Origin of the sequence: Motilibacter deserti (assembly GCF_011250635.1) — a bacterium.
Taxonomy (GTDB): Bacteria; Actinomycetota; Actinomycetes; order Motilibacterales; family Motilibacteraceae; genus Motilibacter_A; species Motilibacter_A deserti.
On record NZ_JAANNP010000001.1, the window covers coordinates 230,458 to 271,442 of the forward strand.

The window sequence follows — 40,985 nt, forward strand, 5'->3', positions numbered from 1 at the left end:
TGCGCGCCGACCTCGACCGGTGGGAGGCCTCGGGTGAAGTCTCCTTCGTCGGTCGCGACGGGCCGCGCCGTTTCGCAGTGACTCATCGGGAAGCGCGCTATGCGCTGCACACATTCCTGCGCAAGCGGCTTCCGGCGTTCGGCCCGGTCGAGGACGCGATGCTGCACGCCGACTGGACGATGGCGCACTCGCTGCTGTCCCCCAGCATGAACCTCGGCCTCCTCGACCCGGTCGAGTGCGCCCGGGCGGCCGAAGCCGAATACCGGAACGGGCGAGCACCACTCGCCAGCGTCGAGGGCTACGTCCGCCAGCTCATCGGCTGGCGCGACTACATGTTCCACGTCTACTGGCACTTCGGCCCCGACTACGGCCGACACAACTACCTGGCCGCGCGCCGCAAGCTCCCCCGCTGGTTCGCGGACCTCGACGCCGACGCGGTCCAGGCGGCCTGCCTGTCGGACGTGCTGGCCGGCGTACGCGACCGAGCCTGGGTGCACCACATCCCGCGGCTCATGGTGCTCGGCAACTACGCGCTGCAGCGTGGCTGGAGCCCGCAGGAGCTGCGCGACTGGTTCCACTACTCCTTCCTCGACGGCTACGAGTGGGTCATGGCCGCGAACGTCATCGGCATGTCGCAGCACGCCGACGGCGGGCTCATGGCGACGAAGCCATACGCCGCCGGCGGGGCCTACATCAACCGAATGAGCGACTACTGCGGCGGCTGCCGCTACGACCCGAAGCAGCGCCGGGGCGAGGACGCCTGCCCCTACTCCGCCGGCTACTGGGCGTTCCTCGCCCGCAACCGCGAGCGGCTCGAGGGGAACCGGAGGATGGTGCAGCCGCTGCGCGGGCTGGACCGGCTGGCCGACCTCGACAAGGTCGTGGCGCAGGAGCGGGGGCGGGCGTCGACGGCGCCGTGAGCCTCGCTCCGGCCTGCGGTCCGGGCGACGCTACGCCGTCGGCGGCCCGTCGGCCACACCCAGCAGGTGGCCGAGCACCCCGGCTCGGGTGGAGGCTTGGCGCGGGCTGACGTCAGGGGTCCACGGGCACGCGATGTCGTACGCCGCCACGCGGCCGGTCGCGAACACTGCGCGCAGGGCCTGGACCACGTCAGGCATGCGCGGGCCGCCGTCGACGGGGAACGACAGGCCGGGCACGTCCGCCGGGTCGATCACGTCGACGTCCACGTGGACCAGCAGCGGCCCGGCGGGCAGGGCGTCGGCCGTCAGCTCGTCCACCGTCAGCCGCCGCACGCCGCTGGACGCCAGGTAGTCCTCCTCGGCCGGGTCGACGTCCCGCGCGCCCACGAGCGCGGCCCTCTCCTCAGGCAGTGGGCGCAGCCTGAGCGGCCCGGCAAGCTTGTCCGGGTCGCCGCCGAGCGCCATCCGCAGCGCAGTCCCGCCGAGGTAGCCGGACGTCGACGAGGCGAGCGTGTGCACGTCACCGTGCGCGTCCAGCCAGACGACCGACGCGTCCACTCCGCCCCGCTGCATCCCGGCGAGCGTGCCCAGTGCCGTCAGGCAGTCCCCGCTGACGACCGTAGGGGCCTGGCCACCGCGGCCGTCGGCCGCGACCGCGTCGGCGACCGCGGCGTACAACGACGTCATGCGCTCCCACTGCGTGCCCGGCTCGAGCGCGACGTCGATCCCGGACACGGGCCCGGGCAGTGGGAAGGTCGCGTCGGGGAGCCGGTCGTCCTGGTGGTACGGCAGCAGGTACGTCGTCACGCCGCCGAGCCTAGGCGGCCTCCCGCCGCGATGATCAAGGGTCTTGGCGCACGACTCGCCGGTGTCGCAGAGCCAAGTCCCGTGATCGTCGAGCACTGCGGGCGACACGAGGCACTGCGGACGTCACGCGACGCTGCCGAAACGATCACGGGGCTTGGCGCACGACACACCGGTGCCGCAGAGCCAAGTCCCGTGATCGCCGAGTGCGGACAGCGCGGCAGCGCCCGTACCTAGCGCCGTCCGACGACTCGCCCAGGGTCGTCGCTCAGCCGAGCACCGCCCGGCGGAGCGCTACCCGAAGCCACGCGCCCCCGGGCTCAGCCCTTGAGCGCGCGCCCCAGCACGTCGACCGCCCGCTCGATGCCCGCCTCGTCCACGTCCAGGTGCGTGACGGCGCGCAGGATGCGCGGGCCGAGGGCGCTGACGAGCACGCCCTCCTCGGCCGCTGCCGCCGCGACGGCGGGGGCGTCGGCCACGTCGCCGATGACGATGTTGGTGTCCACCGTCGCCGGGTCCACGCCGAGCACGTCCGCGAGCCGGCGGGCGTGGGCGTGGTCGTCGGCGAGCCGCTCGAGGTGGGTGTCCAGGGCGTAGAGGCCGGCGGCGGCGAGGATGCCGACCTGGCGCATGCCCCCGCCGAGCCGCTTGCGCTGGTCGCGGGCGGCGGCGATGCGGTCCGCCGACGACACGAGCAGCGACCCGACCGGGGCGCCCAGCCCCTTGGACAGGGCCACCATCACGGTGTCGGCGCAGGCGCCGTACTCCTGAAGCGAGGTTCCGGAAGCGACGTGCGCGTTCCACAGCCGCGCGCCGTCGAGGTGGACCGAGACGCCCCGCTCGAGCGCGCCGGACCGCAGCCGCTGCAGCTGCTCGATGGGCTGGACGGTCCCACCACCGAAGTTGTGGGAGTTCTCGACGGCGATCGCCGCGGTGCGCACGATGAACGGCCCGGCGTCGGGCGCGACCATCGCCAGCACCTCGTCGGCGTCGAGCAGGCCGCGCTCGGCATGCCACGTGCGGGTCGTCACCCCGTGGACAGAGGCGTGGGCACCGAGCTCGGCACGCACGACGTGGGCCTGCGCGTCGCAGAGCAGCTCCTGCCCGGGCCGCACGAGCAGCGCGACGCCGAGCAGGTTGGCCAGCGAGCCGGTGCCGGTGAACAGCGCCGCCTCGTGGCCCAGCAGCCCGGCCACCCGCTCCTCGAGCTCGCGGACGGTGGGGTCCTCGCCGTAGACGTCGTCGCCGACCTCGGCAGCGGCGATCGCCTCCCGCATCCCGCGGGTCGGCTTGGTGACCGTGTCGCTGCGCAGGTCGACCAGCCCGCCCGTCACCGGTCCGCCAGCAGCTCGGCGACCTGGAAGGCCAGCTCCAGCGACTGCTGGTGGTTGAGCCGCGGGTCGCAGGCGGTCTCGTAGCGGAACTTCAGATCGGGCTCGGACAGGCCCCCGGCGCCGCCGATGCACTCGGTGACGTCGTCGCCGGTCAGCTCGACGTGGACGCCGCCCGGCACGGTGCCGAGCGCGCGGTGCACGTCGAAGAAGCCACGTACCTCCTCCATCACGTCGTCAAAGCGGCGGGTCTTGACGCCGCCGACGTCGATCGTGTTGCCGTGCATCGGGTCACACACCCAGAGCACCTGACGGCCGCTCGCCGTGATCTTCTCGACCAGCGGCGGGAGGTTGTCGCGGATCTTGCCCGCGCCCATGCGGATGATGAAGGTCAGCCGGCCCGGCTCGCGGTGCGGGTCGAGCTTGTCCATCAGCGCGAGCGCGTCGTCGGGCGACGTGGTCGGGCCGAGCTTGACGCCGATCGGGTTGCGCACCCGCGCGGCGAGGTCGACGTGCGCACCGTCGAGCTGGCGGGTGCGCTCGCCGATCCAGACGAAGTGCGCCGAAGTGTTGTAGGGCGTGCCGGTGCGCGAGTCGATGCGGGTGAGCGCGCGCTCGTACTCGATCAGCAGCTGCTCGTGGCTGGTCCAGAGGTCGACCCGGTGCAGCGTCTCGGACTCGGCCCCGACGGCGTGCAGGAACGAGATCGCGCGGTCGATGTCCCGGGCCATCTGCTCGTAGCGCGTGGTGGCCCCGCCGCTGCGCAGGAAGCCCTTGTTCCACTCGTGGACCTGGCGCAGGTCGGCGAAGCCGCCCTGGGTGTGCGCGCGCAGGAGGTTCAGCGTCGCCGCCGAGGTGTTGTAGACCTGCAGCAGGCGGCGCGGGTCCGGGACGCGGGCCTCGGAGGTGAACGCGATGTCGTTGACGGCGTCGCCGCGGTAGCTCGGCAGGCTCACCCCGTCGCGCGTCTCCATGCCGGACGAGCGCGGCTTGGCGAACTGCCCGGCGATGCGCCCGACCTTGACGACCGGGACGCTGGCGCCGTAGGTCAGCACCACCGCCATCTGCAGCAGCGTCTTGAGCTTGCCGCGGATGGCGTCGGCGGTCGCGCCCGCGAAGGTCTCGGCGCAGTCCCCGCCCTGCAGCCAGAAGGCCTCTCCCCGGGCGGCCGCGGCGACCCGCTCCTTGAGCGCGTCGCACTCGGCCGCGAAGACCAGCGGCGGGAGGGCGGCGAGCTGGCGCTCGACGTCGGCGAGGGCGGCCGGGTCGGGCCACTCCGGCTGCTGGGCGGCGGGAAGGCTCCCGGGCGCGGGCCCGGTGGAGAGGTCAGCGCTCACGGGGCCGAGGCTACCCTTCGCCCTCCGCCATGAGGACGGTCGTCTCAGAGCGTGGGAGGCTCGCAAGTGTGAGCCTGACCTTGCTCGACTGGCGGCGGCGGACGCAAGCGATGTACGCGGCGGTCCGGCGGTCTCCCGACCCGCAGGACGCGTGGCTGGGCTGGCGCGCCGCCCGGGACCGGCTCTTCCGCACGCATCCGGACACGCCGCTGCTCGAGCCGGCGGCGCACCGCGAGCTGCCGTTCGCACCGTACGACCCAGCGCTGCGCTTCGTCGCCCCCGTCCTGCCGGCCGAGCCCGCCACCCACGCGGTGCCGGTCAGCGAGGGGACGGTGCAGCTGACGCGGGTCGGGCGGGTGGAGCTGCCGGTCGGGTCGCTGGACCTGTGGTGGCTGGGCGGCTACGCCGGCGGGCTGTTCGTGCCGTTCGCGGACGCGACCAACCGGGACACGACGTACGGCGGCGGGCGCTACCTGATCGACACGGTCAAGGGCGCCGACCTCGGCGGCGACAGCGACGGCCTGCTGCTCGACTTCAACTTCGCCTACCACCCGTCGTGCCGCTACAACCCGCGCTGGAGCTGCCCGCTCGCGCCCGCGGGCAACCGGCTCGACGTGCCGATCGTCGCGGGCGAGCAGCTCTGATCCCCCACCCTCGCTGCTCAAGCACTCGCGGCGAGTTGTCTCCAGGCATCGGCTCTGTGGACAACTCGCCACATGTGCATGATCAGCGGCAGGGGTGTGGGGGGCGGGGTCAGCGCTGGTCGGGCGCGGGCTCGTCGTCCAGCCCCTGCTCCAGCGCGTAGCGCACCAGCTGGGCGCGGTTGTGCATCTGCAGCTTGCCGAGGGTGTTCTGCACGTGGTTCTGGACCGTGCGGTGCGAGAGCACGAGCCGCTCGGCGATCTGCTTGTAGCTCAGCCCCTTGGCCACCAGCCGCAGCACCTCGGTCTCGCGCGGCGTGAGGACCGGCACGTCCTTCTCCGCGGCCGGGGCGGACGAGAGCCGGCGGTACTCCCCCAGCACCAGCCCGGCCAGCCCGGGGGTGAAGACGGGCTCGCCCTCGGCGGTGCGGCGTACGGCGTCGACCAGCTCCTCGCGCGACGCGGACTTCGTCAGATAGCCGGTGGCGCCGGCGGCCATGGCGTCGAGCACGTCCTGCTGCTCGCCGCTGGCCGACAGCACGAGGATGCGTACGCCGGGGTCGGCCGCGAGGATCCGGCGGGCCGCCTCGACGCCGGGCAGCTCGGGCAGCTGCAGGTCCAGCAGCACGACCTCGGGGCGGGCGGCCGCGACCCGGCGCACCGCGGCGGCCCCGTCGCCGGCCGTCGCGACGACCTCCAGCCCCGCCGCCTCGAGGTCGCGGGCGACCGCGTCCCTCCACAGCGGGTGGTCGTCGACCACCATCACCCGCGTCACGCCAGCTCCTTCCGCGGTAGCCGCAGCTCGACCTCGGTGCCCTGCCCGGCCCACGAGGAGACGACCGCCTCCCCGCCGAGGTCGGCGAGCCGGCCCTGGATCGAGGAGACGACGCCCATCCGACCGGCCGCCCGCGCCTCCGGCAGCCGCTGCGCCGGGTCGAAGCCGGCGCCGTCGTCCCGCACCGTCACGAGCACCTCCTCGTCGAGGTCCTCGACGAGGACGTACGCCTTGGCGCCGGGGCCGGCGTGCCGGCGGACGTTGTCCAGCGCCGCGCCCACGGCGGCCGCCAGCTCCTGCGCCGCGTGCCGGGGCAGCCGGACAGGGGTGGCCGGCTCGGAGACCGTGACATCCGGGCCGGTGTGGGCCGTGAGCGTCTCGCGCAGGTCGACGTCGCCGGCGGTCTCGGGAACGCCGTCGGGGGCGGCTGGTACGGGCCGGTGCGAGACGAGGGCGCGCAGCGCCGCCTCCTGCTCGGCCGCGAGCCGCCCGAGCTGGCCGGCCTCGCCGGGCAGGCCGGCGTCGCGCCGGGCCACGAGGGCGAGCACCTGCAGCACGCCGTCGTGGACCGCCCGCCCCAGCCGCTCCCGCTCGCGCCCCGCTGCCTCGACCGCGAGCGCGCGGGCCAGCGACTCCTCGGCCGCCCGGGCGAGCGAGGCCGCATACCCCACGACCGCACCGGCCAGGAGCAGCAGCACGATGTTGTGGCCCGTCTGCTGCGGCAACTGGCCGCCCCGCTCGACCACGCCCGCGACCGAGACGACGGCCGCCGCCGTGAGCCCGCCCCGCCAGCCCCAGCGCAGCGCCCAGGCCAGCACCGCGGCCGCGGGCCAGACCACGGGCAGCGTCTGCTCGCCCGCGTCGATGCGCGCGGCGGTGTCGACAAGCCGGGTCGAGAGCAGCGCGGCGACCGCCGCCACCAGGTCGGCCCCGAGCACCGGCCACGACCGCAGCCGCGGCACCGACAGCAGCCCGCTCACGACCAGCGTCCACCCGCCCATCGCGGTCAGCACGAGCCACGCGCCCAACGGGTGGGCGTAGCCGGAGTCCTCGCGCCACAGCACCGCTGCGGCGTACGCCCACGCCACCGCGCGGAAGACGGCGACGGTCCACCACAGCGGGCGGTCGACCGCCTCGGCGACGGGCGTCGGCACGGGGAGCCGGGTCAGGCGGCGTCGTCCGACGGCTCGGGCCGCCGGGGCGTGCTCGCCGGGGCGGGGCGCCCGCCCTTGACCGACGAGGCGTAGACGTCGACGTACTCCTGGCCGCCCAGCCGCTGCAGCTCCCGCATGACCTCGTCCGTCACGGACCGCAGCACGGCCCGGTCGCCAGCCATGCCGTAGTAGCGGGAGAAGTCCATCGGCGGCCCGACCTTGATGCCCACGCGGCCCAGCCGGGGGATCGCCTGGCCGGGCGGCTGGACCTTCTCGGTGTCGATCATGGCGACAGGGACGACCGGCACGCGCCCCTCGAGCGCCATGCGCGCCACCCCGGTGCGGCCCCGGTAGAGCCGGCCGTCGGGCGACCGGGTGCCCTCCGGGTAGATGCCGAGCAGCTCGCCCTCGGACAGGACACGCAGCCCCGTGCGCAGCGCTGCCTCGCTGGCCCGCCCTCCGGAGCGGTCGACGGGCACCGCGCCGAGGCTGCGGAAGAACCACGCCGTGAGCCGGCCGCGCGGCCCGCGCCCCGTGAAGTAGTCCGACTTCGCGAGCCACACCGCGCGCCGGCGCATCATCACGGGGAGGAAGAAGGAGTCCGAGAAGGACAGGTGGTTGCTCGCGAGTATCGCCGCCCCCTGCCGGGGCACGTGCTCGAGGCCTTCGACCTGCGGCCGCCAGACGCCCTTGAGCAAGGGCCCGACGAGGACGTGCTTGAGGAGCCAGTAGAACACTTTCCCGCCTCCTCGACATCGGTACGTCGCGCTCGGCTCCGGCACGGCCGGGGCGGGTGCGCGAGGATCTGCCTGGAAGGCTAAAGCACCCTGAGCGCTACCCCCTCGGCGTGCGACGATGTCCCCATGCCCCTGATGCCCGGCGCCGAGCCCTTCGCGGCCGACGGCGGGCCGGTGGGAGCTCTCGTCTGCCACGGCTTCACGGGCACTCCTCAGTCCGTCCGCCCGTGGGCCGAGCACCTCGCCGCAGCCGGCCTGACGGTCCGGCTCCCCCGCCTCGCCGGGCACGGGACGCGGTGGCAGGACCTGGCCGTCACGCGCTGGCCGGACTGGTACGCGACGGTGGACCGCGCGCTGGACGACCTGCGGGCGCGCTGCGACCGCGTCGTCGTGTGCGGGCTGTCGATGGGCGGCACGCTCGCCCTCCGGCTCGCGCAGGAGCGCCCGGCCGACGTGGCGGGCCTCGTCCTGGTGAACCCCAGCGTGCTCAGCCTGCGCCGCGCGGTGCACGCCCTGCCGCTGCTGCGGCTCGCGCTGCCGACCGCCCGCGGCATCGGCAGCGACGTGGCCCGCCCTGGTGTCACCGAGCTCGCGTACGACCGAACCCCGCTCCGTGCGCTGCACTCGCTCACCGAGCTGTGGGCGCTGACCCGGCAGGACCTGCACCGGGTGACGAGCCCGCTGCTGCTGTTCCGGTCGGCTGTCGACCACGTGGTCGAGCCGGAGAACGCGGCAGCGGTCTTCGCGGGCGTAGCCTCGAAGGACGTCGAGGAGCGCGTCCTGGCGCGAAGCCACCACGTCGCGACGCTTGACTACGACGCCGATGCGATCTTCGCTGCCACAGTCGAGTTCGCCGACCGGGTGTCCGGCCGGCCCCGCGTCTACCCGCCGGAGGCGGCCAGTGCGTGACAACGGCCTTCCCGGCACCGACTTCGTCGCGGTCGCCGACCTCGAGCCGCAGCTGGCCGACGCGATGCTCGAGCTGCTGCGCGACGCCGGGATGGCGGCGTACGCGGACGCCGCCGCGCCCCGGCGCGGGCCGTACAACGAGTACCACCTGCCCGACCGCCCGACCGACCGGCTCTTCGTCGAGCGGAGCGCCGCCGAGCAGGCCCGCCAGCTGCTGCGCGAGCGGCTCCCCTCGTTGCGGGCGGAGTACAGCGCCCACCACGAGCCGGCCGGGGCGCCTGACGGGGCCGCCGGAGCGCGCGACGTGCCGGACGGCGAGCAGGGCAAGTGGCCGGAGGTCGACGAGGAGGTCTGGGCCGGGATCGTCGCGTCCTTCCGCGCCCCGTCGGCGGACCCGGTGGGCCGGTGGCCCGCACACGAGGACGTCGACGCCGCGGCCGGCACGCGCGACGAGCCGGTCGTGCACGACGAGGTCCCGCCCTCGGCCCCGCCGCCTCCCCCGCCGCCCGCGGTGGCGCGCGAGGAGGAGGACCACTACGAGCCGCCCGCGCCGCCGCCGCTGCCGCGCGTCGGGCTGCTCGTCGGCTCGGCCTGGGCCGCCGTGCTCGGGGCGCCGCTGTTCTTCATCATCGCCCTGTGCGTCCACATCGACGTGCAGGGCTGGCTCGGCCTGCTCGGCGTGGGCGCGTTCGTCGCCGGGTTCCTCGTGCTCGTCAGCCGGCTCGGCGACGGCCCCGAGGACGGCTGGGACGACGGGGCCGTCGTCTGACGGTCCCGCGCGGGCGGGGAGGGACGCGGGGTGGACGGAGCGCGCTGTCTCACGTGCGGGGCCACGACCGGCCTGCCCGCCTGCGGGTCGTGCGGGCTGCCGGCCGCGCTGCCGCGCCCTGAGCCGCAGGCCCCGGTCGGGACGGTGGTCGCCGTGCGCCGCTGGGGCGGCGGCACCGCCCAGGGCGTCGTGGTGCACCGGGACGGCGGCTCCCTGACGGTCCTCACCGACGACGGCGAGTCCTCCCATACCGAGCGCGCCGTCGTGCCGGCCGGCGAGCTCGGGCTCGCTCCCACCTGGACCGGGCCGGGAGCGCTGCTGCACCTCGCCGCCGAGGTCGAGAGCGGGCGCGCGGCCCTGGCCCTACCCCCCTCCCGGCTGCGGTGCGCCGCGCTCGACCGGGCGAACGCAGCCGACGGCTCGTCGGCCGGCGGCGCGACGGCCGGCCTCGCCTGGGACGCCGCCGCGGTCGGCGACTTCGAGGCGCTCGAGGCGCTCGCGCTGCCGGAGCCGCTGCGCGGCCTGCTCGAGGTCGAGGCCTGGCTGGCCCGCTCCGACATCAACGCCGCCGCCGCCGCGGTCGGCGACCTGCCCGACGGGGCCTACCCGGGGTACGTGCCGCGCGTCGCCCGGCTCGTCGTGCGGCTCCCTGCCCGCACTCCCTACGCCTCCGGCGTCGCGCGCTGGCTGCACTCGCACGCCCCGGACCCGGTCGCGGTGGTGGCGGCCGCGGCGCTGAACGCGGGCACCGCGCTCGACGAAGGCGTCGCCGAGGCCCTCCGCGCGGTGCCGGGGGTGACCGCGGGCACCGCGTCGGCGTACGCCGAGCTGGCCGCGGGTGCGGTCCCCGTCCTGGCCGCGGGGCAGGCCCCCGCCCTGGCCCGGCTGGCCGCCGCCACGGGCCGCTCTTTCAACCCGGCTCTGCTCCGGCTGGACGACCTGCCCGAGCGCACCCTCGACGACCTGATCGACTCCGGGACGCTCACCGAGCGCCAGCTGGACGCGCTGCGCGGGCACCCCGGCCTCGACGCCGCCTACGTCACCGCCCGGCTGGACCCCACGCGGCTCTCCGACGCGGAGGTCGCCCGGCTGCGCTTCGTCGACGAGGGCGTACGTCGAGGCCTCAGTGGCGGGAGCCGGGCCGGGCTCGCGGGGCGCGCTACCCATCCGTACGTCATTGGGGCGCAGCACGTCGGCCGGTTCCTCGCCGGCGACGACGCCGCCGAGGAGCACGTGGTCGGGCTCTACGGCAGCGGCGAGGCGGCGGCGCTGCGCATCGCGAGACGGGTGGTGGAGGAGGCTCCGGACGGGCTGCCCCGCGACCGGCAGCTGCGCGGGCGCTACGTCGCCGCGGCGGCCCTCGCGACGCTGCAGCGCACCGGGCTCGAGGGCGTGCCGGACGAGGGCCTCGGCGAGCTGCAGCGCAGGGTCGTCAGCGTCGCGGCGCTGCGGCGGGCGCAGGCCTTGGTGTTCGACGGCGACTGGGGCGCGGCGTCCAAGGCGGCCCGGACGGCGCTGCGGCTCGTCCGCGACCGGCCCACCCGCGACGAGGCGCTCAGCCTGCTGGCCTGCGCCGCGCTGCACGACGGGCACCCCGAGCCGCCCGGCCTGCTCGACGAGGCCCTCGCCGGGTCCCCGCCGGCCGCGCTGCTCGTCAACGCCGCCCTGCTCGCCGAGCGCTCCCGGCCCGATGTCGCCGTGGCGCACCTCGCCCGCGTGGTCGACGTAGCCACCGACCCGGCCGACCGGGTCGCGGCCGCCCAGCGGGCGCTGGGCCTCTGGTACCGGCAGCGCGAGGGGCTCGACCTCGTCGCCCTCCCCCCGACGCTGCACGGGCCGCTGCGCCGGCTCGCGACGTCGGACCTGCCGCTGGAGCAGCTGCGCGCCCTGCTCGACCATCTCGCCACGCTGGACCGGGGGTGGCTGTCGACGCCGGGCGCCCTGGCCGGCTCCCCGCACCGCGACAGCATCGAGGCGCGCTACTTCGCGGCGCGGGCCGCCGGGCTGTCCGAGGCCCTCGACACCATGGCGCGCGGGCTGCAGGAGCCGGGCCCGCCGGCGTGGCTCCAGGAGGAGCGGGACGCAGTCGTCCAGTCGCTCTGCGCGGCGATGTCGGGTGACGAGCCGGCGCTCTGGGCCGGCGAGGCCGCGCTCACGGCGCTCGACGCGGGGCTGCCGATGTCGCGCGACCAGCGCGTGATGCTGACCGCCCTCGGCTGCCGGGAGCTCGCCCTCGCCACGCTGAACATGCCCGACGCCGGGATGGCCCGGCTCGCCGACGCCCAGGTCGACCAGCTGGCCTGGGCCGCGCGCAACGCCCACCGGGTCTCCGCTCATCTGCGCGACCGGGCGCACGGCGTCACCCGGGACAGCGCGTCGAAGGTGCAGTGGACCCTCGTCCGCGGGATCGCGGCCGAGTGGCGGGAGATGTCGCCGCGCGACCCGGCGTTCGCCGCCCGGGTGGAGGCCCTGCGCGGCGAGCTGGCCAAGCTGGTGCGCTGGGTCGACGACGACGCCCGGCGCGCCACGGACGCCCTGCTCGACCTGCTCGGCTGAGGCCGCCCGATCTGAGAGGCTGCTGCGATGCCGCCGACGACGCGCCGACCGAGCACCGCCGCAGCCCTGGCGGCCCTCGGCGACCGGGTGGACGAGGTCGCCGAACGGCTCGGGGCGCTCGAAGCCGCCCTCGTCGTGCAGGGCCCCGGGGCCGTGTCGGCGGCGGCGGCCTACGACGCGCTGCGCAAGCAGCTGCTCGCGGCCGCGGGCGAGCGCAAGCGGCTGCTGGTGTGCCTGGCCACGCTGCGCTCGGCCCTCGACGAGGGCGAGCCGCTGGAGACGCTCGCGGGCCGCCTCGAGGAGTGGGCCGCGCAGGCCGACCTGCAGGAGGTGCGCGACCCGGCCGACCTCGCGCGGTTCGACGTGGTCGGCGAGGGCCCGCACGTACGCGTCGTGCGGGCTGCATGGGTCGACAACAGGACGGGCGCGCTCATCGCGCGCGGGGTGGCCGAGCGGACGGAGGCGGAGCAGGCGTGAGCACCATCGGGATCGACTTCGGGACGACCAACTCGGTGGTCGCGGCCTACACCCCCTCCGGCTCCGAGGCGATCGACATCGACTCCCCGCCCGCGGACTGGGCGGACCTGGGCTTCGGCCGCGTGCTGCCCACGGTCTTCGGCCTCGGGCCGCAGGGCGAGACGCTCTTCGGGTGGGAGGCGAAGACCCTCGCGCACGGCGAGCGGCTGCAGGCGGTGAAGCGCCTCTTCCAGCAGGAGGTGTCCGTCACCCTCGACGGCCAGGAGTTCCTGGTCGAGACGATCGCGACGATGCTGTTCGGACACATGAAGGCCAAGGTGCTGGAGTCGGGGCTGAGCGCCGACCGGGCCGTCGTCACGATCCCGGCCAACAGCCGCGGCCTCGCGCGCTACCGCACGAAGCTCTGCGCGCAGATGGCCAAGCTGCAGGTCCTCGCGCTCATCAACGAGCCGACCGCCGCCGCCATGGCGTACAGCGCCCGCATGCCGTTCGACCAGCGGGTCATGGTCGTCGACTGGGGCGGCGGCACCCTCGACGTCACGATCCTCGAGGCGCAGGCCGGGGTCTTCATCGAGCAGGCCTCGAAGGGCATCCAGCGGCTCGGCGGGCTCGACCTGGACGCACGAGTGGCGCAGCACATCGCCGCGGCGACGCCGGGCGTAAACGAGTGGAGCGCGCTCGAGCGCCACCTGTTCCGGCTGGCCGTGGAGAAGGCCAAGGTCCGGTTGTCCGAACGCGACTTCACCAATGTCGACCTTCCCCGTGGCGGGTTCCACCGGCTGGACCGGCCGACGTTCGACGACAGCGTGCGGGGGCTCGTCGAGCGGGTCCGCCAGCCCATCGAGCAGACGCTGCAGGACCTCGGCGCCGCGCCGGCCGACATCGACGCGGTGATCCTGGTCGGAGGCACCTGCAAGGTCCCGCTCGTCCGCGAGTTCATCGCCGACCTCATGGGCAAGGAGCCGGCCGCCGGCGTCGACCCGATGACGGCCGTCGCGGAGGGCGCGGCCATCGCCGCCGCGATCCTGTCCGGGGAGATCGAGGACAACGACTTCTTCGTCGCCACCGAGCACGCGCTGGGGACCTTCGCGCTGGACCGGACCGGGGAGATGCGCTTCTCCACGATCATCCCGCGCAACCACAAGCTGCCGGCCCGGGCGACCGAGTCCTACACGCCCGCGATGGACGAGGCCGCCAGCATCAGCCTGCGCGTGGTGGAGGGCGACCCGGAGCACGAGGACTACACCGTCCTGCAGACGGTCGACGTGCCGCTCGACACCGGGCGCCTCAGCGCCCAGGACAAGTCGTTCGACGTGACCTACGAGTACGACCTCGACGGCATCCTCAACGTCAACGTCGAGGACCGGCTGTCCGGCCGCACCCTGACCCAGTCCAAGGTCGGGTTCGGCATCGCCCCGCTCAGCCCGAGCGACCGGGTCCGCATCGCCGAGGGCTCCGAGGCGGCCGTCGCCGAGGGCCGCATCTCGCCGGCTGCCGCGGCACCGGTCGCGGACCCCAAGGTCGCCGAGCTGCTGCAGCGCGCCCGCAAGGACGTCATCCCCTACATCGACGAGGACAAGGCCCGGCCGCTGCGCGAGCTCGCCGACGCCCTCGAGCGCGCCGGGGACGCCGAGCGCCCGGACGCCGTGCTCGACCTCGAGCTGGCCCTGCTCCCCTACTCCTACCTGTTCTGAACCGCGCTGTTCTCATGACGACGCAAGGACGCAACCCCTACCTCGTCCTCGGCGTGCCGTTCGGCACCAGCGGCCAGGAGGCGACGAAGGCCTTCGCCCGGCAGAGCCGGCGCGCCCGCCGTGGCATCGGGCCGTACTCGCTCGAGGACTTCACCTGGGCCCTGCACGAGATCGAGCACGGCGACTCCGACCCTGCCCACGACGCCGGGCTCTACCGGGTGCCCGCGGTGCCGGAGGCGACGGCCTGGCCCTCGCCCGAGGCGCCCTTCCCGCCCGTGCGTCCGTTGCCACGGCGCACGGAGCCGCACTCGGAGGAGGAGGTCGAGGCGCTGCGGCGGGAGGCCGCCCAGCAGCTGCTCAAGAGCGCTCTCGCCGCGCTGCCCCGCCCGCCGGGGCGGGCCGGGTAGCGCGGCGCGCCCGGTCTATCCGCGCTGCGAGCGCCACGTCCGCTCGAACGGCAGCCGCCAGGCGTGCGGAGCGATGAGCTGGTGGATCGCGTTCGGCCCCCAGGACCCGGGCGTGTAGGGCTTGACCGGCGGCGGGTCCTCCAGCAGCGGCATTGACCGCTCCCACAGGCTCTCGATGCCCTCGGCGGTCGTGAAGAGGGTGTGGTCGCCGCGCATCGCGTCCAGGATCAGCCGCTCGTAGGCCTCGAGCACGTCGCCGGCGTGGCTGGTGTCGTGCGTGGAGAACTGCATCGAGAGCTTGTCCAGCCGCATGCCGGGGCCGGGGCGCTTGCCGTAGAACGACAGCGACACCTTGCTCTCGTCGGCGAGGTCGAACGTCAGGTGGTCCGGCCCCTGCGTCCCCACCCCGGAGCCGGCGGGGAACATCGACTTCGGCGCCTCCTTGAAGGCGATCGAGATGATGCGCTGCCCCTCGGCCATCCGCTTGCCGGTGCGCAGGTAGAACGGGACCCCCGCCCAGCGCCAGTTGTCCACCCGCGCCCGCAAAGCGATGAAGGTCTCGGTGTCGGACTCGGGGTTGACCCCGTCCTCGTCGCGGTAGCCGATGTACTGCCCGCGCACGACGTGGCGCGGCTCGATCGGCAGCAGCGAGCGGAAGACCTTGTTCTTCTCCTCGCTGATCGCGCGCGGCTCCAGCGCCGTCGGCGGCTCCATCGCGACGAAGGCCATCACCTGGAACAGGTGCGTGACCACCATGTCCTTGTAGGCGCCGGTCACCTCGTAGAAGCTCGCGCGCCGGTCGAGGCCGAGCTTCTCCGGGATGTCGATCTGGATGTGGTCGATGAAGTTGCGGTTCCAGATCGGCTCGAAGAGCCCGTTCGCGAAGCGGAACGCCAGGATGTTCTGCGCCGCCTCCTTGCCCAGGAAGTGGTCGATGCGGAAGATCTGCCGCTCGTCGAAGACGCCGTGCACCTGGTCGTTGAGGCGGATCGCGCTCCCGAGGTCCGTGCCGAACGGCTTCTCCATGATGACCCGCGAGCGCTCGACCAGGCCGGCGTCGCGCAGCATGTTGACGACCGCGAGCGCGGCCCGCGGCGGCACGCTCAGGTAGTGCAGCCGGCGGACGTTGCCGCCGCCGAGGGCCTCCTCGGCCTCCTTCACGGCCTGCGAGAGCGCCTCGGGCCCGGCGCTCTGCGGCACGTAGCGCAGCTTGCGGGCGAAGACGGCCCAGTGCTCCTTGTCCAGCGGGCGGAGGCTGAACTCCTGGACCGCCTGGAAGGCGAACTCGCGGAACTGCTCGCTGTCCATGTCCTCCAGCGAGGTGGCGACGATCTCCACCTCGGGGGTGAGGGCGGACTGCGCGAGGTAGGTCAGCCCGGGCAGGAGCTTGCGCCGGGACAGGTCGCCCGTGGCCCCGAACAGGACGATGACGTGCGGGTCGAGGCGTTCGGGCTCACGGCCGTACCGGCGCGCGCTGGGGTCCGGGTAGGCGATGGTCTGAGCGGGAGCATCCGACATGCGCTCATACTTCCACCGATCGCCCTCGGGCAGTCGTGCGGCGCCCTCCGGCTGTCGCGGCGCGCCCTCCGGCTCTCCTGCTGCGTGCTTCAGCGGCGCCGTGCCCTTCGCCCTTTGTGCGGCGGGGCCGGAGCGCCTCCGGCTGCTACGCCGCCGGCGGGTCAAGGGCGAGCTCCGCGAGCAGCGGCCGGTGGTCGGTCGCGGCGACGAGCCGGCCCTCGTCCACGCCGGGCAGCGACAGCGGCACGCCGCAGCGCGTGACCGCGAGCCCGGCACTGACGAACACGCCGTCGATTCGCCGGCGCGGCGACGCCGACGAGAAGGTCAGCTCGCCGCCCCATGGAGCCGCTGCGTACGCGTCGCGGAGGCCGGCGTCGTGCAGCAGCCGCCACGCCGGGCCGCCCGGCGGCTCGTTGACGTCCCCCGCCATCACGAGCGGTCGGACATCTGCCACGGCGGCGAGCGCCGCGGCGACGTTGCGCTCCCGCTCGTCCTCGCGCAGCCCGAGGTGCATGCTCGCGACCCGGAAGGGCGAACCCGCACTCGTGCAGTCCGCGACCGCGAGCCCGCGCGCGTGCAGCCCGGGCGTCTTGGGGAAGCGGGATTCCTGAACCGCGAGGACGTCGACGCCGAGCGCGACGAGGAGCGCCGGGCCGTGGGTGGTGCGCCCCCCGCAGGCGTAGACGAGCCCGGACTCCCTGGCCAGCCGCGCGAGCTTCGCCCGCCAGCGGAAGAACCGCGGTGCCTCCTGTACGCACAGCACGTCCGGGCGGCAGGCCCTGATGACCTGACCCAGCGCTTGGACGTCGTCACGCATGCTGCGGACGTTGTAGGACAACACCCGCAGCACGCTGCCGCTGTCGGTCACCGGGACGAGGTCAGAGGTGGCGTGCCAGGTCCGCCGCGCCCACCACGCCGGCGTCGTTGCCCAGGGTCGCCTGCCGGATCTCGGCGAGCGGGCGGTAGGCCCGGCCGGTGAGGACCTCGGCGAACGTGCGGCGGGCCGGCTCGAGCAGCAGGTCGCCCGCCTCCGACACGCCGCCGCCGATGACGAAGCAGCCGGGGTCGAGGATCGCCGCGAGGTCCGCCATGCCCTGGCCGAGCCAGCGCCCCACCGACTCGAACGACGCGATCGCGACCCGGTCGCCGCGACGGGCGGCGTCAGTGATGTCGAGCCCGTTGATGCCCTCGGGGCTGCCGTCGCCGTAGCTCAGCATCAGCGCCGCGCCCTCGCGGTCCTCCGCCGCGCGCCAGCGCGCCTCGCGCACGAGCGCGTTCCCGCTGCAGTACTGCTCCCAGCACCCGCGGTTGCCGCAGCCGCAGGGACGGCCGTTGGGCTCGACCCGGAAGTGCCCGACCTCCGCGGCGACGCCGAAGCGGCCGCGGTAGAGCTGGCCGCCGACGATGATGCCGCCACCGATGCCCGTGCCGACGGTGACGCAGACGAGGTAGTCCTCGCCCCGCCCCGCCCCGTAGACCGCCTCGCCCCACGCCGCGACGTTCGCGTCGTTCTCCACGACGACCGGCAGCCCCAGCGCCTGCTCGAGCTCGGCGCGCAGCGGGCGGTGCCGCCAGCCCGCGAGGTTCGTCAGGAAGAGCACCGTCGAGCGCCGCTCGTCGATGAAGCCGGGGGCGCCCACGCCGACGGCCTCCACGTCCGGGTGCTGCTCGCGCAGCCCCTTCACGGCCGCGAGGATCGCGCCCACCGTCGCGTCCGCGCCCGTGCTCGGCGTCTCCTGTCGGGTCCGGGCGACGATCGTGCCGCTCTCGTCCACCACAGCGGCGGCCACCTTGGTGCCCCCGAGGTCGACCCCGATCGTCAGTCCCACGTCTCTCCCTCGTCGTCGCTTGCGTTGCGAAGATCCTTGCGCTCGGTCTCGAGCGGCCCCGCCTCGGGGGTGCCCGCGGCCGGCCGGTCGGCCAGCGCCTGCTTCAGCGCGGCCAGCATCGAGGCCCCGGCGCTCGCGACCGAGTCCACGGCCTGCTGCACCCCCGGGGGTACGCGGTCGGCAGCCGCCGACGCCGCCGCGGCCGCGCGGGCCGCCTGCTCGGCGGCCGCCTTCGCCGCCTGCTCGGCAGCCGCTCGCGCCGCCTGCTCGGCGGCGTACTGCGTGGCGTACTGGGCGGCAGCGGACGCGGCGGCCGCCGCCGCGGCGGACGCGACCGAGGCGATGGGCGACGCGGCGCCCTCACGGCCCGCCGACGACGGAGTGCGCAAGGCCGTGATGGCGCGGCAGAGCGGGCACATCGCGCACTCGGGCGTACCCGTGGCGATCTTGCCCTCCAGCTCGTCGGCCGCCGTGCGCGCCCACCCCAGCAGGGCGTCGAGCAGCCGGGCGGCGTCGGGGCCGAGCGGCCCCTGCTCCCCGGAGCCGGGTGTCGGTGCCATGTCAGGCCTCCACGCGCTTCTTCAGCCCGCGCAGGGCGCGCTCGATGACGACCTTCTCCGCTTTGCGCTTGAGCATGCCGATCATCGGCACCTTCAGGTCGACCGTGAGCCGGTAGGTCACCTGGGTGGTGCCGTCGCCGTTGTCGGCCAGGAGGTAGGCCCCGTCGAGCCGGCGCAGCAGCTGCGCCTCCTCCGCCAGCGACCAGCGCACCTCGCTGTCGCCGTCCCATTCGTAATCGAGCAGGAACGTGTCGCGGATCGGGTTGGAGTCGAGGACGACGCGCGCCTCCAGCGGGCGCTGGTCCGAGTCCGGGCTGACAGCCAGCACCTCGACCCGGGTGAACTCCTCGTTCCACTCCGGATAGGCCTCGAGGTCGGCGATGACGTCCATGACGACGTGGGCAGGGGCGTCGATCCCGATGCTGGACTCGGTCTGGTCCGACACGCGCGCAACCCTCCCAGCGACGGCTCCGCGCGAGACTACTCGGTCAGGCGACCAGCGCTCCCAGCAACGTCAGGGCGAGCACGAGCAGGGCGGCGAGGCCGAGCCCGCCGCCGAGGACCGCGCCGAGCTTGACGCGCGGCTCGACCAGCCGGGAGCCGAGCAGGTTGACCGGGTCCTGCGCCTCGAGCACGCGCAGGGCGGCGAGTGCGTCGTCCGGCGCTGCGGACGCCGGGGTGGCGGAACGGGCCGCGGCCGGCTCCGTGGCGCCCGGCGACGTGGCGGCGGGCAGCGGCACGTCGAGGGAGACCGGCTCCGGCTCGGCCGGGGCCGGGGCGGCGCGGACGGACGTGAAGCACTGCGGGCACCAGTCGGCGTCGGCGCCGAGGGCGGCGCTGCACGCGGAGCATCTGGCGTACGCGGTCGTCACGCCGGTGGCATCGGCGACGGCCCGGCGGCACCTGAGCGGGCGGTCACCAGGCCGAGTGCGCGCCGACCCGCGCAAGCTGCCGGTCGCGCCCGCCGTCGCACAGTATCTTCGGACCCTCAGCAGCTGAGGAGGCGAAGTGGCGATGGCGCCCGCACTCGAGTTCCATGCGCCGCACCTGCCTGCAGTGCCGCCGGACGACGACCTGACCGGGCTCGTCTGGGACAAGGCGGCGGCCAGCCCGGACGCCCCGATGCTCAGCCGCAAGCTCGACGGCCGCTGGGTCGACGTGACGGCCGCGGAGTTCCGCGACCAGGTGACCGCCGTGGCGAAGGGGCTCATCGCGTCCGGGCTGGGACCCGGCGACCGCGTCGCGATCATGTCGCACACGCGCTACGAGTGGACTGTCGTCGATTTCGCGGTCTGGGCCGCCGGCGGCGTCTCCGTCCCGGTCTACGAGACCTCCTCCGCCGAGCAGGTCGAGTGGATCCTCTCGGACTCGCGGGCGGCCGGCATCGTCGTCGAGACCGCTGAGCACGCGGCGCTCGTCAAGGAGGCCGACGGCACACTGCCCGCGCTGCGCCACGTCTGGCGGATCGAGGACGGCGCGCTCGACAGCCTCGCCGCGCAGGGCGCGCAGCTGCCCGACGCCGTCGTCGCGGAGCGGCGTGCCGGGCTCGGCACGGCGTCGCTGGCGACGCTGATCTACACCTCCGGCACGACCGGGCGGCCCAAGGGCTGCAAGATCACCCACGGCAACTTCCTCGCCGAGGTGCGCGGCGCCATCGCCGGCGTCCCCGAGGTCTTCGGCAAGCCGGACGCCGGCACGGTCCTCTTCCTCCCGCTGGCCCACGTGCTGGCTCGCGTCTTCCAGCTGATCTGCATCGCCGGCGACATCAAGCTGGCGCACACGCCCGACGTGAAGAACCTCCTGCCCGACCTGGCGTCGTTCCGTCCGACGTTCCTGCTCGCCGTCCCGCGCGTGTTCGAGAAGGTCTACAACTCCAGCGAGCAGAAGGCCGACGCGGCGGGCAAGGGCAAGGTCTTCCGGGCGGCCGCGGCGACCGCCGTCGCCTACAGCAAGGCGCTCGACACCGGGAAGCCGCCGCTGCTGCTCCGGCTCAAGCACGCGGCCTTCGACCGGCTGGTCTACGGCAAGCTGCGCGCCGCACTCGGCGGCCGCGTCACCTACGCCGTCTGCGGGGGCGCACCGCTCGGAGAGCGGCTCGGCCACTTCTTCCGTGGGCTCGGGCTGGTCGTGCTCGAGGGCTACGGCCTCACCGAGACGACCGCGGCCCTCTGCGTCAACACCCCGTCCAAGCTCAAGATGGGGACGGTCGGGCCGCCGCTGCCCGGCAACGCCATCCGCATCGAGGCCGACGGCGAGATCCTCGTCAAGGGCGGTGTGGTGTTCGGCGGCTACGCCGGCAACGCCGATGCCGACGCGGCCGCGATGACGGTCGACGGGTGGTTCCGCACCGGGGACCTCGGCGAGCTCGACGCCGAGGGGTTCCTGCGGGTCACGGGGCGCAAGAAGGAGATGATCGTCACCGCGGGCGGCAAGAACGTCTCCCCCACCACGCTCGAGGACCGCCTCCGCGCCGCCGCGCTCGTGAGCCAGTGCATGGTCGTCGGGGACGGCCGGGCCTACATCTCCGCCCTCGTCACGCTCGACGGCGAGGCCCTCGCCCCGTGGCTCGCGGCCCGCGGGAAGCCCGCGATGACCGTCGCCGAGGCCGCCCACGACGCCGATGTGCGCGCCGAGGTGCAGAACGCCGTCGACGCCGCCAACTCCGCGGTGTCGCGGGCCGAGTCGATCCGGCGCTTCACGATTCTGGAATGCGACTTCACCGTTGAGGGCGGGCAGCTCACCCCGTCCCTGAAGGTCAAGCGCAACGTCGTGCAGCGCGAGTTCGCCCGTGACATCGAGGACCTCTACGCCCCGGAGCCCGCGCGGGCCTGACGGCGCTCTGCCGCCGGACCCGCTCGGGGTCAGGGCCAGCGTCAGGACACGGCGCGCGCCGCGTTGATGCGCCCGCCGGTCGCCACCCGACCGGTGAGGGACGGCTTCCGGTCCACGCTGCTCAGCAGCTTCGTGCGCAGCGCGGCCGTCGAGATGTGGGGGTTCCGCGCCTTGATGAGCGCGGCGACCCCGCTCACGTGCGGGGTGGCCATGCTCGTGCCGGACAGGTACGCATAGCTGTCCGCCCCGGTGCGGCCCGCGCAGGACACCGTGACGTCGTCGAGATAGGCCCCGTCACCGTCGTACTGGTCGTCCGGGTTCAGCCGGAAGCGCAGGAACGCCTGGTCCGCCCCGTCGAAGCTCGTGGGCAGGCGTACCTCGAGGACCTCGTTCGGGACCGGCCAGTAGCCCGTGAACGTGGTGACCTCGGTCCACGGGCCGGCGGCGTCCGTCGCCGCCTCGAGGCGCAGGAAGTCGAACCAGGACTCGATGTCGAAGACCCCGCGCAACTGCACGACGCAGCTGTGCAGGCCGCGCAGGCTCATGGCCGGGGTGCGCGCCCAGTTGTCGCTGCCGTCGGGGTAGCGCCCCGACGGGGAGTCGGTCAGCCACGTGCCGGTCGCGTCCCACACCGGGACCGACGTCGTGCGCCCCCAGGTGTCCGGGGTGCCGCCGGTGGCCCAGCGGCCCTCGATGGGCGTCTCGAAGTCGTCGGAGAAGACCGTCGTGCGCGAGGACGCGCTGAGGATGTCCACCCCCGGCGCGGCGACGTCGACGGACCGTCGGCCGTAGTTGGAGAAGCGGGCCAGCTCGTCGTCGGAGTCGGTCGCCGCGACGCACACCAGGTTCGCGATGTCGAAGTCGCAGGGGTAGTGCTCGGCCCACTCCAGGTCCGACCCGTCGTTGCCGGCCGCGACGACCCACGTCACGCCCGACGCCGCGGCCATGGCGTCGCGCAGCGCCTGCGAGTAGTAGCGGGCACCGAGGCTCAGGTTGCCGATGTGGGCGCCGTTGCGGCGGGCGTAGTCGATGCCCGCGATCAGGTCGGCGTACGACCCCTCCCCCGCCGCGTCGAGGACGCGTACGGGCAGGAGGCGGACGTCCCACGCAACCCCTACGACATCGGTGGTGCCCGCGCCGGGCGCATCGTTGCCGCCGCGCGCGCCGATCGTGGCGGCGACGTGCGTGCCGTGGCCCTGCTCGTCGGACGTGTCGTTGTCGTCGCCCACGAAGTCCCAGCCACGCCGGTCGTCGACGAAGCCGTTGCCGTCGTCGTCGACGCCGTTGCCGGCCACCTCGCCGGTGTTGACCCACATGTTCGGCGCGAGGTCGGGATGGCCGCCGGCGACGCCGGAGTCGAGCACGGCCACCGTGACGGCCGCGCTGCCGGTCGTGACGTTCCATGCCTCAGGCGCGTCGATGTCCGCGTCCGGGCGGCCCGCGACCCCGCGGACGTCCTGCCCGGTGTTGTGCAGGCCCCACATCTCCGGCAGCCGGCTGTCGTTCGGGATCGCGGCCGCGTGGACGGCGTAGTTCGGCTCGGCGTAGGCCACGTCCGACCGCGCCTCGAGCTCCGCCACCGCCTCGGCGACGCTCAGCCCCGGCTCGAGGGCGACCCGCTCGAGCCCGGGGACGATGGCGTCGAGGCTCTGCACGGCGCGGCCCACCTCGGCCACTGCGCTCTGCCGAGCGCCGTGCGCCTGGCTGCGGGCCGGCTGTCGGAAGCGGACGAGCACCTCGCCGGCCACCAGCTCGGCCGGCGCGTCCGCTCCGGCCCGCGGATCGCCGGCGCGCGGCTGCGCCTGACCTTCCGAGACGCGTGGCGAGGACGCCGCGTGCGCGGGCGCGGCGACTGCGCCCGCGCACGCCGTGACGACGAGGAGCGCGGTGAGAGCAGCGGGCTTGGGCATCGGGTTCTCCTTCGGGACGTCGCAAGGCACCGCCGGCGCGTCGCACCGACGGTGAGCGAGGGGGAGGGACGGGCACGCAGACCGAGAGCTGGCGCGCCCGAGTTGTCGGAACCAGCACACTGCGCAGAGATACGGGCAGACCGGTCTTGACGGGACGGGCCGACGGCCGCTTGCATGCCGGGACGCGCAACGAGGCGCGCCGAAGGAGGCCGGACATGGGCTCTGTCCGCAGGCTCGCTGCGCTGGCGGCGGTGATGGTCGGCGCCGCGGCGCTCGGAACGGCACCGGGGGCGCAGGCCTCGCACAAGCGGCCCGGGTGCGACGGCGTCGACCGGCAAGGGCGGTCCGTCGTGCAGCTGCAGTCCGGCGGCGTCGAGCGCTCGGCCGTCGTGCACGTGCCGTCCGCCTACGACGGCAAGCGCCGGCTCGCTCTCGTGCTCACCCTGCACGGGAGCAACAGCAACCCGGTCGAGCAGCTGGCCCGCAGCCGCATGGAGCAGGCCTCTGAGCGCCACGGCTTCATCGCCGTCGCGCCGCAGGGCGGCATCGCCAGCGGGGCGAACTGGAGCTGGAACATCCCGCACGTGACGGCGGGCCCCGCGGGCGCCCCGGACGACGAGCGCTACCTCACCGACCTCATCACGACGCTCACCGCCACCCTCTGTGTGGACCCCAAGCAGGTCTACGCCTCGGGCTACTCCGGCGGCGGCCGCATGATCTCGCAGTACGCCTGCGACGGCCCCGGCCTGCTGGCTGCCATCGCCCCCGTCGCCGGGCTGCGCGCCGGGCGCCCGGTCGCGAGCGGCTCGGGCTTGGCACCGGACCCGGCGACGTGCAGGCCCGACCGGCCCGTGCCGGTGATCACCTTCGCCGGGACCGCGGACCCGGTGAACCCGTTCGCGGGCGGCGGCGCGGCGTACTGGGGCTACGGCATTCCCGCGGCGCAGCAGCGCTGGGCCGAGCTCAACGCGTGCAAGCGCGGGCCAGCCACCTCACAGGTCACGGCCTCGGTGACGCGCGCGGTGTTCTCGTCCTGCCGCAAGAACGCGCAGGCGCACCTCTACGTCGTCGCGGGCGGCGGGCACACCTGGCCGGGCGGTGACCCCGCAGCCTTCCCGGCCGGGCTGGGCACGGTCACGCAGGAGATCGACGCCAACGACCTGATGTGGGCGTTCTTCCGCAACCCCCAGTCACCCACCCGGGGCACCTGACCCGGCTGCTCGCCGGCCGCGTACCGGCCGGCTGGGTCAGGGCTGCCGCCGGTTCGCCGCCGCGGCGTTGATGCTCCGCTCGCCCTCGGTGTCCCCCTCGGCCACCTCGGCGGAGGGGTCGGTCGCCGACGCGCGCTCGTCGCCCTGCACCCGCATGTCACCCGCGTCGCCGGCCCCGCCCTGCGTACGCGCCGCCGGGGTCGCGAGGCCCGCGCCCTCGCCGGGGTCGGCGTCGCTCGTCGTCGCGGCCTCGGCGCTCGTCTCGACCGTCCGGTCCGTCATGGCTCCTCCTGGCGTCGGCGTGCATCCTTCCCAGCCTTCCCGTTCGCCGGCCGCCGACGCACTCCGCAGGCACGAGCCGGCGCATCAAGAGCCCCGCAGCAACAATTGAGAATTGAATCAATTGCGCGGCGACTGACTTGAGAAAAGCCATAGGAAAATGCCCAGCCCGGGTCGATCGCCCGCCGATGGCAAGCCGCAGCGACGAGGCGCGCCAGTGCAGTGCGCGCCTGCCTGCCGCGATTCCCAGGAGACGTTGCCATGTTCGAGCGCAGGCGCCGCGCGGCCGCCGCCGCCACCGGCACGGCCGCCGTCGACGACGTGGCCGCCCTCGGTGCCGTCCTCGGCGCGCTCGAGGGGGTCTCGACCCCAGGTTAGGCCGAGCAGGCGGCGCTGGACGCGGTGCGGTCCGCGTTCGGGTGGGAGTACGGCTCCTACTGGCAGGTCGGCCCCGACGAGGCCCTCCAATTCGCCGTCGAGTCCGGCGACGCCGGCACCGAGTTCCGCCAGGTCACCCTCGAGGCCTCCTTCCGCGAGGGCGTTGGCCTGTCCGGCCGCCTGGCGCACCCGCGACCTCGTCTTCGTCCCCGACCTCGGCGAGGTCAAGGACTGCGTCCGCGCCCCCGCCGCCCAGCGCGCCGGCGTACGCTCCGGCGTCTGCTTCCCGATCGTCGTCGGCGGCCGCGTCCACGGCACCATGGACTTCTTCTTCAAGCAGACCCTCACCCCCTCACCCGCCCGCCTCGACGCCCTGCGCAACGTCGGCCGCCTCGTCTCCCAGTCGCTGACGCGCGTGATGCGGGTCCAGGCGGTCACCGAGACCGCCGCCGAGCTGGTCGGGTCGATCTCGGAGCTGGGGCGCCAGGCGGAGCGGACGAACGAGGTCATCGCCGCCGCGATGGCGCGCGCCGACGCGATCGAGGCGAGCGTGAGCCGGCTGCAGGACGCCTCGATGGGCGTCGACAGCGTGGTCCAGCTGATCTTCTCGATCGCCGGCCAGACCAACCTGCTGGCGCTGAACGCCACGATCGAGGCGGCGCGCGCCAGCAAGGTCGGCCGTGGCTTCGCCGTCGTGGCCGGGAGGTCAAGCAGCTGGCGCAGGAGACCGGGTCGGCCAGCGCCGACGTGACCCAGCGGATCGGCAGCATCCAGGACGAGACCCACAACGCGGCGAGCGCGATCCAGGAGATCCGGACGGTCAGCGACGACATCTCCGGGATCCAGACCGGGATCGGGCAGGTGCTCGAGGAGCAGAACGGCCTCGCCGCGGTTCGCCGCGGCCAGCGCGATGCGGTGAGGACACGGCCGGAGCCGCCCGGCGCGTGGCCTGCACGGCGGCCGGGCGTGATCAACCCCACGATGCGGCGGTTCCGCGGATCGAGCGACGCAGACTGGGTAGATGCCGCCCGTGCACGACCTGCTCCTGATCCCTGCCCGCTGAGTGCGCTCCCTCGCTCCGCCCCCCACTGCCCGCCGAGCCCCGGCCCTTCGCCGGGCCGCGCCGTGGCTCGTCGCCGCGGGCTGCCTCGTGCTGTTCACCGTGCTCACGGTCGCGTCCGTCCGCAGCGGCCGCCTCGACGCGCTCGACTGGCGGGTGTGGAACGACCGGCCCGAGCGGCAGTGGCCGGAGCTCAAGCCCTCGGCCCGCGCGCTGACCTACCTCGGGCTGCGCGCTCCCACGGCGGCGATCGCGCTCTTCTTCGCCTGGCGGCTCTCCCGGCGGGCACGCACCTGGCGCCCGCTCGTCGTGCTCATCGGCGCGCTGCTGGCGCTGAACCTCGTGGTCGGCGTCCTCAAGATCGCGCTCGGGCGGGCCAAGGCGGAGACCGGCAGCGGGGAGTACTTCGCCGGCGGGTTGATGTACCCGTCCGGCCACAGCGCCAACGCGGTCGTCACGTGGGGCGTGCTCGCGTACCTCTGCGTGGCGTACGCCCGCGCGAGCCGGCGCACGGCCGCGGTGCTCGCGTTCCTGCCGACGCCGGCGGTGGCGGCCGGCTCGTGGTTCCTGGGCTCGCACTGGCTGACCGACCTCGTCGCGGGGTGGCTCATCGGAGCCGCGGTGCTGATCGGAGCCGTCGAGTGCGACCGGGCGGCCCGTCGCCGCCAACGGCGCGCAGCGAGCCGGGCGGCGGAGCCCGTGGCCGTGCGGACGAGCCGGCGGCGGCTCGTGGTCCCGCAGGCCCGTGACCTGGACGGGCTCGACGACGCGCCTGCCGCCCTCGACGTCCGCGAGGACCTGGTGGCCCCGCGGCGGCCGTCCGGCGAGGCGTAGCCGGATCTCGGCTGGGCGGTCGGCTGGGGCGCCGGGCCGCCGAGCTCGACGGGGTGGCCCGACGGGCGGCTGAACGGTCGGGCGGTCAGGCCGGGACGTCCTCGCCCGCGAGCAGCGCCCCCAGCCGGGCGGCGGTCCCCTCCCACGACCAGTGCTCACGGGCCCACGCCCTGCCGAGCGCGCCCATCCGGTGCGCGCGGTCCGGGTCCTGCAGAAGGTCGAGCAGGCGCTGGGTGGTCTGCTGCAGCGACTGGCCGGGCACGACATAGCCCGTCACCCCGTCCTGGACGGCCTCCGGAGCGCCTCCCGAGTCCCCGGCCAGGACGGGCAGCCCGGTGGCGGCGGCCTCGAGGTAGACCATGCCGAGGCCCTCGACCTCGAGCCCCGAACGCCGCGAGCGGCACGGCATCGCGAACACGTCCCCGGCGGCGTAGTGCGCCGGGAGCTCGTCGGCGGGGACCGGCCCGGTGAGGACGACGGACCCTTCGAGCCCGCGCTCGACGACGAGCTGCTCGAGCCGGTCGAAGTCCTTGCCGCCGCCGACGATCAACAGCGCCGCGTCCTGGACCGCCATGCGGACGAAGGGCCACGCGGTGATGAGCGTGTCCTGGCCCTTGCGCGGGACCAGGCGCGAGACGCAGACGACGACGGGGCGGCCCTGCAGGCCGTAGCGGTGGCGCACGGCGTCGCCGCCGGCGCCCGGGCGGAACGTGTCGGCGTCGACCGCCGGGGAGAGGCGGCGTACGCGGGCCGCCGCCGCAGCCGAGAGCGCCGGCGTGATCGCCCGGCGCGTGTAGGGACCGAGGCAGGTGAGGACGTCGACCTCGTCGCCGATCCGGCGCAGCACCGAGCGCGGGCCGGGGATGCGCGCCCACCACACCTCGTGGCCGTGCGTCGTCGCGACGACGCGTGTGATGTCGGACCGGCGGCGCAGCTGTGGGGCGAGCAGGCCGAGCGGGGCGGCGGCGGCGAACCACACCGCCTCGCACCCCTCGGCGCGCGCCACCGCCGCGGCGCGGCGCGCGACGGTCGGCTCGGGCAGCACGATGCCGCGCGGGTGCCGGACCACGGGGTACGGCAGCGTGGCGTCGTAGGCCGCGTCCCCCTCCTGCCCCCGGGCGTAGACCACCACCGACTCCGCGGGCATCCGGGCCAGGACCTCGGACACGAAGGACTCGATGCCGCCCTGCCGCGGCGGGAAGTCGTTCGTGACGACCAGGGTGCGCGGGACTCTCACCGCGCGGACGCCGCCGCCGCAGCCGTGGCCCGAGCCGTCGCGGGGGCCGTCGCGGTCGCGAGCAGCGACAGGCCGGGCAGCCGCCCCACCGGCAGCCCCCGCTCGAGACTGATCACGGCGCGGGCGCCGGCGTTGGCGACCCGGCCGACGTCGTCGAGGTCGGAGCCGGTCGATGCGCGCCGCCGCCACCGAGCGACCGGCGCGAGCAGGACGTTCCACGACCGCAGCTCGTGCACCTCGAGGCCCGCCGTCTCGAGCAGCGCCCGCAGCGTGTCCCGCTCGTAGCGGCGGAAGTGCCCGACGGCCTCGTCGTGCGCGGACCAGTTGGACATGCCCGCCGGCACCGCGACGAGCAGCGTGCCCCCGGGGCGCAGGACCCGGCGGATCTCATGGGCCGCCGCGAGGTCGTCGTCGAGGTGCTCGAGCACGTCGTACGCGACGACGAGGTCCGTGCTCGCGTCGGCCAGCGGCAGCCGCGTCGCATCGCCCCGGACGGCGGCGAGCCCCCGCTCGCGGGCCAGCGCGGCACCGTCCGCGCCGTACTCCAGCGCCAGGGCCCGCCAGCCGGCCCCCACCAGGACCCGCGTGTTGCCGCCGGCTGCGGCGCCGACGTCGAGCGCGCGCCCCGGCGTGACGCGCAGCCGGCGCAGCTCGGACGCCAGCAGCGAGCGCCGCTCGGCGTACCACCAGTGCCGGTCCTCCAGGGCCGCGAGCTTGCGGATCTCTGTCGCCTCCACGTCGCTCATCCTGTCGGACGGCCCGGCGGTGCCCGCGCGGGGACACGGTCAGCGGGCTTGCGAGGTCGGCTCCGGCACCCCCTGCCGGCGCGCCCAGTCACGCGCGAGCGCGATCCGCTGTGGCGCCGTCGGGTGCGTGGAGAAGACCGTGTAGGCGAGCCACGGCGGGCTCAGGTCGGACAGGTTCGTGAGCGCCAGCCGGCGCTGCATCTGCACGAACGTGCCCGGGTCGCGGGTCAGGTCGAGCGAGTGCACGTCCGCCCGCGCCTCGATGTGCCGGGAGATCAACGACTGGAGCGGCGTGCTCAGCGTCGACAGGACCAGAGCGGCGCCGAGCAGGACCGCCAGCGACCGCGGGTCAGCCGCCGAGTCCGCGCCGGCACGGCGCAGCACCGGTGCCGAGGTCGTCAGCAGGTAGAGCAGGCACACCGCGGCGGCGACCCCGAGCGCCCCGACGAGCGTCCCGTGCAGGACGTCGTCGCGCTTGGCGTGGCCGAGCTCGTGCGCGGCGATGAGCTCGATCTCCCGCGGCGTCGCCTCCTGCAGGAGCGTGTCGTAGACGACGATGCGCCGGGTCGACCCGAACCCGGAGACGTAGGCGTTGAGCGCCGTCGTCCGGCGCGACGCGTCCGCGACCAGCACGTCCTCGACAGGCACACCGTCGCGCTCCGCGAGCGCGAGCAGGTCGGTGCGCAGCTGTCCCTGCGCCATCGGCGTGAACTTGTTGAACAGCGGCTCCACCACGACGGGGTAGCCGAAGGACGCGACGACCACCACCACGGCCGCGAGAGCTGACGCGGGCGCCCACCACCAGCGCGGGAGCCCGCGCGCGAGGGCGACGGCGAGCAGCGCGACGACCACGAGCAGCACGGCCGTGACGGCCCAGCTCTTGGCCACGTCCGCCAGCCAGGACGGCCAGGACCGGGTGGAGATGCCGTAGCGCTGGCGCCCGCGCTCCACCATCGCGTCGAACGGCAGCTGCACGGCGCGCACGACGAGCCAGAGCGCGACCGCGCCGAGCGCCGCCTGCCAGCCCCATCCGCCGCCGAGCGGCGCTGCGACGGCCTTGATCATCCGGCCGCCGAGGCCGGAGGACGCGAGCACGAGCAAGGCCACCAGGCCGAGCGCCAGCGACGCGTAGGACCAGGGCCGGACGGAGGCCCGGTAGGCGTCGGCGTGGGCGATCTGCGCCGGGGTGAAGTCGCGCGACGCGTCCACCGCGACCCGGCCGCCGGGCACCGGACCGGGGAGCACGGTCCACGGGGTCGTCACCCACACCACCGCGACGAGCGCTGCGCCGAGCACCAGCAGGGCCACGAGCGCGGCCGATCGGGAGTTCACCCGGCCAGCTTGCCGAGGTAGGCCCGCCAGTCGGCGGTCAGCCCCGCCGGGGTGATCCCCAGCGTGTCCGCGAGCGCCACCTCGATGCCCGCTCCGCCGGCCGTGGCACGGTAGAGCGCGACGAGCTGGTCCTCGCCGTAGCGCTCGGCCACCATCCGGCAGGCCAGCCAGGCTTGTTCGTACGCCGCCGGCTTCCCGCCGATGTGCGTGTCGAACTCTCCGTCCCGCGGCAGCTCCCGCGGTGCGCCGTCGGCCCGGGCCTCGTCCAGCGCCTCTTCGGCCGCGGTCTGCACAGGCAGGCCGGAACTGCGGAACCCGACGTAGTCGGCGAACCCCTCCACGAGCCAGCCGGGCACGGGAGCGGTGGTGGCCGCCCGGGTCGCGACGTGGGCGATCTCGTGCGTGAGCACGACGGCCTGGCCCGCGTCGGTGAGCCCGTCGTAGGCGGCGTAGTTGACCAGCACCCGGTTCCCGCTCGTCGCCGTGCCGTCGGACGCCGTGCCGTCGACCCCGGTGCCGTCCGTCCCCGTGCCGTCGGCCCCTGCGCCGTCCGAGCGCGTGCCGTCCATCCCCCTGCCGCTCCCCTCCCCTTCGCCCGAGCCCGGGCCCGGCCCGACCCGCCCGGTCGTGACCGCCGCGAGCCCGGCGAGCGCCGCCGTGGCGCCCGGGTCGCGCCCGAGCAGCGCCGCGAGGTCGGCGACCGAAGCCGGCACGACGACGACCACCCGCCGCGGCCAGTCGCTCCCCCACACCCGGTCCACCTGCGCGACGGCCGTGTCGGCCGTGCGGGCCAGCGCCTGCGCGGCGTCTCGCGGCAGCGTCTCCGCGGCCACGACCACGCTCGACGTGCCCTGCGCCACCTGCACCTCGCCCAGGTCCCACAGGTCCACGTCCGTCCGCCCTGCGCCCGCGGGGGCCACGTCGTCGGCGAGCCGCCATCCCTCGGCGCGGCGCACGACGGTGAGCGCCTGCACCCGTCGCGCCGGCACCGGGTCCGCCCCGGCGACCTGGTAGCTCAGCTCGACCCGCGCCACCCACGACTCGGGGTCCGCGGCGAGCGCGGTGTCGGCCGGACGCGCGGTGCTGGCACCGAGGACCGTGTAGGACCAGGAGGCCAGCGGCAGCTGCGCGAGCGCGTCGTACGCCCAAGCCTGCCGCTGCTCGAACGCGTCGGCGGCAGGGTCGACCGCCGCCAGCCAGCCCGCCCGGTCCCCGGCGAGCAGCGCGTCGGCACGCCGCTGCAGCAGGTCGGCCAGGGCGGAGGCCCGCTCCTGTGCTCCCGTCGTGCCGCTCGCGGCCGCGCCGGTGCCGGGCGGCGACGAGGGAGCGGCGGTGGCGCGTGAGGCGTCGGAGGCCGGCACACCGGGCTCGCGTCCCTGCGAGCACGCCGTCGTCAGGGCGGCCAAGGCGGCGGCCGACACGACCGCCACCGCGAGCGGCCCGCGCGTCAGCCGGTGCCGCACCCGGCCGGGGCTGCGGGAGGCGGAGCGACGCACACGTGCAGCGTACGTAGCGCGAGCGCGCCCGTGCCGGCGTCACGCTGGCGCGGGCCAGGGGCTGGACCGGAGGCGCGACAGGCCCGGCGGCCACCGTGGCGTCACCCTGCCGCCCGCCGCTGCTCGCCCGGGACGAGCCGCAGCGGCGGCACGAGCCCGCCGGCCGACAGCGCCGCGATCGCAGCGCGCTCGTCCGCGTCGAGGTCGACCCCCTCCGGCGGCGCCCCGAGCAGCACGGCGACCACGCAGTCGGCGCACCCGCGCCCGCGCACCACGCACCCGTCGCAGTCGACGATCATGAGCGTTCCTCCAAGACTCGCAAGACTCGGCTGACGCGAGGAGCCCGGGACGGCGCACCGCGTCTGACGGGGAGGACGCTAGGGGCGACCACTGACAATGCCCCTCGGGGCGAGATCCCCGGGTGGGAAATGCACGCGCCGGGCCGGCGACGGGGGCTGCCGACGAGCCCGGCGAGTCGGCGCCGGGCCGGCATGAGTCGAGCGCACGGGGCAGGAGGCGTGAGGTGGAGGAGCCGGTGACGCAGGTGACCGAGAGCGAGCGGCGACGCCGGAGCGCGCTGGTGCAGGAGGCGGTGGACACGGAGACCAGGGCGTGGGACACGCAGGACGTCGACCTGCTGCTGGGCCTCTTCCACCCGGACATGGTCTGGCCGTTCCCACCCGACTCCTCCGCTCACGACCCGCTGACGTGGGTCTGGGTCAACGGGCGCTTCGACCGCGAGCGCTGGAGCGCGGACTACCGCGAGCTCTTCGCCGCGCACCGGCTCGTGCACAATCGGCGAGCCACCGCGGGGATCTCGCTGTCCGCGCAGTCGGACGCAGCGCTCGCCGTGGTCGACGTGGACACCTTGTGGGAGCACCGCGCGACAGGCACGCGGATGCACTGGAAGGGGCGGGCGGGCAAGGGCTACTCGTGGTGCCACGGGCGCTGGCTGCTCGTGATGCACACGGGGCTGCTGGACTACCGGACCGCGCCCTCCGAGCGTGGATGACCTGACCGAGAACCGCGACGTCGTGAGAGGAGGGCCCGATGCCGGACGTAGAGCCGAGCGGGGGCGACGGTGAGGTCACCCCGGCGCTGATCCCCGTCCGGCACATCGTCTCCACCACGGTCGTGGGGCTCGTGCTGAGCGTGGTCGCGTTCCCCGTCTCGCGCCGGCTTTTCGTGTGGGTGCTCACCATCACGCTCTTCTTCGCCTTGTTCTTCGGCATCACGACGGCGGTCGCCTACCGCGTCGCTCGCAGGAACGGCGAGTGGCCACGGGAGCAGCACCAATAGCCGTGCGGCGCAGCGGCCACCGCCCGTCGCACCTGTGCCCGTGCCCGTGCCCGTGGTCGATGCCGTGCCAAAGGCGCCTACCGTGGGTGGGTGGTGATCATCGAGGCTGCCCGCGCCAGCATCCTTCCCACCGCCCTTCGCATCGCGGTTGTCAGCGCGGCCGCAGCGCTGCCGTTCGCGGTCCTGTCCCACGCCCTCGACTATCCCGAGTGGACCCGGACGCTGAGCAGCTTCGTCGTGGTGCTCGCCATCGCGTTCTTCCCGCTGGGGCTGGTGTTCCGGCTCGTGCAGTACGGCGTCTGGTGGTTCGTGAACGGGTGGGACTGGCGCGAGACCACGTACGACTCCCCCTTCACCCGCGCCGCGCTGGTCCGCTACAGCACGCCGGTCGTCTACGTCGGCACCGCGTTCGCGGCGGCCGCCGTGGTGCTCGCGCTGGGCAGCGGCCTGGGCCGCGGCGACTACACCCCCTGACAGCCCGTGTGCGGGGGCCTTGCCGCTGCCCACGAGGTGCCTCGCCCGCAGGCCGGGCACCGGCCGGGCCACCACCCGCCCGGCGATCACGCTGACGCGAGGGCCTGCGCCGGTGGCGGCGGCCTCAGCCCGCGCTCGGCTCGGCGCTCGCGAGGTCCTGCAGCCCGACCACCCCGAGCAGCGCCAGCTGGTCGCGCGCCGGCGTCCCCGCCCGCGGCGTCAGCACCACCAGCGTCTGCCCCGACTCGACGCTCTGCAGGGTCTCGCAATCGACCTCGACGACCCCCACGAGCGGGTGCACGATCCGCTTGGTGTCGAAGCGGCGTACGCCCACCTCGTGCTGCTCCCAGAGCTCGCGGAACTCCGCGCTTCCCGCGAGCAGCGTGTCGACGAGCTCGGTGACGTCCGGGTCGTTGCTCCGCCGGGCCGCCGTCGCGCGCAGGTCCGAGACGATCACCCGGCTGTGCCGCGCGTGGTCCTCCTCCGGGTAGATCTCCCGCGCCCCCGGCAGCAGGAACCATCGATAGGCCTGGCTCTTGTGCCGGGTCTCGTCCCCGAGCAGCACCGTGGCCAGCCTGTTCTGCACCAGCGTCTCGGCCAGGTCGGTGATGACGAAGGCCGGCGTGTCCCGCAACGAGTCCAGGACGTGCAGCAGCGCCGGGCGTACGTGGTGGCGGGTCGTGCCGGTCCGCGGCGGCTGCTGGCCGGCGAGGTGGAAGAGATGGTCGCGCTCGTCGTCCGTCAGGCGCAGCGCGCGGGCCAGCGCGGTCAGGACCTGCGGCGAGGGGTGCGGGCCGCGGGCCTGCTCGAGCCGGGTGTAGTAGTCAGTGGAGATGGCCGCGAGCGTCGCGACGTCGTCGCGGCGCAGCCCGGGCGTACGCCGCCGCGGGCCGGGGGCTATGCCGACGTCCGCGGGCTGCAGCCGCTCCCGGCGGCGGCGCAGGAAGTCGGCGAGCTCTGGCCTGTCCATGCCGTCCATGGTCCCTCCGCCGCCGTAGGGCAGCCAGGGACGCCGAGTCCCTGGATACGCGCTCCTGCCCGCGGAGGTTGCCGGCGCTGCACGGTGGAACTCCCCCAGCGGCGGGCCCCCGCCGCCCACGCACACGAAGAGGCGATCCATGGACAAGCGCACGCTCGGCACCACCGGCCCCCAGGTCAGCTCGATCGGGCTGGGACTGATGGGCATGTCGGGGATGTACGGCCCGGCGGACGAGCAGGAAGGCGTGGCCACCGTCCACTCCGCGCTCGACGCGGGCATCACCCTGCTCGACACCGGCGACTTCTACGGCATGGGCCACAACGAGCTGCTGCTGCACGACGCGTTGAAGGGGCGCCGCCGCGAGGATGTCGTCATCAGTGTGAAGTTCGGCGCTCAGCGCGACTACGACGGCAACTGGCTCGGGTACGACGCCAGCCCCGCCGCGGTCAAGACCGCCCTCGCCTACACCCTGCGGCGGCTGCGCACCGACTACGTCGACGTCTACCGCCCGGCGCGGCTCGACCGGGGGGTGCCGATCGAGGAGACCGTCGGGGCGATCAAGGACATGGTCGACGCCGGCCACGTCAGGCACATCGGGCTCTCCGAGGTCGGCGCGGAGACGCTGCGCAAGGCGGCGGCAGTGCACCCGATCGCCGATCTGCAGATCGAGTACTCGCTTCTCTCCCGCGGGATCGAGGCCGAGATCCTGCCGACGGCGCGGGAGCTCGGCATCGGCATCACGGCGTACGGCGTGCTGTCGCGCGGCCTGCTCAGCGGCTCCTGGGACCCGTCGCGCGCCCTGTCCCAGGGCGACTTCCGGGCGCACAGCCCGCGCTTCCAGGGCGAGAACCTGCAGCAGAACCTCACCCTGGTCGACGCCCTGCGCAAGGTCGCCGCCGAGCGCGGCGCGACACCCGCGCAGGTCGCCATCGCGTGGGTCGCCGGTCAGGGCGAGGACATCGTGCCGCTGGTCGGGGCGCGTACGCGCGAACGGCTCACGGAGGCGCTCGCGGCCGCTGACCTGAAGCTCAGTTCGGCGGACCTGGCGGCCATCGCCGAGGCGGTGCCTGCCGACGCCGTCGCCGGTGACCGCTACCCCGCGCACTCGATGCGCGACCTGGACAGCGAGCGCTGACGCGGCTCCCTGCAGAATCCCGGCGTCGGCGGCGTGCGGCAGACGGGAGTCCGGGAGTGGGGCGCAGGGTCAGGGTCGGCATGGGCCAGCAGCTGGTGGTGCCGGGCGAGGTGGACGCGAACCTCGCCCGCGCCACCGAGATGATCACCGCCGCGGCCGGCAGGAGGTGCGACGTCGTCGTCCTGCCGGAGACGCTCGACGTCGGGTGGACGCACGGCCGGGCCGTCGAGCTGGCCCGTCCGGTGCCCGGCCCGACGACGGACACCCTTTGCAGGGCCGCGGCGGCCCACGGCATCGTCGTCGCGGCCGGCGTCACCGAGCGTGCGGGCGGCCTCGTGCACAACACGGCAGTCCTCATCGACGCGGCCGGTGAGATCGTGCTGCGCCACCGGAAGATCAACGAGCTCGACTTCGCCCGCGAGGTGTACGCGACGGGCAGCTCGCTCGCCGTCGCCGACACCGCGATCGGCCGCGTCGGCCTCGACGTGTGCGCCGACAACTCCGCGTCCTCGGTCGCCCTCGGCCACGCGCTCGGGCTCATGGGCGCGCGCATCCTGCTCTCACCGTCGGCCTGGGCGGTGCCTCCGGGCCATGACAACGTGCGCGACCCCTACGGCGAGGAGTGGGTCGTCCCCTACCGCGAGCTCGCCGTGCGCCACGGCATGCCGGTCGTGGGCGTCAGCAACGTGGGGCCCGTCGTCGGCGGCACCTGGGACGGGTGGAGCTGCATCGGCGCGTCGCTCGTCGTCGACCGTGACGGCGAGGTCGTCGCCCAGGCGCCGTACGGCGTGGACGCCGAGACGCTCCTGACGGTGGACCTCGCCGTCGGGTAGCCGACCTTGGTGCCCGCCGTCACATCGGAGCGCTCGGCTTCGGAGAGCGAGGAGCCACCTCTTCCGGCCGAGGCTCCGAAGCGCCTGGCCGAAGCACCATTCGCCGAACTCGGAAGCACGTTCCGATGATCAGGGATCCCCTCAGCCGCGGTCGAGCCGCTTGAGCAGCGCGGCGGAGGCGACGGGGCGCGCGCCGGAGCGGCGTACGCCCTCCGCCACCTCCTTGTCGCTGGAGACCACCACGACCGGGCGGCCCTCGGGCTCGTTCGCGACGAGCCGGCGGATGAGCTCGTCGGCGATCTCACCGGGCAGCGAGAAGAGCACGCGCACGTTGCGCGGCTTGGCGATGACGACGGGCACGTCGACCGCGGCCCCGTCGAAGCAGCAGGTGACCTCGGCCCCCGTGCGGGCGGCCAGTGACGCCAGCCCGTTGACGAGCCGCTCGCGTTGGTCCTGCAGCGAGAGGTTGCCGTAGCCGAGCTTCGTGACGTTGTAGCCGTCGACCACGAGGTGCACCCGCGGCAGGGCGAGCAGGTCGTCGAGCACGGCCGGGTCGTCCGCCGCCATGGCTCGGGCGCCGACCGACGAGACCGCCGACCCCGCCTCTCCCGCGGCGATGACGTCGGCGGGGCGCAGGTCCGTCGCGGGCAGGGCGAGCTCGCGGCGCAGGCCGGAGGCGGCGTCGGCCACCACGTCCAGCAGCAGCCGGACGCGCGCGTCGGCCAGCGCACGCCCCTCCTTGTTGACCCGGCGCGCGGTCTCGAGCTCGGCCTCGGCCTCGGCGAGCCGCTCGCGCAGCTTGCGCGCCTCGGACTCCGCGGCGCTCACGCGGGTCTGCGCGTCGGCCCGCACGGCGTCCGCCTGCTCCTGGGCGAGGTGCGCGCCCTCCTTCACCGACCGGGCGTCCTCGCGCGACTTGTGCAACCGACGACGCAGGTCCGCCACCTCGGCCTTCACCGTCGCGAGCTCGGCGCGCAGCCGGTCGGCCTCCTCACGGGCCTGGGCCCGGGCCGCCGCCAGCTGGCCGGACAGGCGCTCGGCCTCCGCCGCCGCCTTGGACGCGTCGGCCTGGCGGACCGCGCGCAGCGCCTCCTCGGACGCGGCCGCGACCAGCCCCTGCCATCCGGGAGCGCGCAGGACGTACGCGACGGCCGCGACCTCGACCGGCTCCGCGGCGGCCGGGGGCCGGCCGGCGTCGACCGCAGCGGCGAGGTCGGCCCGCCGCTCGCGTACGCGGGCGGCGACGCGGGAGCGGAACGGCTCGTCCGCCTCGAGCGCGGCGGCGAGCGCCGGCCCGGCGTGGCGGGCGCGCTTGCCCGCGGTGAAGCGGAGGAAGGGGCGCAACGACGCCGGTGCCTCGCCGGGCGCCAGCCCGGACAGCGTCTCGTCGGCGAGGGCGACGACCCGGGCGCGGACCGACTCGGGGAGCACGACGGTCGCGGGCTCCGCGTCGTCGTCGCGCCGAGCGTCATCGGCGGGGACGGGGCCGACGGGCGGAGAGCCGTCCGCGGGCCGGTCGTCCGGGCCCGGGGACGGAGCCGCCGTCACGGCTCCTCGCTGCCCCCGCGGGGAACGACCTCGACGTCGTCGACGGAGTCGCACCAGCGGCAGCGGACCTGCTCGACCTGGTCCTCGTGCACCTCCACGGACTCGACCCGCGGCTTCCCCGGCAGGTCGAAGTGCCAGAACTCGGTGACCCGGCTGCGCCGCGTCACGTCGAACCGGGTGAGGTTGCCGCACCGTGCGCAGCGCCACCGGGACTCCGGCCCGGGCAGGGTGGGTTGCGAGGTCGAGGACACGGGGCGAGCGTACGGCCCAGGGCAGCGGTGGAGTGCACGCTCCACCAGGTCCGCCCGTCGCACGGCGTGCACCGCCCGTTCATCCCCCGCTCGCGTCGGCGCGCCGCAGCAGGGTTGTCAGTGGCTGCGCCTACGGTCCCCGGCCATGACCGCTCCATCCGTCTCCCCGCCGGGCGTCGCGCTCCAAGGCACCTTCGACGAGCTCGGCACGCCGTTGCGGGAGACGACGTTCGTCGTGGTCGACCTGGAGACGACGGGCGGCTCGCCCGCGGCCGGCAGCAGGATCACCGAGATCGGCGCGGTCAAGGTGCGCGGCGGCCAACGGCTCGGCGAGTTCCAGTCGCTCGTCGACCCGCAGTGCCCCGTGCCGCCCTTCGTCGCGGTCCTGACCGGCATCACCGACGCGATGCTCTTCGGGGCGCCGCGCATCGAGACCGTGCTGCCGGCCTTCCTCGAGTGGTGCGGGCCGGACGCCGTTCTCGTGGCGCACAACGCGCCGTTCGACACCGGCTTCCTGAAGTTCGCCGCCGACGAGGCGCGCATCCCCTGGCCCTCGTACGCCGTGGTGGACACCGCGCGGCTCGCCCGCCAGCTGGTGTCCAAGGACGAGTCGCCCAACTGCAAGCTCTCCTCCCTCGCCCGCGTCTTCGGCGCGACGACGACGCCGAACCACCGCGCCCTCGAGGACGCCCGGGCCACGGTGGACGTCCTGCACGGCCTGCTCGAGCGCCTCGGTGGCATCGGCGTGCACAGCCTGGAGGAGCTGTCGACCTTCACCTCCCGGGTCACGCCGCAGCAGCGTCGCAAGCGCTACCTCGCCGACGCGCTGCCTTCCGCGCCCGGCGTCTACGTCTTCCGCGACGCGAAGGGCCGCGCGCTCTACGTGGGTACGTCGAAGGACCTGCGCTCCCGCGTCCGCACCTACTTCACCGCCTCCGAGCCACGCCGGCGGATGGCGGAGATGGTCGGGCTCGCCGAGAAGGTCGACGCGATCGTGTGCGCCACGTCGCTCGAGGCGCAGGTCCGCGAGCTGCGGCTGATCGCCGAGCTGCGCCCCCGCTACAACCGGCGGTCGAAGTTCCCCGAGCGCGCGGTGTGGCTGAAGCTCACGGACGAGGCCTTTCCCCGGCTGTCGATCGTCCGGCAGGTGCGCGACGACGGCGGCTCCTACCTCGGGCCCTTCGCCTCGAGCCGGACCGCGGAGCGCGCCCGCGACGCCGTGCACCAGGCGTTCCCGATCCGGCAGTGCACCGCGCGCCTGTCCCCGCGCAAGGCCTCTCCAGCGTGCGCGCTCGCGGAGATGGGCCGTTGCGGCGCGCCGTGCGACGGGCGGCAGAGCGTCGAGGACTACGCGGTCCACGCGGAGGCGGTCCGGTCGGCCTTCGCGGCCGACGCCCGCGGGCTCGCCGCCGTCCTCGAGCTGCGCATCGAGAAGCTCGCCGCCCAGGAGCGCTTCGAGGAGGCGGCCGCAGCCCGTGACCGGGTCGCGGCCTTCGTCCGTGGGGCTGCGCGCACGCAGCGGCTGGCCGCGCTCACCGGGTGCGGCCTCGTGGTGGCCGCCCGCCCGCGCACCGCGGGCGGCTGGGACCTCGCGGCCGTACGCAACGGCCGCCTCGTGGGCTCCTGCGCCGTGCCGCGGCAGGAGCACCCGGCGCCGCACATCGAGGCCATGCTCGCCACCGCCGAGACCGTCACCCCCGGCCCCGGGCCTCTGCCGTGCGCGCTCGCCGAGGAGGTCGAGCGGGTCCTGGACTGGCTCGAGCTGCCCGGCACGCGCCTGGTCGAGCTGGACGGGGTGTGGGCCAGCCCCGCGTACGGCGCCGGCGGCCTGCGCGGCCGCTACGAGGTGGGCGACGGCGACGTCGTGCCGTTCGCGGACAAGCGCGGCCTGCGCCCCGGCACTCACCCGGCCGCGACGTGGGGCGCGGCGGGATGAGGATCTAGGCTCCGCTGCGTCGGCTCTGGCTCGAGGAGGCTCTTCGGTGATCACCGCGATCGTGCTCGTGCAGACGGAGGTCGACCGGATCCCGGAGGTCGCCGCCCGCATCGCCGACCTCGAGGGGGTCAGCGAGGTCTACTCGGTCACCGGCGACGTCGACCTCATCGCGCTCGTCCGCGTGCGCCAGCACGACGAGCTGGCCGCGGTCATCGCCGACCGGCTCAACAAGGTCGAGGGCGTCGTGCACACCGAGACCCACATCGCGTTCCGGGCGTACTCCAAGCACGACCTGGAGGCGGCCTTCGCGCTGGGGGTCGAGGACCCCGACTGACGGGGCCGACCCCGAGCTGAGAGCGGGCACTGCCCCGCCGGGCGTCCCGTGCCCGCACTTCCCAGGTGCCCGCACTTCCCAGGTGCCCGCACCCTCCGTGTCCCGCATGTCCCGGGTGCCGCACGTGTGGGCTGCCCGCATGTCCTGGGTGCCCGCACGTCTCGGGCGCACGCACAGGCCCGTGCCCCGCGCCTCCTGGTGCCCGGATGTCCGCGTGCCCGCACCTCTCGGGTGCCCGCACAACCAGTGCCCGCGCCTCCCCGCTGCCCGCCTGTCCCCGTGCCCGCCCGTCGCGCCCCGGGGTCGGCAGATCGCCCGCCTGCCTGCACCTCCCGCCCGTTGTCCCCACTTTCCGCCCGCTGCAGCGGGCGGAAAGTGGAGTCAGCGGGCTGGAAGTGACGTCAGCGGGCGGGAAGTGACGTCAGCGGGCGGAACGAGGCCAGCGGGCGGAACGAGGCCAGCG

General features: G+C 74.9%; 41 protein-coding genes (1 of these 41 running past the window's edge). 19 read left to right on the forward strand and 22 right to left on the reverse strand.

Annotated elements, in window-relative coordinates; translation table 11 throughout:
* Positions 1-920: the 3' portion of a cryptochrome/photolyase family protein gene (locus G9H71_RS01030; protein WP_331272655.1), read on the forward strand. It extends 574 nt beyond the left edge of the window; the window shows 920 of its 1,494 coding nt (coding positions 575-1,494); its start codon lies off the left edge, out of view; the stop codon is at positions 918-920.
* Positions 921-950: 30 nt separating this feature from the next.
* On the opposite strand, the gene G9H71_RS01035 is transcribed toward G9H71_RS01030, so the two are convergent.
* The 3 genes from G9H71_RS01035 to G9H71_RS01045 all read right to left on the reverse strand — a co-directional run bounded on the left by G9H71_RS01035 (position 951) and on the right by G9H71_RS01045 (position 4,392).
* A complete protein-coding gene (locus G9H71_RS01035) occupies positions 951-1,727 on the reverse strand; it encodes an arginase family protein (RefSeq protein WP_166276552.1) in 777 nt (258 codons plus the stop codon).
* A 317-nt stretch (positions 1,728-2,044) separates the two neighbouring features.
* Positions 2,045-3,058, reverse strand: coding sequence for a threonine aldolase family protein (locus tag G9H71_RS01040; RefSeq protein ID WP_331272656.1), 1,014 nt, complete (start codon positions 3,056-3,058; stop codon positions 2,045-2,047).
* A complete protein-coding gene (locus G9H71_RS01045; RefSeq protein ID WP_166276554.1) occupies positions 3,055-4,392 on the reverse strand; it encodes a class II 3-deoxy-7-phosphoheptulonate synthase in 1,338 nt (445 codons plus the stop codon). The genes G9H71_RS01040 and G9H71_RS01045 overlap by 4 nt, the downstream gene beginning before the upstream one ends.
* A gap of 68 nt (positions 4,393-4,460) precedes the next feature.
* On the opposite strand from G9H71_RS01045, the gene G9H71_RS01050 reads away from it, so the two are divergent.
* Entirely contained in the window at positions 4,461-5,036 is a 576-nt protein-coding gene (locus tag G9H71_RS01050; protein WP_331272657.1) for a DUF1684 domain-containing protein, read from the forward strand.
* Positions 5,037-5,145: 109 nt separating this feature from the next.
* On the opposite strand, the gene G9H71_RS01055 is transcribed toward G9H71_RS01050, so the two are convergent.
* Genes G9H71_RS01055 through G9H71_RS01065 form a run of 3 tightly spaced genes read right to left on the reverse strand, consistent with a single transcriptional unit; the run spans position 5,146 to position 7,699 of the window.
* Positions 5,146-5,796, reverse strand: a complete 651-nt coding sequence (locus G9H71_RS01055; protein WP_166278837.1) for a response regulator — start codon at positions 5,794-5,796, stop codon at positions 5,146-5,148.
* A gap of 8 nt (positions 5,797-5,804) precedes the next feature.
* Positions 5,805-6,962 (reverse strand): MacS family sensor histidine kinase, encoded by a 1,158-nt coding sequence (gene macS, locus G9H71_RS01060; protein ID WP_331272659.1) that lies wholly within the window; start codon positions 6,960-6,962, stop codon positions 5,805-5,807.
* An 11-nt stretch (positions 6,963-6,973) separates the two neighbouring features.
* Positions 6,974-7,699: a lysophospholipid acyltransferase family protein gene (locus G9H71_RS01065; protein ID WP_166276558.1), complete on the reverse strand. Its 726-nt coding sequence runs from the start codon at positions 7,697-7,699 to the stop codon at positions 6,974-6,976.
* 126 nt (positions 7,700-7,825) lie between these two features.
* Between G9H71_RS01065 and G9H71_RS01070 the strand changes: the two genes are divergently transcribed.
* Genes G9H71_RS01070 through G9H71_RS01095 form a run of 6 tightly spaced genes read left to right on the forward strand, consistent with a single transcriptional unit; the run spans position 7,826 to position 14,511 of the window.
* The gene (locus G9H71_RS01070; protein WP_166276560.1) at positions 7,826-8,608 is read left to right on the forward strand and encodes an alpha/beta hydrolase; all 783 of its coding nucleotides are present in this window, start codon (positions 7,826-7,828) and stop codon (positions 8,606-8,608) included.
* On the forward strand, positions 8,601-9,377 hold the full coding sequence (locus G9H71_RS01075; protein WP_166276562.1) for a hypothetical protein: 777 nt from the start codon (positions 8,601-8,603) through the stop codon (positions 9,375-9,377). Before G9H71_RS01070 ends, G9H71_RS01075 begins: the two co-directional genes overlap by 8 nt.
* Positions 9,378-9,407: 30 nt before the next feature.
* Positions 9,408-11,933: a hypothetical protein gene (locus G9H71_RS01080; RefSeq protein ID WP_166276565.1), complete on the forward strand. Its 2,526-nt coding sequence runs from the start codon at positions 9,408-9,410 to the stop codon at positions 11,931-11,933.
* A 27-nt stretch (positions 11,934-11,960) separates the two neighbouring features.
* On the forward strand, positions 11,961-12,410 hold the full coding sequence (locus G9H71_RS01085) for a hypothetical protein (protein ID WP_166276568.1): 450 nt from the start codon (positions 11,961-11,963) through the stop codon (positions 12,408-12,410).
* Positions 12,407-14,104, forward strand: coding sequence for an Hsp70 family protein (locus tag G9H71_RS01090; protein ID WP_166276571.1), 1,698 nt, complete (start codon positions 12,407-12,409; stop codon positions 14,102-14,104). The genes G9H71_RS01085 and G9H71_RS01090 overlap by 4 nt, the downstream gene beginning before the upstream one ends.
* A gap of 14 nt (positions 14,105-14,118) precedes the next feature.
* Positions 14,119-14,511 (forward strand): hypothetical protein, encoded by a 393-nt coding sequence (locus tag G9H71_RS01095; protein ID WP_166276573.1) that lies wholly within the window; start codon positions 14,119-14,121, stop codon positions 14,509-14,511.
* Positions 14,512-14,526: 15 nt separating this feature from the next.
* On the opposite strand, the gene zwf is transcribed toward G9H71_RS01095, so the two are convergent.
* From zwf to G9H71_RS01125, 6 genes are all read right to left on the reverse strand, one after another.
* Positions 14,527-16,029, reverse strand: coding sequence for a glucose-6-phosphate dehydrogenase (gene zwf, locus G9H71_RS01100; RefSeq protein WP_196791507.1), 1,503 nt, complete (start codon positions 16,027-16,029; stop codon positions 14,527-14,529).
* 145 nt (positions 16,030-16,174) lie between these two features.
* Complete coding sequence (locus G9H71_RS01105) at positions 16,175-16,897, reverse strand: endonuclease/exonuclease/phosphatase family protein (protein ID WP_166276575.1); 723 nt, start codon at positions 16,895-16,897, stop codon at positions 16,175-16,177.
* Positions 16,898-16,907: 10 nt separating this feature from the next.
* Positions 16,908-17,858: an ROK family glucokinase gene (locus G9H71_RS01110; RefSeq protein ID WP_166276578.1), complete on the reverse strand. Its 951-nt coding sequence runs from the start codon at positions 17,856-17,858 to the stop codon at positions 16,908-16,910.
* The gene (locus G9H71_RS01115) at positions 17,849-18,418 is read right to left on the reverse strand and encodes a hypothetical protein (protein WP_166276580.1); all 570 of its coding nucleotides are present in this window, start codon (positions 18,416-18,418) and stop codon (positions 17,849-17,851) included. The genes G9H71_RS01110 and G9H71_RS01115 overlap by 10 nt, the downstream gene beginning before the upstream one ends.
* Before the next feature lies 1 nt (position 18,419).
* Positions 18,420-18,863 (reverse strand): SRPBCC family protein, encoded by a 444-nt coding sequence (locus tag G9H71_RS01120; protein WP_166276582.1) that lies wholly within the window; start codon positions 18,861-18,863, stop codon positions 18,420-18,422.
* Between the two features lie 43 nt (positions 18,864-18,906).
* Positions 18,907-19,290, reverse strand: coding sequence for a hypothetical protein (locus tag G9H71_RS01125; protein ID WP_166276584.1), 384 nt, complete (start codon positions 19,288-19,290; stop codon positions 18,907-18,909).
* 142 nt (positions 19,291-19,432) lie between these two features.
* Here G9H71_RS01125 and G9H71_RS01130 point away from each other — a divergent pair, with 142 nt between their 5' ends.
* The gene (locus G9H71_RS01130; RefSeq protein ID WP_166276586.1) at positions 19,433-21,250 is read left to right on the forward strand and encodes an AMP-dependent synthetase/ligase; all 1,818 of its coding nucleotides are present in this window, start codon (positions 19,433-19,435) and stop codon (positions 21,248-21,250) included.
* A 41-nt stretch (positions 21,251-21,291) separates the two neighbouring features.
* On the opposite strand, the gene G9H71_RS01135 is transcribed toward G9H71_RS01130, so the two are convergent.
* Entirely contained in the window at positions 21,292-23,160 is a 1,869-nt protein-coding gene (locus tag G9H71_RS01135; RefSeq protein ID WP_166276588.1) for a S8 family serine peptidase, read from the reverse strand.
* 215 nt (positions 23,161-23,375) lie between these two features.
* Between G9H71_RS01135 and G9H71_RS01140 the strand changes: the two genes are divergently transcribed.
* Positions 23,376-24,371 carry an extracellular catalytic domain type 1 short-chain-length polyhydroxyalkanoate depolymerase gene (locus G9H71_RS01140; protein ID WP_166276590.1) on the forward strand — a complete coding sequence of 332 codons (996 nt, stop codon included), beginning with the start codon at positions 23,376-23,378 and terminating at the stop codon, positions 24,369-24,371.
* A 36-nt stretch (positions 24,372-24,407) separates the two neighbouring features.
* On the opposite strand, the gene G9H71_RS01145 is transcribed toward G9H71_RS01140, so the two are convergent.
* A complete protein-coding gene (locus tag G9H71_RS01145) occupies positions 24,408-24,653 on the reverse strand; it encodes a hypothetical protein (RefSeq protein WP_166276592.1) in 246 nt (81 codons plus the stop codon).
* A 538-nt stretch (positions 24,654-25,191) separates the two neighbouring features.
* Between G9H71_RS01145 and G9H71_RS24860 the strand changes: the two genes are divergently transcribed.
* Both G9H71_RS24860 and G9H71_RS01155 read left to right on the forward strand, forming a co-directional pair.
* Entirely contained in the window at positions 25,192-25,779 is a 588-nt protein-coding gene (locus tag G9H71_RS24860) for a methyl-accepting chemotaxis protein (RefSeq protein WP_456238366.1), read from the forward strand.
* Positions 25,780-26,178: 399 nt separating this feature from the next.
* On the forward strand, positions 26,179-26,922 hold the full coding sequence (locus G9H71_RS01155; RefSeq protein WP_166276596.1) for a phosphatase PAP2 family protein: 744 nt from the start codon (positions 26,179-26,181) through the stop codon (positions 26,920-26,922).
* An 85-nt stretch (positions 26,923-27,007) separates the two neighbouring features.
* Here G9H71_RS01155 and G9H71_RS01160 read toward each other — a convergent pair whose 3' ends face one another.
* The 5 genes from G9H71_RS01160 to G9H71_RS01180 form a co-directional block, all read right to left on the reverse strand.
* Positions 27,008-28,159 carry a glycosyltransferase family 4 protein gene (locus tag G9H71_RS01160; protein ID WP_331272660.1) on the reverse strand — a complete coding sequence of 384 codons (1,152 nt, stop codon included), beginning with the start codon at positions 28,157-28,159 and terminating at the stop codon, positions 27,008-27,010.
* On the reverse strand, positions 28,156-28,896 hold the full coding sequence (locus tag G9H71_RS01165; RefSeq protein ID WP_166276599.1) for a class I SAM-dependent methyltransferase: 741 nt from the start codon (positions 28,894-28,896) through the stop codon (positions 28,156-28,158). The genes G9H71_RS01160 and G9H71_RS01165 overlap by 4 nt, the downstream gene beginning before the upstream one ends.
* Positions 28,897-28,944: 48 nt before the next feature.
* A complete protein-coding gene (locus G9H71_RS24865) occupies positions 28,945-30,237 on the reverse strand; it encodes a M48 family metallopeptidase (protein WP_166276602.1) in 1,293 nt (430 codons plus the stop codon).
* A complete protein-coding gene (locus G9H71_RS24870; RefSeq protein ID WP_166276605.1) occupies positions 30,234-31,733 on the reverse strand; it encodes a gluzincin family metallopeptidase in 1,500 nt (499 codons plus the stop codon). Before G9H71_RS24870 ends, G9H71_RS24865 begins: the two co-directional genes overlap by 4 nt.
* A gap of 101 nt (positions 31,734-31,834) precedes the next feature.
* Positions 31,835-32,032, reverse strand: a complete 198-nt coding sequence (locus tag G9H71_RS01180; protein ID WP_166276608.1) for a hypothetical protein — start codon at positions 32,030-32,032, stop codon at positions 31,835-31,837.
* Between the two features lie 224 nt (positions 32,033-32,256).
* Here G9H71_RS01180 and G9H71_RS01185 point away from each other — a divergent pair, with 224 nt between their 5' ends.
* The 3 genes from G9H71_RS01185 (at position 32,257) to G9H71_RS01195 (ending at position 33,506) form a co-directional block, all read left to right on the forward strand.
* A complete protein-coding gene (locus G9H71_RS01185; protein WP_166276611.1) occupies positions 32,257-32,745 on the forward strand; it encodes a nuclear transport factor 2 family protein in 489 nt (162 codons plus the stop codon).
* 38 nt (positions 32,746-32,783) lie between these two features.
* Entirely contained in the window at positions 32,784-33,032 is a 249-nt protein-coding gene (locus G9H71_RS01190; RefSeq protein ID WP_166276614.1) for a hypothetical protein, read from the forward strand.
* Positions 33,033-33,122: 90 nt separating this feature from the next.
* Positions 33,123-33,506, forward strand: coding sequence for a hypothetical protein (locus G9H71_RS01195; RefSeq protein ID WP_166276617.1), 384 nt, complete (start codon positions 33,123-33,125; stop codon positions 33,504-33,506).
* A 124-nt stretch (positions 33,507-33,630) separates the two neighbouring features.
* Here the strand turns inward: G9H71_RS01195 and G9H71_RS01200 are convergent, their stop codons facing one another.
* Entirely contained in the window at positions 33,631-34,476 is an 846-nt protein-coding gene (locus G9H71_RS01200; RefSeq protein ID WP_166276620.1) for a helix-turn-helix transcriptional regulator, read from the reverse strand.
* Between the two features lie 148 nt (positions 34,477-34,624).
* Between G9H71_RS01200 and G9H71_RS01205 the strand changes: the two genes are divergently transcribed.
* Together G9H71_RS01205 and G9H71_RS01210 are read left to right on the forward strand one after the other, a co-directional pair.
* Positions 34,625-35,620 (forward strand): aldo/keto reductase, encoded by a 996-nt coding sequence (locus G9H71_RS01205; RefSeq protein WP_166276623.1) that lies wholly within the window; start codon positions 34,625-34,627, stop codon positions 35,618-35,620.
* Between the two features lie 80 nt (positions 35,621-35,700).
* Complete coding sequence (locus tag G9H71_RS01210; protein ID WP_196791509.1) at positions 35,701-36,453, forward strand: carbon-nitrogen hydrolase family protein; 753 nt, start codon at positions 35,701-35,703, stop codon at positions 36,451-36,453.
* Between the two features lie 141 nt (positions 36,454-36,594).
* Here G9H71_RS01210 and G9H71_RS24875 read toward each other — a convergent pair whose 3' ends face one another.
* Both G9H71_RS24875 and G9H71_RS23275 read right to left on the reverse strand, forming a co-directional pair.
* Complete coding sequence (locus G9H71_RS24875) at positions 36,595-38,001, reverse strand: NYN domain-containing protein (protein ID WP_331272661.1); 1,407 nt, start codon at positions 37,999-38,001, stop codon at positions 36,595-36,597.
* Positions 37,998-38,252: a hypothetical protein gene (locus tag G9H71_RS23275; RefSeq protein ID WP_231133970.1), complete on the reverse strand. Its 255-nt coding sequence runs from the start codon at positions 38,250-38,252 to the stop codon at positions 37,998-38,000. Before G9H71_RS23275 ends, G9H71_RS24875 begins: the two co-directional genes overlap by 4 nt.
* A 145-nt stretch (positions 38,253-38,397) precedes the next feature.
* Here G9H71_RS23275 and G9H71_RS01220 point away from each other — a divergent pair, with 145 nt between their 5' ends.
* Complete coding sequence (locus tag G9H71_RS01220; RefSeq protein ID WP_166276630.1) at positions 38,398-40,188, forward strand: DEDD exonuclease domain-containing protein; 1,791 nt, start codon at positions 38,398-38,400, stop codon at positions 40,186-40,188.
* A 46-nt stretch (positions 40,189-40,234) separates the two neighbouring features.
* The gene (locus G9H71_RS01225) at positions 40,235-40,522 is read left to right on the forward strand and encodes an Lrp/AsnC family transcriptional regulator (RefSeq protein ID WP_166276633.1); all 288 of its coding nucleotides are present in this window, start codon (positions 40,235-40,237) and stop codon (positions 40,520-40,522) included.
* Positions 40,523-40,985: the final 463 nt, after the last annotated feature.

Bases quoted from the DNA above. Each gene is read 5' to 3' on its own strand.
- G9H71_RS01055 (WP_166278837.1), bottom strand. From the start codon at position 5,796: ATGGTGGTCGACGACCACCCGCTGTGGAGGGACGCGGTCGCCCGCGAC.
- G9H71_RS01070 (WP_166276560.1), top strand. From the start codon at position 7,826: ATGCCCCTGATGCCCGGCGCCGAGCCCTTCGCGGCCGACGGCGGGCCG.
- G9H71_RS01085 (WP_166276568.1), top strand. From the start codon at position 11,961: ATGCCGCCGACGACGCGCCGACCGAGCACCGCCGCAGCCCTGGCGGCC.
- G9H71_RS01095 (WP_166276573.1), top strand. From the start codon at position 14,119: ATGACGACGCAAGGACGCAACCCCTACCTCGTCCTCGGCGTGCCGTTC.
- zwf (WP_196791507.1), bottom strand. From the start codon at position 16,029: ATGTCGGATGCTCCCGCTCAGACCATCGCCTACCCGGACCCCAGCGCG.
- G9H71_RS01115 (WP_166276580.1), bottom strand. From the start codon at position 18,418: ATGGCACCGACACCCGGCTCCGGGGAGCAGGGGCCGCTCGGCCCCGAC.
- G9H71_RS01130 (WP_166276586.1), top strand. From the start codon at position 19,433: ATGGCGCCCGCACTCGAGTTCCATGCGCCGCACCTGCCTGCAGTGCCG.
- G9H71_RS01135 (WP_166276588.1), bottom strand. From the start codon at position 23,160: ATGCCCAAGCCCGCTGCTCTCACCGCGCTCCTCGTCGTCACGGCGTGC.
- G9H71_RS01140 (WP_166276590.1), top strand. From the start codon at position 23,376: ATGGGCTCTGTCCGCAGGCTCGCTGCGCTGGCGGCGGTGATGGTCGGC.
- G9H71_RS01145 (WP_166276592.1), bottom strand. From the start codon at position 24,653: ATGACGGACCGGACGGTCGAGACGAGCGCCGAGGCCGCGACGACGAGC.
- G9H71_RS01180 (WP_166276608.1), bottom strand. From the start codon at position 32,032: ATGATCGTCGACTGCGACGGGTGCGTGGTGCGCGGGCGCGGGTGCGCC.
- G9H71_RS01190 (WP_166276614.1), top strand. From the start codon at position 32,784: ATGCCGGACGTAGAGCCGAGCGGGGGCGACGGTGAGGTCACCCCGGCG.
- G9H71_RS01200 (WP_166276620.1), bottom strand. From the start codon at position 34,476: ATGGACAGGCCAGAGCTCGCCGACTTCCTGCGCCGCCGCCGGGAGCGG.
- G9H71_RS01205 (WP_166276623.1), top strand. From the start codon at position 34,625: ATGGACAAGCGCACGCTCGGCACCACCGGCCCCCAGGTCAGCTCGATC.
- G9H71_RS01210 (WP_196791509.1), top strand. From the start codon at position 35,701: ATGGGCCAGCAGCTGGTGGTGCCGGGCGAGGTGGACGCGAACCTCGCC.
- G9H71_RS01220 (WP_166276630.1), top strand. From the start codon at position 38,398: ATGACCGCTCCATCCGTCTCCCCGCCGGGCGTCGCGCTCCAAGGCACC.